Genomic DNA, 56918 nt, shown 5'->3' with positions numbered 1-56918 from the left:
TGCCACTGACGACGGTACGCCAAGTTGCCGTCGAGCCCTTACCAGCCTGCGAGTAACCGTAGCCGACGAAGCCGATTGGCTTGCCCTGCCATTCTTGGCCGAGCTGGTCGAAGGCATTTTTCATTGGGCCAGGTACAGTACCGTTATATTCCGGAGTCACAAAAACGAAACCGTCGTACTGGGCGATGACTTTGGCCCACTGCTGGGTCTTAGGATCACCGTATTCGCCATTGGCCATGGCCGGGACGGTATCTGCGGCCAAAAATGGCAGGTCATGATCCTGCAGGTCGATGATCTCGTAGTTGTGGCCGTCATTGCGGTGAGATGCATGCTCGTGCACCCAGTGGCCAATCGCTTCACCAGCGCGGCCTGCACGGATCGAACCAATAAAGACACCAATATTCACGATTACCTCCTAGAAATAATGAAGTTGATACAACAACAATAAAACGCCCTTGGTTGACCTGTCAACAATATCTTCTTGGTCTCCGTGAAAACCCGATCCACCTCGGCACGCACATCACCAAACCATTAGACTGTTCAACCATGACCACTGCTGTTTCCTCCCCTGCCCACGAGGCCTCGCGCCGCCGCACCTTTGCTGTGATCGCCCACCCCGACGCGGGTAAATCGACCCTGACCGAGGCGCTGGCGCTACATGCACACATCATCACCGAAGCTGGCGCGGTGCACGGCAAAGGAAACCGCAAAGCGACTGTGTCTGACTGGATGGACATGGAAAAAGACCGCGGGATTTCCGTGGCCTCTTCCGCTCTGCAATTCAACTATTCCCCGGAAGGCCACGACGGCGAACCGTATGTAATCAACCTGGTCGATACCCCCGGACACGCGGATTTTTCGGAAGATACCTACCGCGTTCTCACCGCCGTCGACGCCGCAGTCATGCTCATCGACGCTGCCAAGGGCCTGGAGCCGCAAACGTTGAAACTGTTCCGTGTGTGTAAAGCTCGCGGTTTGCCGATTATCACGGTGATCAACAAGTGGGACCGGGTTGGCCGCGAGCCTTTGGAGCTTGTCGACGAAATCGTCAACGAGATTCAGCTCCAGCCCACACCGCTATACTGGCCGGTCGGCGAAGCCGGTGACTTCCGCGGGCTCGCCCACATTAACGACGACGGTGAAGCTGACAATTACATCCACTTCATCCGCACCGCCGGTGGTTCCACCATCGCACCGGAAGAGCACTACTCACCGGAGCAAGCCGGCGAAAAAGAAGCCGAGGCTTGGGAAACGGCAGTGGAAGAAGCCGAGCTTTTGGCTGCCGATGGCGCGCTACACGATCAAGACCTATTCGAACAGTGTGTGACCTCGCCGTTGATTTTCGCCTCCGCGATGTTGAATTTCGGCGTGCACCAAATTTTGGACACGTTGTGCGCAATCGCCCCAGAACCAGGTAGTCGCGAGTGCGACCCCAAGGTAATGGAAAAGGCCACCGGCGCCATCGCCGAAACCCGCGAGGTGGACGACGATTTCGCCGGTGTCGTGTTCAAAGTTCAAGCCGGCATGGACCGCAACCACCGCGACACCCTAGCCTTCATGCGCGTGGTCTCTGGCATCTTCGAACGCGGCATGCAGGTCACACACGCCCAATCTGGACGCAGCTTCTCGACGAAATACGCACTAACGGTGTTCGGCCGCACCCGCGATACCGTCGAAGCCGCCTATCCTGGCGATATCGTCGGATTGGTCAACGCGGGATCGCTGGCTCCCGGCGATACCATTTATTCGGGCAAGAAGATCCAGTTCCGCCCGATGCCACAGTTTGCTCCGGAAAGTTTCCAAACCCTGCGGGCCAAATCACTGGGCAAATACAAGCAATTCCGCAAAGGGCTGGAGCAACTGGATGCCGAGGGCGTCGTCCAGATCCTGCGCAACGAACTCCGCGGCGACGCTGCCCCTGTGATGGCAGCCGTTGGCCCGATGCAGTTCGAAGTCATGCAGGCCCGCATGGAGGTCGAATATAACGTGGAAACCGTCGTCGAGCCCGTGCCCTATTCGGTAGCACGACGCACCGATGCGGCCTCAGCTGAAGAACTAGGCCGCCAGCGCGGAGTGGAAATTTTCACCCGCACCGACGGCGAATTGATAGCGCTGTTTGACGATAAATGGAAGCTCGCGTTCGTGCAAAAAGAACACCCAGAGCTGACCATGGAGCCGTTGGTAGCTGATTAGCTATCGGCCCACGCTGCGTTTAAATCACCTAGTAGAGGTCGACCGCCCGCAAGTCAATACTGCCATCACCAGTGATTTCTAATTGGCTAATCGGGCGGTTCTTTACTGTTTCCGGCAAGCTAATCCTTAAGGTGCGTATCCAGTATTCGCCGTTGCTGGTTTCCGTGGTGGTATCTTTCAGTACCGGGTTGGGTGCCGGCACTGGTATTTGCTGTCGGGAACCATCGTCCATGATCGCGGTAACTTCCAGCTTGGTTTCTTTCTTCCCGTCTTCCCGGCTGCCAGTAGGCATCATGTGCATGCTCAAAGTTTCGGCACCCGCAGAACTCACCGGAACCACTACGGGGGATTTAGTCAATTGCACGCGGGCATTGACAGAAGCGGAATTAACGATTCCCATGTCCACGAAATCACAGCGGTCGTCATACTGCACCGGATTCATAGACGGATAAATCCGACAGAACTCGGCCTCACTTCCCGGCAGTTGCGCTTCTGGTTCTGAAGCAATCCATTGTTCTGCAGCGGCCGGGGTGGCAGCATACACGCTCGCTTCTCTGCCTGCGAGCTCGGCGGGTAGCTCGTCATCAGCCTGCAATGGATACGGCCCGTCTTGGCCACGGAGAGTTTGATCAAACCAAAGCCGGAGAGCTTCTGCTAAAAATTCCTCATGCTCTGCAGCACCACTGTCGCTAATTTCGCCATCATCGATGCGGTCATCAAATTCCCGCTGAGATAAAACGCGGTTAATGTAGTTGTGCCCAAGCCCTGACACAATAAAGTTTAAAGCAGCCGTGTTTCTGTCTTGCCCCACGTATTCCGGTAACCAGTCAGCTGCGGCCTGGGAAGTATCCTCATCTGCTTGCCCATCAATGGTCAAAGTAAGCACATCGGCGGGAGCTGGGGAAAAATTATCTTCTGGAAATTCTGGCACATGGTAGAACCCGCCATAGCTGGCCAAAGATACCTCAGGCCACATTTCTGCAGCCTTATTTCCTAGCAATGCAGAACGCGAGTGCATAAACACACCCGTGCGAGAAAAATCTGTCATGCCCGCAAGGCTGTCATCTAAGTGCTGCGACTGGCCCTGGTTCGCTGCCTCCAGTTCCCCACGAATGGCACCTACCACACCCGCCCAGGCTTCCACCTGGTCGTATGGTTGCGTGGGGCTTTCTGGCGCCCACAACGGCCCTAAATCAGGAACGACGACGGTGTAGCCGGCCTCTGCGAGATCTTCTGCCAAATAGTGCATTCCGCGATCTGCCCGTACGTCATCTACCCCATCTGCGCACGGATAGACGAAAGTATCGTCAGCGCAATTAAATGTGCGTAAATGGTTTACTACCACCAGCGGAGCATTGCTGTGCCCCGCCGTTGTCACGCTGCCGCGGACGGGTAAATGTGTCTCTGGAGAAACCTGGTAATCTTCCAGCGCAAATTCATAGGTGGTGGCGGTTGTTTTTTCCGTGGCCGTGGTAGTTTCTGCAGCCGTATTCTGCCCCGTTGTTGCCTGTTCTGGCGCTGCCTTCAGCGCGTCATCAGCATCAGACGGAGCCGAACAGGCCCCGAGCAACAAAGTAGTACCTGTCAACACAGCTAAAATACTCGAACGCATGACAGACAATTCTACCGGCACGGTGGGTTCCGGTCGTTTTTACCGGGCAAGGCCAGGAAGTCATCAACTCACGGTAATCAGAATCCGATAGCGCGCAGAGCCTGATCGTAATCGTCCTGAGTGACCTCAACCTTGGAACAATCCTGGGGGACATAAATGTCCAGACGTGGCTCACCTGGCTTACCATCGAAGCGGGCACGACAATCCGCAGCCTGCTGCGGGGTTGTTAGACCATAATTTAAGGCATTGTAATGTTTGTTATCCACGTTCTTCAGCAACGCCACCAATGCGCGGAGGTTGCTTGGCTGATTACCGCTCGGGTCGTTCCGGAGCACGGAGCTGCCAATAGACAGCGCCGAGCTGAGCTGATTCAACACTGGATTGTGCTGAGCCGAGGACGATTGCACCAGTTGTTTCTGCACAGGCGTCGCTTGAGCAACCCCGCTGCTTCCCAGGCCCGCCAGCGCAAGCACAGCCAAACTTGCAGTGAACATTTTCTTCATGAATACCCCTTGTCTATTTACATGATGCAACATTTCATGCTGCACCATTGAATCCATTCGTGCAGCTAAGATTTTATATAGCTCTACCTAATAATACCTAGGTGCGCCTTTTATGATTTGCCTCACATTGAGAGCAAATGCTTAGGAACAAATACCCAGGGCACTTCACCAGAACAATGTAGCCGTGGAAGATAATTCTTAGACTAAGTTCGTTTTCCTTTAACCGGTCAGGAATTCTTCCCATTGCGGCCATTCTTTTTCCGTTTGGATCTGGCCCATCCGGTAGCTGTGCAGCAGCTTTTCGGCATCGCGTTCCGTTGATTCCACAGACAAATCCGTCGGAAAGAACAATTGCGCACGGCCTTGTTTCTCCAAAGTAAGCAGGCGATCTTTCGCGGCATTGTATTTATCCGGTCGTTCAATCATGGCTTTTGCCACGGCTGGGTGTTTAAAAAATGCTCGACGCAAAAAGCCCTCACGCTGCGTGGCTGGGCGCACATAATCGCGAGGTTTCGTCGCCAAGAAAAGAATCTTTCTAAAACCAGCCTTTTCGGCCTCGTCAATGACGATGCCACCGGAATCTCCCAATGCACCATCGACAAACGGCACATCATCGATCAAGCGCATCGGCATGATCAGCGGCAGTGTGGATGAGGCACGTACGCGCATCATCAGATCCGGCAAGCTTGTCATGTCCTGTCTGCCCCAGTTGACGGTCTCTCCGGTATCGGCACGCGTGGCACTGATGCAGACTTGTGCCGACGATTCCGTGAACGTTTTCCATTCAAACGGGAGATCTTTGTCGGCAGCTTTTTCGTAGATAAATTCTGCATTGAAATATCCCCGACCGCGCAAGAAATGACTCACCCCACCAAACGAGGGGTTGTTCGCAAAATCCGTAAACGAACTACGGGCGCGTTCTTTATCACCAGAAAGGAAATTCACGGTGTGTGAGGCACCCGCTGATACACCACCGACCCAGCCAAATTGCACTTGCTTTTCCAGCAGGTGCACAATGCTGGCGGCGGTATAGGAATTACGCATTCCCCCGCCTTCAATCACTAAAGCTGTATCTCGTGCGTCGATCATCTTTGCCCATAATAGTCGCGAGCTCGTGAAATTGTGACTAAAAGTGATTCACCGTTAACCGGTTAGAATGACCGCATGGGACTATTCGACCTGCTACGCGGTTCTGCTAAGCCCGCTCTCACCCAGCTTCCGGATACTGCACGCCATGTAGGCGTCGATAAGCTGGCAGTACACACGGCAGAAGAAATGGTGATCATCACAGGATCGGTGCAGGTAGCAGACATCATTCTGGATGCCGCCCACAATAATCACGCCGCGGTGGTTGCGGGACCCAACGCGCAGATTGTACTAGTGCCGACGAAAACTGATGATCTGCCGGTACACGACCCCAACAATGGTTGGCTGCTTCCACTAAGCCCCGCGCTCCGTTCTGCAATCACCCAGCGCTTGGCACCCAAACCATGTGAACTGGAACTGACCGAACGCGTCGGCATAATTATTGAATAAAAGCGAACATATACGAGCGCTTAGACCCCGAGTGCACCGAGCACGATTAACAGCACGCCCACGCTATAGCCTGCCGCCTTACTCAAAGCTTCGGTATTGTGCGAGGCCTTATTAAACAGCCTACCAATCGGCGAATGCGGCGCGATTCGGACCCAACCAACAAGCAACGCGAAGACGATGGGGAGAGACAACGCGATAGTGGCATACAGCACCACTCCCGCCCCCAACGTCGCTGGTGCCGGATGCAACGCGGTGAGCACAATCAGCCCGGCAAAAAACGGCACGGAAGTCGCCGATTGCACCACGCCGAGGCCGAAACCAATCCCGAAGGTCATCGGCGATGGTTTTTGTAGCCCACCTAATAACCGTCCCACCACAGCAGGCGGCTTGCCTTTCGATAACCAGGTGCCCACGAGCGTGAGGACGCCGACGCCGATCAAGGTCAACCCGAAAGCTGCCGAGTCGAGAATTTTTTGCATGAGTTCGCCGAAGCCAGAAAACACCACGGTCACCAGCAGCGCGAGCGCAAAAACCCCGAACCAGTTGCCGGTCACCAACAGTGGTGCGACCTTTTTATACCGTCCCGCTGGCAGCAGCACGCCCAGGGCAACGATCACAGCAATGGACAAAACATTGATCGAATCCATGAAGGCGTAACTAACGGCATAGAGCATGCTGGTCATTCTACAGTGCTTGTACACTAACACTCATGCTGTCTGCCCCGCGCACCCTCGCCGATATCGCTACCGATGGCTTTTTGGCCCAGGCCGATCGCCTAGCAATGTTTCGCGCCCGGTTCGGTGAGATCACCAAGGTGGAGTTTTCTCTCCGCGAAAACTCGGCCAACGACCACGACGCGATGCTTGCCGACGGACGTGTCCGCGATCAACCAGTGATGCTGTCTTTTGCCTCTACTCAGGTGGCACAACGCGTCGAGCTCGCTGCCCAGTGGGTCGCCACCATCGTTGATGGCACCTGGCATTGGCAAACCACAGCGGTCGATGATTTTTCCGATATCCCGCAACTGGATCCGCTCGCCCCGCAGCCTGCCGACGACGAGTTATTAGCAGCTACCCGCACCTTGTTTCGCAATGCTCCGGCCGTGTTGGTTCCGCTTCCCCGGAGCTCGCGCCGAGGTTCCGGTAAAGACTCTGCTGCGCAATTCGCGGTGTTGATCGTGTCTGGCTTCGTCGACGAAGGCCCGGTGCACGTCGCGCTCAGCAACGGTCTAGCGCAGCTGCCGGATCACTATGACACGCTAAGAGCGCTGCAGGCCTTCGCTGTGGTACGCGGATTAGAGTTTGAACACGCTGCTACGGAAGACACGTCAGCTTATTCGACGGCAGAGCACTCAGTAGCGAACCCGCCGGAGAACACAGATACCGTCGTCCAGATCGGCGCTGGGGACGACGCATACACGATTTATGTGCGCGGTGGCACAGCCATTGACCTCGCCGCACAGCCGTTTACCCGCGAGCTGCCGCCAACGATCGACACGCTGCGCGCCCAAGGCGCCGCCCTGCTCCAGGAAACAACCGGGCACGCCGATAACGACGAGAATGGCGAGAACGGCGACATTGCTGATGACGACGATGCGGCGCCGAGTTCCACCGCCGATCGTGCAGTCGCCGATCGTGCAGTCGCAGCAAAACCCCGGCACAACTCATCACCGGGATGGGTGGTCGCCACCGTTGCCGGTACAACCTGGACGTGGGCGTGGGCTGATCCAAAACTTGCCGGGACTTCGGGTGCGCAAGAAAGCCGCGCGCTGTTGGATTTTGGCATCAGCAACGGCGTTCTTGATTTCGTGCGTCCGCACGTCGATCTGCAACGAGCGGAACTACAATCCCGCGGCGACGCCCGAAAAGAGGCAATCACCACGATGGTTGCTGCATGCGCGCCGATCACTGATTTCCACGACTACCGAATCGACGCCTTGGACGCAGAGACCGTGGGCATCGTGCTGTTTTCTGCATAACCCTTCCTGCATCCACACGCAACAAAGCCCACACGCAACGAAGCCCCCACGCACCCCACACACATTGGGCCTGAAACACGACTAAACCCGGTAACTAGCTCTCACATGTGATGTCTAGTGACTTCTTGGACTCGGAGTCCATTGACTTTTTGGACTCGGAGTCCAGTTAGTTTTTTGACGCGGAGTCCAGGAAGTTTATGGACAGGATGTCTAACGACTTTTTGGACTCTGGCTTGTTGACAATGTGGGGATGGCAATTCCCATTACTCTCCGCAAGAAGATAGCGGATTTCGACCCCATCCGTGAGGGCATCACGGTCCAGCAGTTCTGCAAGAACATTGGCGTATCGAAGCAGACGTACTACAACATCAAAGCACGTATCGCCGAAGGTGGGCGGGCTGGCATCGTGCCGGATCGCACGGCACCGCTGAACCCGCGACGGGTCTACGATGTCAAGATTCGACAACAGGTCCTGCAAGCTCGCGGTACGTTAAAAGCCCACGGCCAAGACTTCCGGCCCATGGTCAATCTTCTATTTCTTCCTCGACGAACTCGGCTACGACCAACCACCGTCACGAGCTTTAATCGCACAATGGTTGCACGAGGCTGGCGTCGCTGAGATCAATGCACGGAAACGACCGCGTAAGTCCTACAGGCACTTTGCCAGGGGCGAAGTCAATGAACTGTGGCAGATCGATGCGTTTACCTACAGACTCTTCGATGTGGCTCACACGCAAGTGACTATCTACCAAGTCGTCGACGATGCCAGCCGCTTCGACGTCGGCTCCTAAGCTTTTGGAACTCCAGAAAACGGCACCGATGCCCGCATCACGCTAAGTGGAGCCATTGATGCTTACGGACTTCCCCAAGAAGTCCTGTCTGACAACGGTGATGCCTTTGCCACCTACCATCGCGGCCGGCTGTCGCAAACCGAATGCTGGCTCGCCAGCCTGGGAGTTCAATCAAGTGCGGGCTTTGCTCCCACGACGCAAGGCAAAGATGAGCGATCGCACCAAACCATGACCAGGTTTTTGGATGCTCGTACCCCGACGACGCTGGCGCAGGTCCAACAGCTGATTGTCGACTACCGCAACTTCTACAACACACGCCGTCGCCACCAAGGACTTCTCAAAGGCAAGATGCACATCACCCCAGCCCAAGCCTGGGAGATTATCTCGCATGCCCAGCCACCGACGCAGCCGATTGACCCAGATGTTTTATGGACAAAAATCGCGAAACAATATCACCGGATTCACCCCGACAACCAGGCAGATGCCTTAGCAGCCGAGACAGTGGTCGCGACAGATAATGCCCTGCCTGAAGTTGCAGCTTCAGACAGGGCACCAAGTAACGACACTCAGGCGATCCAGCAAGATGCACCCCATGCCGATTCCTCAACCGTAATGCCAAGCTCTACCGGTGTAAATGCACTCTGGCCTATCCCGGACAAGCTGTGGATCAACAAAAGCGGGGTGGTACGCGTTATGGGACACGGCCTCTACGTCGGGCTGCGCTTTAAAAAATCGAGCCATCTACAGCAGCGTAGCCGATGACTATGTGGAATTTTTTACTGATCACGACGGTGAGAAACTGTTGTCATTTCCGCTGCCGATCCAACTGAATCAGCGTCCACCCGGCGGTCAAATCAACATAAACCACGTTGTCGGCATGTGGCACCGACAACCCCCAGAGCTAAAACCCAACCTCTCTGGGCCACGGCCAAGCCGCCGGAAGAAGCCAAGCTAGCACCAGTACAAAAACTCCGTGGACTCCCCGTCCAAAAAGCGGGGAGACTCCGCGTCCACAAAGTCCCTAGACTCCGAGTCCAAAAAGTAGCTGGACTCCAAGTCCAAAAACCTCATGGACATAACATAACTAGCTCTCACACGTACTAGCTACCGGGCTCAGATGGTGGCGCGCACACGGCGCCACTGACTAGCAAAAACTAGCTATCTTGTTCCTCTACTGGAGTTTCACTGACGACGATGCCGTCGGCGTCTGCATACACATATTGGCCTGGCACAAAGTCGATGCCACCGAATTGCACGGTGATATCAACCTTGCCAACCTTATCTTTCGCAGATTTGCGAGGGTTGGTCCCCAAAGCCTTAACACCAATATCCATGGTGCCGATTTCTTGGGAATCCCGGATCGCGCCGTTGACGATGATCCCGGCCCAGCCGTTATCCACGCCTGCGCCAGCGATCATGTCGCCGACCATAGCGGTATGCAGATTTTCTTGGGCATCGATGACCAAGACTCCGCCTTCGTTCGGTTGGTTCAAGACTTCTTTGACCAAGGCATTGTCTTGGATGGCTTGGATGGTGGAAATCTTGCCGCAAAAGTCGGTTTTTCCTCCGTAGTTGGTGAACTGCTTGTCGCAGCTGCGTAGCTGTTCACCGTGGATGTCTCCGATATCGGCGGTGGGAACGAATTGGATCGCCATGATTAGAACTGGCCTTCCTCAGTGGAACCCTTCAGTGCGGTGGTCGACGAGGTTGGGTCGACGGTGGTGGCAATGTTGTCGAAGTAACCGGCTCCAACCTCACGCTGGTGCTTGACGGCGGTGAAGCCGCGCTCTTCAGCTGCAGCGAATTCCTTGTTCTGCAGCTCGACGAACGAGGTCATGCCGTTGCGTGCGTAGCCATGAGCCAGGTCGAACATGCCGTAGTTCAGCGAGTGGAATCCAGCCAGGGTGATGAACTGGAAGGTAAAGCCCATGGCGCCCAGTTCTTTCTGGAACTTCGCGATGGTCTGGTCGTCAAGGTGCTTGGACCAGTTGAACGATGGCGAGCAGTTGTAGGCCAGCTTCTGGTCTGGGAACTCGGCCTTGACGGACTCCGCGAACTGCTTGGCAACCTCCAGGTCTGGGACACCGGTTTCCATCCAGATCAGGTCAGAGTATGGAGCATAGGACTTCGCACGTGCGATACAAGGCTCGATGCCTGGACGTACGCGGTAGTAGCCTTCTGCGGTGCGGTCGCCTTCGATGAACGGCTTGTCGCGATCGTCGATGTCCGAGGTGATCAAGGTGGCAGCCTCGGCGTCAGTACGAGCAATAACGACGGTGGGAACACCGGCGACGTCGGCAGCCAGACGTGCAGACGACAGGGTCCGGATGTGCTGCTGGGTTGGGATCAAAACCTTACCGCCCAGGTGGCCACACTTCTTTTCGGAAGCCAGCTGGTCTTCCCAGTGCGTACCGGCAGCACCAGCGTTGATCATGGCCTTTTGCAGCTCATAAACGTTCAGTGCACCACCGAAGCCTGCCTCACCGTCGGCAACGATGGGAACCAGCCAGTTGTCGATGGAGTTATCGCCTTCGACTCGGGAGATCTCGTCGGCACGCAGCAAGGCGTTGTTGATACGGCGAACGACCTGCGGAACCGAGTTTGCTGGGTACAGCGACTGGTCTGGGTACGTGTGTCCGGACAGGTTGGCATCGCCGGCAACCTGCCAACCAGACAGGTAAACAGCCTTCAGGCCACCGCGGACCTGCTGAACGGCCTGGTTACCAGTCAAGGCGCCCAGGGCGTTGATGTAGTGTCCATCGCCCTTCGAGACCTCGTCCCACAGGATCTCAGAGCCACGACGTGCCAGGGTGTGCTCTTCGACGACGTTGCCCTGCAGCTCGGCTACCTTTTCTGCGGTGTAGTCACGGGTGACGTTGGCCCAGCGAGGGTTTTCATCCCAATCTTTTTGGATTTCAGCGGCGGTACGTGCTTGACCGGTAGTAGTCATCGCAACTCCCTTTCTCGTTTGGCTTATGAGGTGATTCACATAATGAGCCATGAAACCAATCACGTCAAGAATTGCGTGTGACTTACAACCGACGGGGGTAGTGTCAGAATTCACATAAGTTTTCGAGATAAAAATACCCACTGAACAGCCCCCAAAGGACAAAAACCCCTCGTGCGGTGTGCGAATGTCGGAGTCAAACAGTACGGACATACTGTTAAAACAGTACGATTGGACTGTTTTCTTAAGTTATTTTCGATATTCGAACAGGGGTGAAAATGCGCGTTTCCAGAATCGCACTACACACAGTGAGGCAATTCACTTATTGTGGTCTCATGCCCCGGGGCACAGTGAACGTTTGTCGTGAGTCCACACTCACGCTGACTCACCTACTCCCCTGAGGGTCTGACCGCGAGGATTAGAAGGAGTTTTATGACTAACGAAGACACCACCCCACGCACAGAGGTTGCAGGCCTCAACGTCGACAACACCCTCTACGAATTCGTCAACGGCACCGTGCTGCCACGTATCGGCATCGACGCCGACAAATTCTGGAACGGTTTTGCAGACATCATCCGCACCCACACCCCGCGCAACAAGGAACTGCTGGCGCGCCGCGACGAGCTGCAAAAGACCCTCGACGAGCACTTCCGTGCCAACCCAGGCCAGCCAGATCCAGCAGAACACGAAAAGTATCTGCGCGAGATCGGTTACCTGGAAGACAAGCCAACACCGGCTGATGTCACCACAGCCAACCTGGACTCCGAAATCGCCGAAGTCGCTGGCCCGCAGCTCGTCGTTCCAGTTCTCAACGCACGGTTTGCACTGAACGCAGCTAATGCGCGTTGGGGTTCGCTCTACGACGCCTTGTACGGCACCGACGCTATCTCGGAAGAAGGCGGCGCTGAGCCAGGTGATTCCTATAACCCTGTCCGCGGCGACAAGGTCATCGCCTGGGCACGCAACTTCCTGGACGAGGTCGCTCCCCTGGAAAACGGTTCGCATGCCGACGCCGAATCTTATGCCATCGACGGCGACAAGCTGGCAGTCACCGTGAATGGCTCTGCCACTGGCCTCGTCAATGCCGAACAGCTCGTCGGTTTCAATGGCGAGAAGTCCGCGCCATCCGAGGTGGTACTGCGCAACAACGGCCTGCACATCCTGATCCAGATCAACCCAGAACACCCCGTCGGCAAGACCGATAAGGCCGGGGTTTCCGACGTCATTCTAGAATCGGCCACCTCCACCATCGTGGACTTCGAGGACTCCGTGGCCGCCGTCGACGGTGAAGACAAGACCCTGGGCTACCACAACTGGTTCGGTCTCAACACCGGTGACCTGAAAGAAGAGCTGGAAAAAGGTGGTAAGACCATCACCCGTAAGCTCAACGACGATCGCACCTACACTGACCTTTCCGGCAACGAACAATCCCTGCACGGTCGCGCTCTGCTGCTGGTGCGCAACGTCGGCCATCTGATGACCAACCCCGCCATCCTGGTCGACGGCGAGGAAGTTTTCGAAGGCATCATGGACGCTGTTTTGACCAGTGCCTGCGCTATCCCAGGATTGCAATCGGATAACCCTCGTAAGAACTCCCGTGCGGGCTCGATCTACATCGTGAAGCCAAAGCAGCACGGTTCTGCCGAGGTCGCGTTTACCAACGACTTGTTCGCTTCGGTGGAAGAGCTGCTGGGCCTGGAGAAAAACACCCTGAAGGTTGGTGTTATGGACGAAGAGCGTCGTACCTCAGCCAACCTGGCTGCTGCGATCACCGCGGTCAGCGAACGCGTTGCCTTCATCAACACCGGATTCCTGGATCGCACCGGTGATGAGATCCACACCTCCATGCAAGCTGGACCGATGGTGCGCAAGGCTGATATGCAGACCGCACCATGGAAGCAAGCTTACGAAGACATCAACGTCGACACCGGTGTCGCACTGGGGCTTCCTGGCAAAGCCCAGATCGGTAAAGGCATGTGGGCCATGACCGAGCTGATGGCGGATATGCTGGAGAAAAAGATCGGCCAGCTGAAAGAAGGCGCATCAACCGCTTGGGTTCCATCGCCAACCGGTGCTACCCTGCACGCCACTCACTACCACCACGTCAATGTGCCGCAGGTACAGGAAGAATTCCGCAAAGCCGGCGAGCGCGACAACTTCCACAACTTGTTGACCGTCCCGGTTGCTGAAAATCCAGACTGGTCCGATGAGGTGAAAAAGGAAGAAGTCGACAACAACTGTCAGTCCATCCTGGGCTACGTGGTCCGCTGGGTAGAACAGGGTGTCGGTTGTTCCAAGGTCCCTGATCTTTACGACGTCTCCCTGATGGAAGACCGCGCTACCCTGCGTATTTCCTCACAGCTGCTGGCTAACTGGATTGAGCACGACGTCGTCAGCAAGGACTTCGTCGAGCAGGAGCTGCAGAAGATGGCAGAGGTCGTCGACAAGCAAAACGCTGGCGACGACGCCTACCGCAATATGGCTCCGAACTTCGACGAGTCGGTGGCGTTCCAGGCCGCTCGCGACCTGATTTTCAAGGGCACCGAGTCTCCGTCCGGATACACTGAGCCGATCTTGCACGCTCGTCGTCGTGAGTTCAAAGCGAAAAACAGTTAAGCACTGAAACAGCGCACAGGCACACGAGCACGAGTTCTAGATGGCCTAGACCCTGGACAGCATTCAGGGGCTAGGCCACAATTATCGGCAGCACCACCATCGCCAGGACGAACGCAGCAAAGATTCCGGCGATCCACCACGCGCTGCGATGCGCAAAATTCAGGGTGATATTCATCCCTGCTTCCAGCTCTACCCATATCCTCGGGTCATCCGGGTTGTGATAAAACAACCCATATTTGAGCTTGTCTCGGGGATCATCCGGTGGGTAGCGCTTATCCAATTCCTGCATGATCTGCGCACTGCGCAGCACAATGCCGACAGCGACTGCGAGAATCGCACCGATAAGCAGCCAAATGCTGGCTGCACCGGTACCCACAACGCTCAACCCAAATAATCCGGCGGTGATGCCTACCAACAACACCGCCACGAGCGCGAAACTAAACTTGCCCAACATTGGCTGCATCAACTGTGCCATCAGACGCTGCCGATTAATCGAACGCTCTGGCTTGTCTTGTAAACCGTTTTTGGTCTGGCGTGCAATTCCTACCACAAGCCCGCCAGCTCCCGCGCACACTGCCGTAGTGATCGCTGGCCCCACAGCAACGTGGGCTATCACTGCCGGAAAAGATTTCTCGCTAAAACCATCTGCCTGGCCCGAAGCATTAAAGTGCGTAGGCATCGGGTCTGGCACGGCATGCCAGTTGAGCCAAATAAATCCTAGCGTGGCAACAATGACTGCTATACACGCTAGGTACCAGCCAAACTGAAACTTCGGGGCTGGAAGACGATCGGCGTTGAGACCTTCGGTGTTATCGGAGGAGTGCACGGAGCGCGTCCACATCAACCTCGGAGACCGCATCCGGCTGGAACTGCGGTTCGTCGCCTTTATCGACCAGCACGCAGCGCACGCCCTCGTCGAAATCCGGACGGCCGCGCAGATATTCACCAACCCGGTATTCGTTATCCAAGGCGTCGGCAAGCGAATCAACCTGGGCGTTTGCCCGGAAGATTTCCGCAGCTGCCACCAGTGAAGTAGGCGATGCATGTTTCAGGGTGTCATTCACGCCAGCGATAAATTCCTGATCCTCGCATTGTTCCACAGCAGCGACGACATCAGCCCAGGAATCCTGCGCAAAAACCTTCTCGATGGTCTCAATGTGCGAGGCCAACGGCGCGGTATCCGGGTTCGTATTCGCATATTTTTCCAGCGCAGCCGCGTATCCGGATTCGATGACTGCTTGCCGGAAAGCATCTGCATCATCGGAGGCAATCTGGTGGGTGGCATAGCCGGTCCAGAGCAGATCCGCGGCCTTCATGCGGTAGGCGGTCGTCGCCAGGTACAGTGCCAAGGCTCGGGACGCTTTGCCCCGAGAGCCGACCATGCGCTGGAAAAAATACGTCATGCCGACATCGGTGATAAACCCAATGAGCATCTCTGGCATAGAAACAAAAGTTTTATCGGTCACCACACGGTGCGAACCAAAAGCGCTGATACCGGTACCGCCGCCCATGACAACCCCATCCATGAGGGCAATGAACGGCTTCGGGAACTTATCGATGGCATCGTTAAGCGCATATTCCTTGCGGAAAAACTCGTCGACACCGGCCTTATTGCCCGCGAGACCTTGTTCGCGTGCCGCGCGTACATCACCACCGGCGCAAAAGCCCTTTGGATTATTAGAATAAATCAGCACCTGTGTGACGGAATCATCCTCAGCCCATGCATCCAGCGCTTGATGAATAATCTCCACCATCTCCAGATTCAGGGAGTTCAGCGCCTTCGGGCGGTTGAGTTCCAGAATTCCCGTTCCATTGCGGACAGAAGTAATTACTTGGCGATCCTGTGTATCAGTCATAGCACTACTAGTCATAGCACCATTGTGGCACAGATAACGCAATAAAGTGAGGGCTGTAGCACTCCCGCTCCGCTACGGAGCTTGGATACTACAGCCCTCGGGTACAGCACGTAGCGTGACAGCTAAAAGCTCCACCACGCCCATGTGACCTGGAACTACTTGACCTGGAATTCAGCCATTTCGTCCCACTCGGTCTTGCCCTCGATCAGGGTGTTGATGATCTTCGGGGTCTCGACCAGGTACTTTGGCATCTCTTCGGTTGCACGCTGGAAATGCTCAGAGGTGACGTGGGCTTCCGCACCATCATCGGTGAAGCCTTCCACCAGCATGAAGTGGTTGGCATCCTGCGGGTCGCGGTACCAGTCAAAGAACAGGTTCTTTTCTTCTGCCTGGGTAGCTTCCGTGAACCAGGAAACCTCTTCCAGGAAGTTTTCTGCGTGCTCTGGCTTTACTTGGTAAGAAACGTTAATCAAGATCATGGTCTCAATTGTACGCTTAATTTAGTTGATGTGTACACAACGCTAGCGTGTGACTACACACATTTAATGCAAGAAAAATTCCGCCAGGTACACGTTGCCGTGCGCATCAACGCCTGAAACACCAAATCCCTTGCCATCACCAGTGCGGTTTGTAGGGTTCAGCAACCAGGCGATCCGCTGCGCAGCCTCATGCGGAGCCAGCCGGTAGATATTGCCCGTCCCACGGTCATGAGCAGTATTGCCACGGCCAACGTTGGCGTGGAATTCTACTTCCCCACGCGCAGCCTGATTAGCCCAGTCTTGAGCAATGCGCTGGGCTTCTTCATTACGGTGGTGCCCCATAGCCAGCAAGTGCAGCTTCGTAGCCTGTTCCAAACTCCAGGACGCCACACCAGCGCTGGCAGCCGAGGACCCAGTCGTCAATTCTTGCGGCGTAGGCAAAGCAAAAGAAGCAGGCTGCGCCGATGCCGCCGCAGGAATTCCCGCGCCGATTACTGTGGTTGCTGCGAGCGCGGTAAAGAATTTACGTGAGAAAGCCATGCCTTCATGGTGACATACCCTTCCGGCAAAACCGCGCGTTTAACCCAGCGTGTTGGCCGGACTCCCCAGAACCAACAACACGTCGACGCGGCGCCGATTATTGCGCATCCAGCTGATCAGCCAGCTCCAACCACTCGGCTTCGAGTTCTTCCCGACGCCGCGCCACCTCAGATTTCTCTTCATTCAGCTCCGTCAATCGCTGCGTGTCGACGTCTTCGGCAGCCGCCGCCATTTTCTCATCAAGCTGTGCTTCCGATTTCTCCAACTTATCCATCTTGCGCTCCAGCGCACGCATAGCCTTGGTGATCTCACGCTCTTGCTGCGCAGAAATTTCGGGTTTGCCGGGCGATGCTGCTGCACTGGTACCACCACCGTCCCCGGTGATGTCACCTGACCTATTTGGCCCCAAATCCAGTGCTCCGCGCGGTGCATCATCTGCAGAAGCGGCGCGCACCTGCAGGTATTGCTCAATTCCGCCCGGAAGATGTTGCAAATTACCATCACCAAACAAGGCGTAGGCAGCATCGGTAATTCGCTCGATCAAATAGCGGTCGTGGGAAACCACCACCAGCGTGCCAGGCCACTCGTCGAGCAAAGATTCCAACTCTTGCAACGTGTCAATATCAAGGTCGTTGGTGGGCTCGTCGAGAAGCAAAACATTGGGCTCGCTCATCAGCACCCGGGTTAATTGCAGGCGTCGACGCTCGCCACCAGACAGATCACCGACCGGGGTACGCTGGCGTTTCGGACTAAAACCGAGACGTTCCGCCAACTGCGAGGCCGATAGCTCCTTTGTGCCCAGGTGCACATAGGTGGCGACATCTTCTACCGCATCCAGCAGTCGCCGCTGCGGGTCCAGGTCATCGAGTTCCTGGCGCAGCCAGCCCAGACGCACGGTTTGCCCCTCTATGCGTTTGCCGGCAGCGAGCTCGTGATCGCCTGCCAAAGCGCGCAGCAGCGTCGTCTTACCAGAACCGTTGACCCCAACCAGTCCCACGCGCTCACCCGGAGCTAAGCGCCACGTGAGATCGTCGACAAGCACCTGCCCATCAGGGGTTTCTAAACGCGCGTTTTCCAGCTCGATAACCTTGCGGCCCAACCGCTGTTTGGAAAACGACATCAACTCGACGCTATTGCGCACCGGCGGGACGTCTTTAATTAATGCCTCAGCAGCCGCGATCCGGTATTTCGGTTTCGACGTCCGGGCTGGCGCGCCACGACGCAACCACGCCAATTCTTTGCGCGCTAAGTTCTGTCGGCGTTGTTCGGCTGCTTCTGCTTGCCGCTGACGCTCAGCCCGAGCAAAAATCCAGTCATTATAGCCACCGTCGTAGACATCCACCTGGCCGTCGTGAACCTCCCACGTCAGCTGCGCGACCGTGTCCAAAAACCAACGGTCGTGGGTAACCACCAGCACCGCGACCTTGCGGCGCAAGAGGTGGTCAGCCAACCACTGCACGCCTTCCACATCCAAATGGTTGGTGGGCTCGTCGAGTACGACCAAGTCGAGGTCTTGCACGAGAGCAGCCGCCAAATTCACCCGCCGCCTCTCCCCTCCCGAGAGTTGACCAACCGGAGTATCCAGCCCTAATTGCGCGACGCCTAAACCACCCAGCACATCGCGCACTTTCGCGTTCGAGGCCCATTCGAAGGTATCGAGGCCTAGCGGCTCTACCACCGTGCGCCCAATCGTTGCTGCTGGGTCAAGCTCTGCACGCTGGGTGACTACGGCCATTCGAAGATCCGAATTTCGCGCCACCCGGCCGCTGTCAGGTTCCACCAAGCCTGTCAGCACTTCCAGCAGCGTGGTTTTGCCACCACCATTCACGCCGACGACACCAATGCGCTGCCCCGATTGCACACCCAGCGATACGCCGTCGAGAAGGGTTTTCAGGCCGAAAGATTGCGAGATATTCTCTGCATTTAACAGGTTCACCATAGTGATTCCATCTTAAAGCACCCTGGCTATCAGCGGCTAAGGACGGCTCTGAGTGACCGGGAGTAGCCGGCACACGATGCTGAAGTTGCAACGCTTTCTGTCCGCACCCCAAGAGATACGACCTACACCCAAAAGCTACGCGCAAATAAGATTAGACTTTTTGCACGTTGAATTCATTTTCATTACTGTGAATTCTATGAAACGCCGTATATTTTCCACAGTCACGATGGCAGTAGCAACCTCATTCGCGCTTGCTGCTTGCTCCAGCCCAGATGAAGACGCCACCAGTGCCCAGGAAACCACCTCCACCTCAGAGGCTAATGATCACGACCACGACGGTCACGATCACGATGGCCCCGACGCTGATGATGCGGATCTGACCGAGGTCTCTTCTCTACCGCAACGCGTGGTACTCTCCCACGACAAAGGCTTGACGACGATCGACCCATCCACCGGCGAAATTGTCGACGAAGAAGAAATCTCCGGGTTCCACCGCCTGAACCCAGCTGGCAACACCCGCCACCTGTATGTTTCCGGAAAAGACGGCTTCACCATCTTCGACACCGGTGCTGTGACCCAGCCACACGGAGACCACAACCACTACTACGAGAAGTCGCCTGAGCTCACCGACAACATCCTGCCAGCTGATAAGCCTGGGCACGTCGTCCAGCATGACGGCAAGACTGCGCTTTTCGACGATGGCACTGGTGACATCACCATCTTCGACAACGACGAGCTCCAAGATGGCACCGACACCATGCGCCCGGCACACATCGTGACCGCCGAATCCGGCGATCCGCACCACGGTGTGGCAGTTCCCTTCGAAGACGGTAGCTACCTGACCACCGTCGGCACCGAAGACGAGCGCCACCGCATCGAATACCGCAGCATGGACAACGAAGTATTGGCCTCCACCGACGATTGCCCAGGAATTCACGGCGAAGCGGTCGCGCAAGGCGGCAACGTCGCTTTCGGTTGCACCAACGGTCCAGTCATCTTCGATGTAGAAGACGAAGAATTCCACAAGGTTGATGCCGGCGACATCGCTAAAGACGGCTACCAGCGTTCCGGAAACCTGGCCGGTAGCGAAGATTCCCCTATCGTCCTCGGCGACAACAAGACCGACGAAGACGCAGATCTGGAGCGCCCAACCTCCGTCGTCCTGATTGATACCACCGACTACTCCATGAAGAAGGTGGACTTAGAGGATTCCTACTGGTTCCGTTCCCTCGGCCGCACCGGTGACGGCGACGGCGTGGTGCTGACCTACGACGGCTATGTGAACATCATCGACGTCGAATCCGGCGAAGTTACCGACCGCATCGAGGTTATCGAACCATGGAAAGAAAAGGATGAGTGGCAAGAACCTGGCCCAATCCTGAAGGTCGATGGCGATATCGCTTACGTCACCGACGCAGAAAACAAGGAATTCCTGATGGTGGACCTGAAGGAAGGCGAAGTGCTTACCCGCACCGAGTTGGACTTCGAGCCAGTGGAAATGGGCGTTGCGAAGTAACGGCAAGGTACTCACCCCACCGCGCAGAAAAACGTAGGACGCTAGTGAGTTTCCCCCGAAAAGCTTAGCTTTCTACAAGCTCTGCGCGAGCAGCCGGGCTCGTGGCAATAATGCCACGAGTACCGGCTATTTTCTTTTCTACTTCCGCTGCCACCTGGCGTGCGGCTTGTTCGTCGGCGCACAGAAACGCACAGGTAGGTCCGGAACCTGACACGATTCCTGCGAGTGCACCGGCGTGTTCTCCGGTATCCAGGATCTCGCGCAGATCCGGGCGGATGTGTAACGCAGATTGCTGCAGATCATTGCGTAACAAACCAGCTAGTTGTTGCGCATCACCAGCTTGTAAGGCCGCTGCCAATGATGCGGTCTCACTGGGGATGGGATTTTTCTGGGGCTGCTTGCCGACGAGTTTGTCACGCTCAACAATCTCATCAAAGACTGCGAAAACGCGCGGCGTCGACAAGCCTTGGGCATTAGCCACCAGTGCCCAGTGATAGATGCCGCTGGTGGGCACGGCGTGGAGTTTTTCTCCTCTTCCTTGGCCAAGTGCAGTATTCCCATGCAGACAAAAAGGAACATCCGAGCCAAGCTGTGCCGCAAGCTTATGTATTACCTGCTCATCTAATGCGGAAATCCCTGCATAACTAGCAAACAAGGCATTCGCGGCACGCAGGGCAGCTGCCGCATCCGCGGAACCGCCAGCCATTCCCCCAGCAACCGGGATATTTTTGGTAATCGCGATCGTTACCTGTGGCAGCGCCAATTCCTTCGTATGTTCTGCGCGTAGCGCGGCCGCAACGGCATCGACGGCTTGCCAGGCCAGATTAGACGCATCCGTGGGCACCGATTCACTGTCCTGCCCGGTCACTGTCAGCGCCTGCACAAAAGTGCCGTGGATTGGAGAATCGTGAGCAACAGAATGTCCTGGGGTGGACTCGTGGAGCCCAGAATCATCGGAGACGACAGAGGAATCCGACTCGGCCTCGGCACAAGTTATCCGTACGGTATCGGCTAAATCCAGTGACTGGAAAATAGTCACTAGCTCATGAAATCCATCAGGGCGCGCCGGACCTACGGCCAAATGCAAATTCACCTTGGCAAATGCCCGCGCGGTGCACGTGTTATTAGCGCTTGTTTGTGTGGAAAATTCGTCTGCCATCGTTGCTACCTTGCCGTATTCGCAGTGGTCTCGGTCTTATTCCCCCAATGCGAGGCGAACATAATCGGCCACGCTGAGTTTTTCGCCACGTAAACCAGGATCGATATCGGCTGCCCGCAATGCGTGTTCTGCCTGGATTGCCGAACCATAGTGCTTGGACAACGCAGCGCGTAGAGTCTTGCGGCGCTGTGCGAAAGCCGCATCGACAATGGGAAAGACAGCTCGGCGCGTGTCGTCGGTAATTGACCACGGGCTGTCATCATCTGAATAGCGCTCAATGCGCACCAACCCAGATTTAATCGTCGGCGCAGGCCAGAAAACATGTTCCCCGATGGTGCCGGCGCGAGTAACAGTACCGTAAAAACTGGCTTTCACGCTGGGCACGCCATAAATCTTGCTACCAGGCTGGGCAGCTAATCGGTCTGCAACCTCTGCCTGCACCATCACCAGTACGCGACTAATGCTCGGAAATTGCGCTAATAGATGCAGTAGCACCGGCACCGCAACGTTGTACGGCAAATTAGCAACCAAAGCCGTGGGCGCAGCAATATTTTCCGGGGATGCGGCCGCAACTTGTTCTGGGCTCACGCGCAAAGCATCAGCGTTGAGCAAAGAAAAATTATCCCCCCGTTGGCCAGCACGCGCTGCCACTGTTTCTGGCAATTTCGCTGCCAGTCGTTCATCAATTTCAATGGCCGTCACATGCTGGGCTGCTTCCAGCAGACCAAGAGTCAGTGATCCTAAACCAGGGCCGACTTCCAGCACGTGATCGTCGGCACGCACCTTCGCGGTATCGACGATGCGGCGGACCGTATTGGCATCGTGCACAAAATTCTGCCCCAACTTTTTCGTGGGGGTGATACCAATGTCGTCGGCAAGGGCCCGGATTTCTACCGGGCCTAAGAGATCTACCGTGCGTGGGCTTTCGGCGCTCGCCTCATCATTTGCCATGCAGGTAGTTTAACAGCTGTTAACGCAGCCCCATCTTGGCAGTACATGCTGGCCAGGCTCCCCAGCCTTGGGCTGCCTGGGTCTTTTTCGCAATCTCAATTTGTTGTTCGCGGGTAGCAAGGTCCGCGGTTGGCGCGTAAGCAGTCCCGCCATACGCTGCCCAAGTTCCGGCGTTGAACTGCAAACCACCGTGGTAGCCGTTGCCGGTGTTGATGGACCAATTTCCGTTGGATTCACACGCAGCAAGCTCATCCCACACCGATCCACCAGCCACAGCCGGAGCTGCCGGCGCCGATGGCGTAGCCGGTGCTGGCTTAGTACCGCGAGCGATGACACGCTTTTGTGCCGGGGAAGTTTCGTGCTCATCGACTCTGTCAACGGATTCTTCATGTCCATTGACGAATTTCTTGCGCAAAGTGACTTCCCGGTTACCCATGGTGCCGGGTTCTACCACCTGCTCATCACCTTCGGGCATATTCGCATCATCGCGGTACACCACTTCTGGTTCGATCGGCTCGTTGACGCGCTCGTCTTCAAAATGCACCCGATCGATGGCAATATCCATACCGGTAGTCAGCGCGGTATCCTCCGGCAAGTGCAGCCGGTCGAATTCACCCAGGTGGATATCCCGAGCATCCAACAATTCCCCGACAGTGCGTACTGCCTGCTGGGTGTAGACGGTCTTACCACCATCAGTAATCGAGACAATCTTTGGAGCCACGGCTTCCAGTTTCATTCCGGTAGTCAGTTCATCATCGCCCGAGACTTCCTTACCATTCGCCAGCAATTTGGCACTCCGATGTAGGCCATCGATTTCGTTGCGTAGCTCATCAATGGTGCTGGCGGTAGTAGTCAGCTCGGTATCGGCGCCGTCGATGGTAACAGCCACTGGTTTAGTGGTGCGTACGGTGATGGTATCGCCTTCACGCACGCCTTCCGACAGGGCTGGGGAAATAACATCATGCGCACTCAGCTCCAGATCGGCGTCGGCAAGCGCTGCCTCAACGTCACTGGCGAAGGTCGAAAGTTCAATCATTTCGCCATTGGCATCAACGACGATGTCTTTCTGCGCATTCAGTCCGACGACGCCCCCGACCAGCAGTGCACCAACGACGCCTCCAGTAGCAACGCGCAACGGCGTCGATGCGTTGGAGTTGATCCGCTGGATCTGCTTTTTGGTCGACATGGACTCCCCTAAATCTCTAGGTTTCTCGAATTGGTTTCTACGCAAAACCGCACTAAAGCCAGATACGAGCACGCAATCACAGTTTTATTAGTGAAAAAGCATTGTCGCTCGGTAACGATGATAACAATACGATAACGCGCTCAGCGGTGGCGAAACGCGAACATAATTCATCTGTCACAAACTTCACATAGCACTCAAACGCCACCAATACCACTCGTGGCACAACCAGCCTGGCCAAATAGCAACTGTGAAATTTACCACAAGCTCCCGTGTGGCACGATGCCGCTACCTACGACGCGGACTCCGTAGCCAGCCCGTACACGCGGTAATAGGTCCCACGTACTTCCGCAGCCAACTCTTCTGGGCTCTGCCCCCGCTGCTGCGCAACACACAGCGCGGTATGCCCCACCAACGACGGCTCGTTGGGTGCACCACGAAAAGGCTCGGGAGTCATAAACGGCGCGTCAGTCTCGATCAATAACTGGCCCTTCGGCACCAGCGACGCCGCTTTCCGCAATTCGTCATTGCGCTTGAAAGTCACATTTCCGGCAAAGCTTAATATCCATCCACGATCAATGGCTTCCCGCGCCATCGCGGCAGAGGAGGAAAAACAGTGCAGCATGACTTGTGGTGGCGCTGGTTCATCATCCAGGATGCGCAGCAGGTCTGCGTCTGCTTCTCGGTTGTGGATCATCAACGTCTTGCCTACCTCGCGCGCAAGCTGCGTATGCCAGCGCAGCGAGGCTTCCTGTTGTTCCAATGTCGCCGTCGACTCTGGAGAGTGCTCGATCCAATAAGAATCCAGACCAGTTTCACCAATGGCTACACAGTTTTCATCGCGAGCCATCTCGGACAGCCGGATTTTCGCATTCTCATCCAGTTGGTGCGCCTTGGTCGGATGGATCGCACACGCGGCATGCAGATTATGGTGCTGGCGCGCTGCTTGCAACGCCAGCTCGGCTTCGGCTAAATCATCCCCGACGGTACATATCTCGCCAATACCACCTGCGATGGCACGCTCAACAAATTCCGCAATGCTACTTCCACGACACGACGTCAGGTGCGTGTGTGCATCAACTATTCCAGTAATTTCCGGGGCGGGAAACGGCTGCGGGCGTGATTTCTTCTTCGACATAGCACCCCAGCTTAATAGGCACCGTGCTGGTCGGCACCGTTGTAATAAGCGCCGGCTCATTCACAGTCCTTGCACGTACTAGCGCGCGAGCTCGTCGTCGATAAATACTTTCTTACCCGCGCGATACCCCAGTGCAGACATCCCCACGCCGGTCAATGCCATCACCGTCAATATCAGCGTCCAGGCTCCGGTGGCCTGGTACACAAAACCGATCAACAGCGGAAGGACTCCTGCAAGCAAATAACCATACGGCTGCACGAAACCAGACAAACGTGCGGTCACCTCCGGGGTACGCGTCCGCGCCGCAAGCAAAGCGAGGATCGTCGGGAAGCACATACCGCCCAGGCCCAGTACGATTGCCCACGCCTCCGGCGCCGCGGCACCAGCAAACATGACCCCGAGGTAACCAACGGTCGTCAGTACGCCAAAAACCACAATTACCGGGCGCAGATCACGAATGCGGGCCACCAAAAACGGCATGCTCACACCACCGATGACGTTGACGGTTCCCAGCACGGCAAGCCCTACGGCTGCCCTGCCCGGCGAAACGCCTTGGTCGATATACATCTGCGGCAGCCACCCCATTTGCACATAGGCGTTTGAGGATTGCAGGCCAAACAGCACCATCATCGCCACCGCTGTGGGAGAACGCCATAACGACGTCGACGCGATCTTATTCGCAACAACTGCTGGGGCCGAATCAGCTGCTGTACCCGTCGTACCTGGTATAGTCGCACGTTCCGTGCCGGAGTTTGTGGGTTGTGCGACCGGTGGCTTGCGAGGTTTATCCACGCCAACCCGGGTTAATACCAGAATCCAGACCACAACCTGTGTTGCCGCGAGCAACGCCCAAATCCCCAGTGCTGGGCGCCAAGCATCCTCGCCGGAAAACCACAAGGCACTCAGTGGTGCAACCGCCCCCGAAAGACCTAAGAAACCGGAATAACACGACATCAACAACACAGAGCAACGCGGCGCGTGCTGTTTAATCCAGGCCGGTAACAACACATTCAACAGCGCGATCCCGCCAACAACCAACGCGGTGAGCACAATGAACGTGACCATACCGCCCGGTACATAGGCACCGATCAATGGCCGGAAAGCAAGGCCCACGAGCATGGCCACCATTCCGGCAAAAAGCGTGAAGCTTAACCCGAAGCGTCGTGTAATAGGAACAGCCGCCAACCCCATGATGGCGAAAGCAAAACCCGGCATGGCGGTGAGCACACCAGCCACCGAGGCCGGGGCCTGGAAACTGGCCATAACCTGTTCCAGGACTGCGCCCAGTGAAGAAATACCGGCACGCAGATTCGCCGCAGCGGAGATTACTGCAACGAGAGCAAGCGGGACTGCAATCGCCCCACCAGCAACTAGTTTCGTGTGCTTCGACTGCTTATCACTCGTCAGACTCACCTTCCAACACAATGCTCGAGAGAAAACAAACGTGCTGTGCACAAATCTTGCCGTGCACAGCACACTTCGGATTAGTCTTCCGAATCCGTCACCGGTGCCCATTCTGGGCCAGTTTCAGCCAGTTCCGGATCCAACTTGGTAATCAATGGCTTCGGCTTCCCCAGTGTAGTACCCGGGGTGATATCCAGGCGTTTCCAGGTTGCTGCCTGTGCCGCATAATCACCTGTGATCGCGGGGTACTTCTGGCCTTTCTCTGGCGTGCCGACGCCAACCAATTCGACATCATAATCGTCGACAACTTCAACGATCTCTGGCTGTGCAGCCCACAAATCATCACGGCCCAAGGTTTCGTGCACGCGCTGTGCCAGGTGCGGCAGGTATGGGGTCAAAAGCACGTTGCAGTCGGACACGACCTGCAGTGCAGTCCACAAAACCGTCGCCAAGCGTTCCCGCTGGGAATCATCCTTAGCTAGTTTCCACGGCTCATTTTCGGCAATATAGGCGTTTGCTTCACCAACGACGTGCATCGCGTGTGTGATTCCAGCCTTGAACTTGGAATGCTCCAGGGCATCTCCTACGACGTCAAAAGCATTAGTTGCCAAGTCCAGAATGCGACGATCGCTATCAGTCAGCTCACCGGGCTCTGGTACTTCACCGAAGTTTTTGTGCGCCATGGAGACCGTGCGGTTGACCAAGTTGCCCCAGCCGTTCGCCAGCTCATTGTTGATGCGACGGACGAACTCGTCCCAGGTAAAGTCTGCGTCATTGTTTTCTGGGCCAGCCACCGCAATGAAATAGCGCAAAGGATCCGGCCCGAATTCTTCCAAAAAGTCCTTGACGTAGATGACCAGCCCCTTGGATGAGGAGAACTTGGAGCCAGACATGGTCAAAAACTCCGAAGACACGATTTCGGTGGGCAGATTGATGTCACCATAACGGTGTTGTTCACCGCCCTTGGCGCCCTTACCCGCATAACCGAGCAGCTGCGCTGGCCAAATCTGTGAGTGGAAAGTGATATTGTCCTTGCCTTGGAAATAATAGGACTTGGTTTCCGGATCCAACCAGAACTGCTTCCACGCGTCCGGATCGCCGGTGCGCTGTGCCCACTCCAACGAGGCAGACAAGTAGCCGATCACAGCATCAAACCACACGTAGAGCTTTTTCGCGTTGTTGTTTTCCCAGCCCTCAATCGGTACGGGAACGCCCCAGTCAATATCGCGGGTCATTGCACGCGGGCGCATATCCGCCAGCAGATTCTGCGAAAACTTCAGCACGTTCGGGCGCCAGCCTTCTCGGGTTGATAGCCAGGTACGCAATGCGTCGGCAAGCGCCGGCAGGTCCAACAAGAAGTGTTCGGTCTCGCGGAAAACCGGGGTTTCGCCGTTGATCTTGGAAACTGGATCGATCAAATCCGCTGGGTCCAACTGGTTACCGCAGTTATCACATTGATCACCCCGGGCACCGTCGGCATTACAAATTGGGCAGGTGCCTTCGATGTAACGGTCCGGCAGCGTGCGCCCAGTAGACGGGGACACCGCACCCATGGTGGTTTCTTTGACCATGTAACCGTTGTTGTACAGGCCTTTGAACAGCTCTTGCACCGTCGCGTAGTGAGTACGGGTAACGGTACGGGTAAACCAGTCATACGACAGGCCCAAACCGCGCAGGTCTTCGACGATCTGACGATTGTAACGATCAGCCAATTCGCGTACGGAGACGCCTTCTTTATCAGCTTGCACCAACAGCGGAGTGCCGTGTTCATCAGTGCCTGAAACCATCAGGACATTGTTGCCACGCATTCGCTGAAAGCGCGCGAATACATCGGAAGGTACGCCAAATCCTGCGACGTGTCCGATATGACGGGGGCCGTTGGCATACGGCCAGGCAACATTCACAAGCACATTTTCAGACATGCCTTCCAGCATAATTGAACCCCGGTACCGTATGGTGACCGGGGTTCATAGAACTCACAGGGTGCGCAGCAGGTTCACATTGAGTTCTCATGTGAGCACTGCGCACCTAGCAACTGCAGCAAGAATTAGCTAGTAGCAGTAACTAGTAGCCGTAGCAGTTAATTCTTGCGCATGCTTTCTGGCTTCCAGCTCTCCAGACGCTCTGCGCGGCGCTTTTTCAGCTCTTCCTTGTGGTGCGCCTCGCGAGTCAAACGACGTTCACGGGCCAGCTTGCGTGCGAAGGCTTGCTGTTCTTTCTGCTCAACGTAGATAACGTCGTTACGCAGGTCTTTCACCAGGCTAAACATCAGTCCGATAATGATCAGCAGGAATGGTGAAGCTGCCACGATCGTGACCGACTGCAGCGAGTCCAGGGCATCCTCACCACCGCCGATAAGCATGGTCAGACCAACCGCAGCCGTCAAAACACCCCAGGTAGCCGACAACCATGGGGTGGCCACCATGCGTCCGCGCTGCGACATGGAACCCATGACGGTCGAAGCGGAGTCTGCCGAGGTGATAAAGAACGTAGCGAGCAGGACCATCGCCACGATTGATGCAATCGCACCCAGTGGTAGCTGATCGAACATGTTAAACAGCATGTTTTCGGTGGTGCCATCTCCGTACACAACGCCTTCGTTGCTGCGTTCCATATCGATCGCGGTACCACCGAAGATCGCAAACCACACGGTGGAGACACCGGATGGAATCAGCAGCACGCCGATGCAGAATTCCCGTACGGAACGTCCGCGGGAAATGCGCGCTAGGAACATACCGACGAACGGTGACCAGGAAACCCACCATGCCCAGTAGAAAATCGTCCAGGCAGAGCTGAATTCGGCGGCTTCTTCACCGTTTTCTGCGGTGCGCCCGGCCATCATCAGGAAGTTTTGTAAGTACGAACCCAGTGAACCTGGAATCAGGTTCAGCTGCACGACGGTTGGGCCCACGATGAACACGAAAATGGCCAGGACAGCGGCCATGATGAGGTTAGCGTTTGACAGGTACTGGATGCCCTTGCCGACGCCCGACAGCGCCGAGAGAATAAAGGCCAAGGTCAATACCAACACGATTCCGATAACAACCGACATCGAAGGGTCGTCGATAATGCCGGACGCGGACAAGCCTGCCTGGATCTGCAGTGCACCGAGGCCCAAAGAACAAGCGGTACCAAACACAGTCGCGAAAATGGACAAAATGTCAATGAAACGGCCCACGCCACCGGCGGCTGCCTTTTCACCAATCAGCGGAACAAATGCCGAAGACAGCAGCTGTTTGCGTCCGACACGGAAGGTGGAATATGCGATGGCCAAGCCGACGATCGCGTAAATCGCCCACGGGTGCAGTGTCCAGTGGAACATCGCCTGCGCCATGGCACCGCCGACTGGGTCATTATCGATCCCCGGAACGCTATCGTTATAAAAGAATGTCGGTTCTGCTGCGCCGAAGAACATCAAACCAATGCCCATACCCGCAGCAAACATCATTGCGATCCACGAGATGGTATTAAATTCGGGCTCTTCATTAATCGAGCCCAGCTTAATAGCACCAAACTTCGAGGCGGCAATGGTAATCACGAATACCACGAAAACCGTGGTAAACAGCATGAAAGCCCAGCCGAAGTTATCGATAATCCAACCGAATGCTGTGCTGGCAAAATCATTGAAAGATTCTGTGAAAACCAGACCCCAAATAACCGTCGCCAGCACCAAAATGCCTGCCGGCAGCACCACACCCCAGTCGATGGAAGTGTCGTCGTTTTCGGAAGCCAGCTCCACAGAATCGTCGACGCCGCTGACCGCGACGTCGTCTTCGTGTTCCAGCATATAAGCAATCTGCCTGGTGGCAGACAGCTCATTCAGGTCTTCCCGGACCAGATTGGAATCTGTTCCTAGCTGTGGATCATCCACAACATCATCGCGATCGGCACCATCGGCGCCGTGTGAATCAGGTTTAGTCATGGATACCAGCGTGGTTGAAAAACACCCGGCAATCAAATTCAGAAAAGCTGAGAATTAGCTGTTGAGTAGATAAACCCACTAATTATGTGACTTGTCACGAAACTGTTCCGCCATTATCTCGCGCTAGCATGCGAAATCACATAGAAACCCCCGGGAAAGACCCCAGAAACACCCCGAAAACACCCAAGCTCCGCCAAAAACACACAACAGACTAGTTTATGTGATATTACACACTTTTAGTCGTTTTCCTCACGTGCCCGCAAATACGCATCGTAAAGTTCGCGATTTGAATGTGCAGTCCACGCGCCAATTTGTTTACAGGCTGCTTTCAAGCGCATCCCGCCATCGACCAACTCGGCAACGCGGCACACAGCTTCATCCACGGAAATCTCCGCTTGCTCACCACCCTCGATGACAACCGTAATCTCGCCTTTCACTCCGTTTTCAGCCCACTGCGCAAGCTCAGAAAGTGGCGCTTGCTTGACTTCTTCATAAAGCTTCGTCAGCTCCCGGCACACCGCGCCGCGACGCTGCGCCCCTAGTACTTCTGCAGCGAGCCGCAACGTATCCGCTAATCGATGCGGCGATTCGAAAAAACACACCGCACGTTGTTCATGACGCAATGATTCCAGCCAACTGCGTCGCGCCCCATCCTTGCGCGGAGCAAACCCATCAAAAATAAACTTCCCGACCTGCAACCCACACAAGGCCAGCGCAGTGGGTACCGCAGACGGGCCCGGAATCGCGGTAACCGCAATACCTGCCTCATGTGCTGCGGCCACGACATTATGCCCCGGATCAGAAACCACTGGCATTCCCGCATCGCTGACCACCAACACACTGGAATTTCGTGCCGCGCGCAGTAGTTCGTCAACCCTGCCTGCTTCGTTGTGGTCAAAATTCGACACCACCTTCGCGCGCAATTCCACCCCGAGCGCGTTCGCGAGATTACGCACACGCCGGGTGTCTTCAGCGGCAATCACTTCTGCATCCCGCAAAGCATCTATAAGCCGCGGGGAGGCGTCGGCAAGATTGCCCAGCGGTGTTGCAGCAACGATAATTCCCTGCGGCAGGCGCTGGTGTGGGTTTTCATTATGCACACCATCTTGATTCATCACACTTCTAGCATGGCACACACGCTCCCGATACTTGCGCGCTAGCTAATGCCGAAAACGAGGCTCGTCGCCTAAACTATTGCGGGTGACTGCCGTTGCTAGCACCCCACACAGCCCGAACACCCCAGATCGTTCGCATGCGTCGACAAGAGCTGCTGCGCCAAATTCCGCACCTGCACAGAAACCGCGCACACGATACGAGCACGGCACAAGCGTGCGCCCATATACGGCGTCTCAACTCACACGCATCCCACTCGATCGCCGTGATGGTTGGTCACTGTTGCTCATCGGCGTGTTAGCAGCACTCACCCGGTTTATTGGCTTGGGGCATCCGGTATCCGGTGGCACCCCGATTTTTGACGAAAAACACTATGTCCCCCAGGCCTGGGACATCGTGCGCAGTTGGGACCATCTGCTCATCGGAGGCATCGAATCCAACCCTGGATACGGCTTAGTAGTGCACCCGCCGCTGGCCAAGCAGATCATTGCTCTAGCGGAATTTATCTTCGGGTACTCGCCGTGGGGCTGGCGGGCGATGGCAGCATTTTTTGGCACCGGGGTGGTTATCGCAACGATGCTATTGGCGCGCGAGCTCACCCAGTCCTGGAACGTGGGAGCTTTTGCCGGACTTTTAGCCACGTTCGACGGGGTGCTGTTGGTGAGTTCCCGGTTTGGCATGCTGGATATTTTTCAAGTCTTTTTCATCACCACAGCTGCCTGGATGCTGGCCCGCGACCATCGCCACATGCGCTCACGTATGCATACCGCCTGGCAATCGCTTGCCGACGCCTCGCCTCAGCAATTATGGCCTTCGCCGTTTGGACCGCGCTTTGGTGTGCGCTGGTGGCGCTTCGGCGCAGGTTTACTGCTTGGTGGAGCCCTGGCGGTGAAATGGTCCGGCTTGTACTACATCGCCTTTTTCGGTTTGTTTTGCGTCTTCGGCGACTTAATTATCCGCCGTCGTTACGGTGTGGCCAGACCGTATTCTGCAGTGTGGTTACGCGATATTCCCGCTGCCCTAGCTTCACTGGTGCTCGTGCCAGTGCTGGTCTATCTGTGGACCTGGCGGGCGTGGTTTGCCAGCGAAACCGCTGTGTATCGCCATGCCGCAACCGATGGCACGATCGAAGATGACTCTTGGCTGCAGGCTTTGCCCGATACGGTAGCCAGCTGGCTGTATTACCACCAGTCGGTCTTGGAATTTCATGCGACGCTGACAACATCCGGCGGGCACGATCATCCGTGGGATTCGAAACCTTGGGCCTGGCTAGCAGGCGTTCGGCCGATTCTGTATTACTCGAATACCGAGCTAGCCTGCCCTCTTGGTGGTAGTGACAACGGCTGCCGCGAGATGCTGTTTTTATTCGGTACACCGGCAATCTGGTGGTTCATCGTTCCGGGATTGTTGTGGGCATTGTGGGCAGTGCTCGTGCGTAAAGAACGGGCATTTGGCTGGCCCCTGGTCGGCTTTGCTGCCGGGTTCGTGCCGTGGCTTGCAGCGTATGACCGTCAGATGTATTTCTTCTATGCGGCCGCTTTTATTCCTTTTGTCATAGCACTCTACGCAATCATCCTGGGCGGGCTCGCCCATCGGGGTCGCTATCTTCGGTGGCGCTTGCTCACGCGTTTGGCTGGTCGCGAATTGACCGCTGGCAGCGTTGTCGTGATTGTGTACTTGGCGACGGTTGTCGCGATGTTTGTGTACTTCTCGCCGATTCTTTATGGGCTACCAATTCCCGACGGCTGGTATCACTCGATGATGTGGCTGCCCAGTTGGACGTAACGATGCTGGATGTAACGGTAACGCAACCACAACCAGGCGGTCGCCAGCGCGCTAATGATCAACATGCCGATCAGCAAAATCTGCTCTCCAGTAGCCACCCCGAGAACAACATCGCGAATGGTAAATCCAGTCAAGAACATTCCCATGGCCCCGACCACTGGCATCACGCCCGCGGCCCAATACGGGCGCCACGCCGCAGTGAGTAAGCCCAACGACACCCCGGCTCGCAGCGCTGCGCCCTCCATCAGTGCCGTCGCCAAGTGCGGATCCGCGCTCGGATCCCACACTGCTTCGCCGTGGACATCCAAGCTCTGCGGGATCAACCCTCCGGAAGCCACAACCTGCACCACCGCCCAGATGCCGAACCCAATGCCGCAGATCAGCAGAGTAAGGCGAGCAATGATGGTATTGAGCTCTGCTCTGCGCGCGGAACGACGCCACGCAGGTTCTACACCTGCCAAAATATTTTCCGTGAGCTGTTGCGGCGGCACCATCTCAGCGTCGGTACTCACACTGGCCTGATGCATGCTTTTAGTCAGCGAAAGCGCCCGGCGTTGAAATTGCTGGCATTCCTCGCAGCCAGAAAGATGCGCATCTAAGATCTCGTCGGCAATTCCGGTGGGCTCGCCATCGATGCGCGCGGACAATGCAGTTTGGATTTCATCATGATTCGGCACGTGTTAACACTCCATCCACACTGGCACGGCCCGCGCCGAAAACGACGATCACCAACAACAGCGTCACAAACATCAACAGGGATTCATAGCTGGGGTTTTCGCCCAGGAACTCGATCTCTGCCACAAAATACTGCAACGCTACAGAGGCGAAAAACAAGATACCGGCAGCGAACGTCGTCAAGATGCCCACCACGAGCGCAGCACCCAAGAAAATTTCTAGCAGCATCGTGATCCAACCAGTAATCGCTGGTGCCGGTACCGCTGCCGCGGAATATGCTCCGATGGTGTCGTCCATACCGCGGAAAAAGAGTTTATCCAGCCCACGAATGATGCAGATGATTCCGACGACGATGCGTACCAGAAGCAGCATGGCATCACGAATGGCAGGATTGTGCATGTTCACTAGACTACCCGGCACATCGGTGGGAACCGAACAGGCCGTTGCTGGGGTCTAATAAATACTCAGCTGGAACATGCACACGCCATGAGAAATCATGACAACACGGTACGCGCCACTAGTAGATGCGAGCGCTCAAGCATAACGAGCGCCAAAGCATAACGAACCCCAAAACCACGAGCAGAATGAGGTAACACATGCACGTTGAAGCACATTCCAATCCCAACAGCACAGCACGCCAACCGGCAATGGTGTTGCTGAGTAATGGATTTCTTGTCGACGAGCACGGTACTGCCCGGCCAGCCTGGGCGTGTAGTAACGAGTTACTGCGGGACTATTACGACACCGAGTGGGGCCAGCCTATTACCGGCGAACAAGCCTATTTTGAACGCCTCTGTCTGGAAAGCTTTCAAGCTGGTTTATCGTGGGAACTGATCTTGCGACGTCGCCCGACGCTACGCGAGGTATTCGCTAATTTTGATCCTGCCCGTGTTGCAGAATTTACTGATGCGGACGTCGAGAATATCTTGGCACGTCCGGCGATGATCCGTAATGAGCGTAAAATTCGCGCGGTTATCACCAATGCACGAGCCTGCGTGGCTTTACGGGATGATCCAGATTTTCCCGGTGGCTTGGAAGAATTGGTACGCTCCTTCGCCCCAGCAAAGAAAGAATGCTACGGACATAGCAACGACGTGCCGACGAAATCAGAAGAATCCGCGGCACTGGCCAAAACGTTGAAAAGAAAAGGGTTTAGCTTCGTAGGGCCCACGACTATGTTTGCATTACTCGAGGCAATCGGCTTGGTGAAATACGATATTTCCCCGGGCATCCCTGTCGAATCGGCACAGGCATGAAACTAAACCACCGAGCGGCAAAGACCGGGCTACGCCAGAAGGCAGCACACAGCCAGAGCTAAAAACTAGACGCTAGACTACCCGGCGGCCTCCGGCGCGCACCACATGCTTGTCTGTCAACGAGCCATCTTCGGCTACGCTGCGCAAGGCCGGTCCGCGACGAACGTATTGCTGACGGCGCAGCGGGCGCGAGGCATAATCGGCTGACTCGCTTTCCCATTGTTGGTAATCCACAGTGGCCAGCTCATCGAAATCTGGGCTGGCATCATCGACCTCAAGCACCGTGGCGCCAGGTCGACGAAGGTTGGGATTGACGGATGGGCGGTGCTCATCGTCTTCTCGGTTCCGTACCCCCATGCGCGCACGGCGTAGCTGGCGGATACGGCGGGCACGTAGTTCTTGTTCCTGCTGCACCTGTCCGCGTAGGGCGAGTAGGTAAAACAGAGTGAGCAGACCAGCACCGGCAGGCAGAACCCAGAACCAACCGCCGGCAGGGATCGCGATGGCCACCATCACCACAACCAGCCCTGCTAGCATCAGCAACGTGTTACGGCGGCGTTTGGTGCGTTGAGCTTGCAACCGGCGTTCAGCTTCGGGGTTCCAGCCGCCGCGCTGCGAACGACGCGCCGCGAAGGCAAGCTCTTCTTCTGTCAAGGTTAATTCCGCTTCACGGTCTGCACGCGCCGCTGCAGCAGTCGCCCCATGTGCGCGATCATCAACGAATACCATCTCGTGATCACCGGACTGTGTGGCAGTCGTGGTCTCAGCCTCGTTTGCCGCAGAAGTCTCCGGGGCTTCTTCGGCACCGGATTCCGCGGCAGCGCCGGCATCGTTGTCGGCGTCGGCATCGTTGTCGGCACTGTCTGCAGCACTTCTCGTGATCACCGCGTCGGCATCAGTCACGCCCGGGTACAAAAGATCCACCGGAGAAGTGTAAGTCTCATCATGGCTATACATTTCTTCTGGTGCCAGTTCCGAAATAACCACGCGCGGATGATCGCCCTGCGCACTCGTTTCGCTGCCTGTCTCGTGGACTGCGGCAGATCCTGCGGTAGCAGTCTCGTCATTATCAGCTGCGTCATACTCACCAGCATCGTAATCAGCTGCGTCGTCATCAACAGAGTCGTAAGCGCCCTCGGAGGAGTCGACAAGCTCGCCTTCGATTACTGCACCCTCAACATCGGCAGCGGTTTCGCTATCACTATCAACCCCGGTGGATTGTTCCGCCGCCTCCCGTTTGCTCCACGGCTCATCCACGATCTCGTATTCCTCAGCTTCCACCAGCTCGTAGTCCGCAGACTCCTCTCTGTCAAGGTTTGAGACTGGACGAGCGGCCGCCGTTCCTGGTCGCATCGGTGTTTTCAGCACGTCTTTACCACCCGAAAAGACCACACGCGTGTCATTAAACCCGTCGCCAGAATGACGAATCGGTTTTTGTCCACGGAAGATCAACGGCGCAAGCACTACGAGCCAGACGACGATGATCAAAACAATGATCAGGGTTGTTGACATGAGGAAATTGCCACCTTCCGAAGTAAGCAGACCGACGCTAGTTATCGTTTTAGACTAATGGGAATTATGTGATCGACTCGCCAGGCACGCCGCACCTTCGCAGAACTCAGAAAACTCACAGCAGGCGTCCACGCGCGCGTAACCGCACAACCGCAGATTCCGGGAAATCGTCGGCAAGCAAGCTCGATTGATGGTGGTCACGCCAGGCGCCGTCAATATGCAGAAATCCGCGCAGCAGGCCTTCGTCACGAAAACCATTGTTGCTAAGGACCCGCTTGCTCGCTGGATTATCCGGCAGATACGTCGCGGTAATCCGGTGCACCCCGACTCGTTGGAACGCGTGGTCAACGCCCAACGCGAGCGCAGCTGTCGCGACCGAGCGCCCCATCATTGGTGAAGCTACCCAATAACCTGCCCAACAACTAGCAGCCGTGCCGTGTTGGATTCCACCGAGGGTCAACTGCCCGCACAATGCCCCATTGACCTCAATCACCAACGGGATAAGCTCCCCGCGGCGGGACTGTGCGTGCAATACCTGCAAGTATTCCTTCCACGCGGTTTTCGTATGCGCCGCTTCCCAGCCGTGCGGTGTGGTCGGCTCCACTGGGCGCAACCAGGATTCGTCAACCAGCCGCATCTCGCACCATAATGCGCCATCCCTGCGCCGCAATGGACGTAGACGCACCACATCACCATGCGCTGTCGTGACGTTCGGGGTCGACTCTGGCCATCCGGGGTGCACAGGATTAGTTGGGCCAGAGGTTGGATTCTTCGTGCGCCACGCAGCTAAGCCAAACGGATCAAGCATGAATCAACCGCAATTCGTGCGTTCACTACGCCCGCTGCGTCAAAAACATTACTTCTACGACATCCCCCGGACGTACCTCAGCGACGTCTTCTGGAATCCGAATCATGGCATTTGCCTGCGACAAACCCGCCAACAAGTGTGCAGGTGCCCCGGTTGCTCCGCCTAAGCCCTCCACCAAATAATCACTGGTTTGTGCATCGCGCATCAATCGCGCTCGAATATATCCCTGTCGTCCAGGACGAGAAGCCAAATGATTAATCGACCGGGCTCGTACAAGTCGGCGGTGCGCGCTGCCCTTGCCCAGGGACAAACGAATCAGTGGACGAACAAAAACCTCAAAAATCACCAGCGAAGACACCGGATTCGACGGCAACAAAAACACTGGCACGCGCTGCTTACCCAGCAACCCAAAACCTTGTACAGACCCAGGGTGCATTGCCACACGGCTGGTATCGATATCCCCGAGATCATCGAGAACTTCCCGCATCACCTGAGCACCAGAGCCCCCAACCGCACCGGAAATCACGATGATCTCGCTCCGCATGATCTGCGATTCCAGCATCTCTTTAATACGACGCGGTTCGCCTTCTGCGATGCCCACCCGGTGCACATCCGCGCCAGCATCCTTCGCTGCCGCGGCCAAGGAATACGAATTCACATCGAAGACCTGGCCCAGACCAGGATCGCGGTCCACATCAACCAGCTCGCGGCCAAAAGAAATAATCGACACGCGCGGTCGTGGGTAGGCCAATACTTTTTCCCGGCCTACCGCCGCCAGCAGCCCGATTTGGGCTGGTCCCAAGATAGCGCCCGAAGCCACAGCAACGTCACCAGGCTGAATGTCGTCACCAACGCGACGCACAAAATCTCCCGAACGGACCGCGCGGTGTGGCGTCATACGTTTACGGCCCCGATCCGTCCATTCCAGTGGCAAAACGGCATCGGAGAGCGTCGGCAAAGGTGCGCCTGTGTGTACCCGGACAACCTGCTTCGGCTGGAGGCGTAACGGTTGCCGCGAGCCGGCGGGGACCTCGCCAACTACTGGGAGAGATTTTTCTGCTGCTGGTGGGGTGGGCGGTAATGGCGATGCTTCGCCTGCTGCGTCTCCTGCGCCTGCTGCGTCCGCTTTCACTCGCGATGGGGCGGCGCGTAAAGCACGCTCTCCCCCAATGTCTACAGCGCGAACGGCATAACCATCGATAGCTGCCTGCGGAAACCCCGGCAGCGGCTGGCTTGCTTGCACTTCCTCGGCACACATCATTCCCAGCGCGTCGGTAATCGCAATGCGCACCGGCTCCGGGGTCATGGCCGCATCAGTAATCAGCGCTAGCTGCTCTTCAACAGAACGCATCTATGATCTACCTTCCTGGGCACGCCCGCTTTACTTAAGAAATCCCATGTTCTGCTTCATACTCTGCCAAGATTTTCTTCACCGACTGGTACAACGCCGGACCATATTTCTCGTGCTGTAAGCCAAAATCAACATTCGCTGGGATGAATCCGCCGGGATTTCCCAGATCATGACGCGTGCCTTGATGCACAACCACATGCACCGGATGGCCTTCTTGAATCAACAACTCAATGGCGTCGGTAAGCTGCAATTCCCCGCCCTTGCCAGGGGTAATCCGATCGAGTGCAGAGAAAATCTCCCGATCCAACAGGTAACGTCCGGCAGCAACGAGCGTGGACGGCGCCTGCCCGGCATCTGGTTTTTCCACCATGCCTCTGACTTTGCGCACCCGGTCATTAGACAAGCCCGCAATTTCGTCGGCCGGTTCCACATCAAAAACGCCATAATTCACCGTTTCTTCCGGCGCTACCTCAAACGCGCACAACACCGATCCACCAAGCTGCGCGCGGACGCGGCACATTTCCTCCATCACCCCCATCGGCAGCACCAAGTCGTCGGGAAGCATAACGGCGAACGCATCTTCGTGCTCATCCAACAACTCAGCAGCCAATCCGACGGCATGGCCAAGCCCGAGCGGTTGTTCTTGTTCCACCGCCACCGGGTGAATCAGTTGCCCGGCGCGCTGGACCTTCCGTGCCTGTTCTTCTTTGCCGCGGGTATGCAGCGTGTCCGTCAACTCCGGGAAGTCTGCGAAATGTCGCATGATTTCTTGCTTGTTCGGCGCCGTGATAACTGCCAAGCGACTGGCCCCGCAGGCTGCTGCTTCTTCCGCGATCATCTCGATACCTGGGGTATCAACGACTGGTAGGAGTTCTTTCGGCACAGTTTTCGTCGTTGGCAAAAACCGCGTTCCCAAGCCGGCTGCTGGGACTACGACGGTGTGCACCGCATCGGAGTTCGCGTGCGAGGAGGCCTGTGTGAGTCCGGAAGAATCTAGAGACATGCTCAAAACAATACCTGGTCGCCGATTCCAATTGGCCACGGCTTTCCGGTAGCAAGTTCGGTAATTGTGCTCAGCGTGCACTGCCACGGTGGCTGTGCGAATCAAAACACGGTCTTCACCACCTGCCTACGTTTCGAAAGCCCTATCCTGGAATCATGAGTTCTTCTCGGTCTTCTTCTCGGTCTTCCATGAGTTCTGCTCGCTGTTCCAGGTCCTCTGGCACCGATGAGACTACTAATTCGACGTGCACCGACGATAAAGTTAATTTTTCTGGCAACCTCTCAGAAGCGAAAGCTGCGCTGCGCTCTCACCACGTTAAGGCCCGACGACGCGCTTGCCGCGATGCTGAAAGTTGGCGCGCGAAAAACTCACAGGTGGCCGAATACACAGCGCAGTACGTGCGTTCGCTACGGCGCGAGGGGCAGCCGCTGCGAATCGCGGCTTACGTACCGCTTGCCGACGAACCAGGCGCAGGTTTTCTCCTGGAAACTTTAGAAACCGACGTCGATGAGCTCTGGCTACCGATCTGCATGCCAGACGCTCGCCTTCATTGGTCGCGTTATGCTGGCCCAGATTCACTGCACATCCCGAATCCGCGGTTGCCGGTTTCAGAGCCGGTGGGCCCTGGGATCGCAAGTGCTGACTGCTTACCCCGGTTAGACCTTGTTATTGTGCCTGCTCTCGCGATCGCTCGCGACGGCTATCGTTTGGGGAAAGGCGCTGGTTTTTATGATCGAGCGATTGCCGAAGCACGCTCCTATGTTTCATCTCAGACAGAGTCTGCCGCCAGCTCCATGCCAGAGTTACTAGGGCTGGTTTTCGCCTCGGAAGTCTGTGATTCTGTTCCCCACAATCATCGTGACTGCGCCGTCGACAAGATCATGACAGAAATGGGAGTCCGGAACCTTTCCTAGTTGGGCGCAGTCTAATGCGATATGAAAAAGCAGGTACGGGCTACGCGCCGCGATTCGCAGCAGGCCGCAACTAATTCCACCGCAAGTAAGAAAGGCGGTGCAAATACAGGGCCTTCTGCCTTATTCCACCAGTTGCGCACCCCGGGATACCGGCGCTCGGTATTACTTCGACGCGGCCTTGCCGGGGTTTTGGTATGCGTCGCCGCCCTGTTAGCTGTACGCAGTCATAGTAGTGACCCCGAGGTGGTAGTTTTTGTCCGGCACGTGGAAGCCGGCACCATGATTACCATCAATGATGTTGCCCTGCGTGAACGGCCAGCAGAATTCACACCAGACGGTGCCTTCACTGCGACAGAAGATGTTATGGGCACAGTAGCGGTATCTGCTGCAGAACCTGGCGAGGTAGTCACTGGATCGCGTTTTATCAGCTCAGAACTGACAGCCACGCTCGTTCATGGGAGCAGTACCAACGGTACGGCGGGCGACAAGCAAGATTCTGGTTCCATCGGGGAAGAAGCAGATAACACAGAATCGGCACACATGGTGCCAATTTCTTTGGCTGATCCAGAAGTTATCCCCTTGCTTAACCATGGAGATACCGTGTCCGTGATTTCCGAAGGCAGCAAGGATGCAGTCGATGCTCGTAGCAATAGCGATGCTGACCATGCCGCTGCAGCCGCGCCTGCTCCAACGGATCCCACTGAACTCGGAGAACACAACTCCGTTTCTCCTGCTAGCCCCATACCTGTCCAGGATTCCACGGTGATCGCTGAAGGAGCTCGTGTCATCATGGCGCGGGAGGCCACTTCTGCAGGTAACAGGGCCACCGTCATGCTGGCGCTGCCCAGCAGTGCGGCACAACGCGTGGCTGTAGCGTCATTATCAACACCACTGACCGTTGTGCTCACTGGTGAACGAGCAACCGGAAAGGCTGACACATAAATACTTGTGATTATTTCAGCTAAAATCCGACCTCATGTTGCAAGGTTTTAAAGATTTCATCATGCGCGGCAACGTCATCGAGTTGTCAACTGCCGTCATCGTTGGTTCAGCATTTACCGCGATTGTGACCTCGATTTCTGATCACATCATCAATCCGTTAATTGCGTCTTTTGGTAGCGCGGATGTCTCCGGCTTCGGGTTCTACCTAGACGCTGATAACGACGCCACATTCCTGGATTTCGGTGCGGTCATCACGTCCGTGATCAACTTCCTCATCGTCGCCGGCATAGTATATTTCATTATCATCGTTCCAATCAACAAGCTGGAAAATGCCCGGAAACGCAGCCTTGGTATTGGCAAAGGCGAAAACGAAGAGGACGACAAAGAGCCGCAGCCAACTACCGACGAACTCTTGGCGGAAATCCGCGATTTATTGCGCGACGATGCAACCGGCACGACCAAACAGCCCCAACCTGCTCAGCAGACTGAGCGATCTCAAAGCGCTCCTGAAACCGAATCTTCTTAAGAATCTACTGCCCCCAGAGATGGCGCGGCGCATGATCAGTTAGTACACACTGTGCGGGGGGCGCTGTTCCAGCCAAAATTCCTCAGTAAAGCCCTCATCGTCGCCGCCGACACCGCTTGCGCTATCCGCACCGCGGTCATAATCCGCAGTATTTGAGATTCGCACTGCACGCCGACGTCGCTCCGCCCGGTGTGCACGAGTACGGGGCTTATCTCCATCGTCTTCGCTCGATTCGTCGGCATGCACGATTAACAAACCTCTCCTACCATTTCAGATTTCCTCAGCTGACAGAATCGACTGCAAAGTCGATTGCAGAGTCAGCTGCAAAGTAAACTAGGAATCCAAGGAATGCTTTTGCAGTTGATCGATTAAGTGGTGCACCAAAGGCCCTAGGGTGGCCATGCCATCCCGAATAGCGGCCCGGGAAGATGCCAGGTTAACAACCACCGTGGACCCAGAAATCCCGCAGATTCCGCGGGAAGTACAAGCATCGACCGCGCCACAGGCTTGCCCTGATGAGCGCAGCGCCTGAGCTACGCCAGGAACTCGCATATCGACCACACTGCTGGTGGCTTCTGGAGTGCAATCACGAGCGCCAACCCCCGTCCCACCGATGGAGACGACGAGATCGACTCCACCAACAACTGCAGTTTCAATCGCTTGCCGGATCTGCGCTTGATCGTTGCGAACAATCACGATGCCATCAACCGTGAAGTCATCTTCGGCCAGAAGCTCAGTCACCAGTCGCCCAGTATCTTCCCAGGATTCTGGTTCGCGATCGCTAACAATAACGACCAGCGCACGTCGATAAGCAGGAAGGTCGCCTTCTTTTTCTGCGGCCAAGAAGAATTCCGCGTCTGGATCATCCAGGTCCAGCAGTGATGGCCGTTCGGCGCTCGTAGCGCGCAAATCAGATTCTTCTGACATTCCAACTCCAGGTGCTTATCGAATGAGCAAGGGGCAAAGCTAACTAGTAACTTACTAGTTCGACAGCGTTACCTCTACCTCTCGCGGCTCTTGTGATCCTTCCGAGGTCACCTCGAGGGTCACAGTGTCACCGAACTCATGCGAACGTGTGGCGGCAATCAATGTATCCGAGTCATCGACCTGTCGATCGTTCAGCCGAGTGACCACATCACCAGGCTGCAATCCTGCTTCATCAGCCGGGCTACCAGGTTCCACGGCCACAACCAGAGCGCCGTTGACTGGGTTACGGGCATCGACTTGCACGCCAAGCAATGGATGACGAGCTTCCCCATGGTCGATGAGCTGTTGCGCCACGCGAGCAACGAAATTCGATGGGATAGCAAAGCCCAGGCCAATCGAACCAGCCCGGTCATTCGAGGCTGATAGCGACGCGATCACCGAGTTCATACCGATGAGGTTGCCGTTCATATCAACCAGTGGGCCACCAGAATTTCCGGGGTTAATCGCGGCATCTGTTTGGATACCATCTATCAGCGAAGACTCTCCACCTTGCTGGGAAGCACGCACAGGGCGGTCTGTCGCAGAAACGATGCCCGAGGTCACTGTAGAACTAAGCCCGAGCGGAGAACCAATCGCAACGATTTGCTGCCCTACGCGGATATCATCGGAATTGCCAAAGTTAATCGTTGGCAGCCCTTCGACGTCCCGAATCTTAATGACGGCAATATCAGTTGCCGGGTCGGAGGCCACGAAATCCGCGGCGTGGCGGGTTCCATCACTCATCGTGACTTGGATTTGCCCATTTTCGCCACTGGCAACGACGTGGTGGTTGGTCAAAACATAACCATCCGAGGAAATAATAGAACCCGAGCCATCGGCAACTTGACGCTGATCAGCGACTCGGATGGACACGACAGCCGGAACAACTTTATCGGCAACCTGTTCCACGGATCCTTCGGCTGCAGGCTCTTTATTATTGGACACTGGATGACTGAGATTTTCACTCGCGGTGGTCGCAGGCTGTTCTGCGTTACCAGCCCCCGAAGAAACCACCGCCCCGGTGATTACGCCAGTCGCAACAGAGCCAGCCAACATCAATGCGAGAGCGGGTACCAGACCGACACTGCGTTTAGGTTTCTTCGCTTCTGGGGAGCTTACTTGTGGGTTCATTCCTCGCATGGAATCGTGCAGTTGTTGTGGCTGTTGACCCCACGGTTCAGCCCCACCATGCACATCGGATCCGGTCCGAATTGGTTGCGTATGCCCCTGCTGCCAGGCAGGATTGACCGAAGTCTCCGGCGTTGCCTGTGAATCTGCATTTTCAGCCGCATGTCGTGCAGTTGTGTGCCCCGCTGCTTGTGTGTGATTTTCTGCTTGGCCTTGGCTAGAAGAAGGCGGATTGTTGCCAGAATGCGCATTGTTCCAGGATCGATACGGCGACTGGTAGGGCGACGGTGAAGACGACGCTGAGTTGTCTGAACTAACTGAGTTGCCTGAGTTAGATGGAGAAGGGGTCTGCTCAAATGCTGACTGTTGCTGGTGCTGGCCGTTAGTCTGGTCGCTACCGAAGTGGCGCTCACCGCCGCGGAATCCGTTTTCGTTCATGGATGACATTATGAAAGCCCTGACTGTCTTCTCGCTGTATTACCGGTTTTGAAACTCTGCTGGCTGTGTAAAAATAAGCTTTAAGTAATTTTTGCTCCCGCCCACCCTACCAAGTATCACGCGGCAGTCTCACAGCTTTTGTACAGATAAACAAAACCCCAGAGTCTAGCTCCAGTATTCGGAGTAATAGACCTGGGGTTGCAACGGTTTAGCCGCCACAAGAGAATCTCCTGTAGCGGCTAAAACTTATCTCACGATATCCCGAACTCTGTCTTTAGAATTCTTCGACGTCTACGAGACCAAGCTGCGCGGCCTTCACCAGACGACGCGGAATGCGGACGGTCTGACCGTCGATCTTGACTTCCTGAAGGGCGACATTGTCAGCCTTCCACTGGGAACGACGCATGCGGGTGTTCGCACGGGACTTCTTAAACTTAGGAACTGCCATGTTCTTCTACCCTCCTTTATGAGTTCTTCTTGCGACGACGAGCCATGGCGCCGAAACGGTTCTGGAAACGCTCCACACGACCCGCGGTGTCCATGACGCGCTGAGCACCAGTCCAGAACGGGTGAGATTCAGAGGTAACGTCCACAACGATCAGTGGATACTCTTTACCCTCATACTCTGTTGTGCGGTCAGACTTCGCGGTTGAACGAGTCAAAAATTGTGTGCCGGTACCGGCGTCCTGGAAGACCACTGGGTGGTAATCCGGGTGAATATCTTTTTTCATCTCTCGATTCCCTAAGGTTTGTAACTGGGCCGGTTCTTCAATCCAGACCTACCCCGCGCAACTGCACGTACTCTCGTGTCTTGCGCAGTAAATCTTTCGAAGATCGCACCCAGGTTGGGTTCGACAATGGACAACTCTAGTTATCCTACAGATCAAAGCTAATTTTAGAAAACCGCCCGCTACACTTGGTTTTTCTTCTTCTAGGGTGTAACGTTTTTGAGTGCTGTTGTCGAAATGTTCGCAAACGCCCCGTCAACTGGTCATATGCAACACTTCGGGTCCTTTACCCTCACACCCTCACTTTTAAAGGACCTCACCGAGTGTTGTCGCAATCAGTCACGATGTGGGCGGCTAGGAGAAAGATTACCCATGTCGGCTATTTGCCAGGTAACGGGACGCAAGCCAGAATTTGGCAAGCAAGTCTCGCACTCGCACCGCCGCACGTCGCGCCGTTGGAACCCCAATGTGCAGCGTCGGCGTTACTTCCTGCCTTCTGAAGGCCGGACCATCACGTTGACCGTGTCCACCAAAGGAATCAAGATCATCGACCGCGATGGCATTGAATCCGTAGTCGCGAAAATCCGCGCACGGGGAGAGAAGGTATAACGATGGCCCGTAATGACATTCGTCCAATCACCAAGCTGAAGTCCACTGCAGGCACTGGTTACACCTACGTGACCCGCAAAAACAAGCGCAACAACCCGGATCGCATCAGCTTGAAGAAATACGATCCGATTGCCCGTAAGCACGTCGAATTCCGCGAGGAGCGATAGAAATGGCTAAAAAGTCAAAGATCGCCAAGAATGAGCAGCGCAAGGAAATCGTTGCCCGCTATGCGGAGCGTCGCGCTGAACTCAAGGCAATCATCAAAGACCAGACCAAGTCCGAAGAAGAGCGCCTGGATGCCCAGTTCGAACTGAACCGGCAGCCACGCGACGCTTCCCCGGTGCGTGTTCGCAACCGCGACTCCCACGACGGTCGCCCTCGCGGCTACCTGCGTAAGTTCGGTTTGTCCCGTGTCCGTATGCGTCAGATGGCCCACAACGGTGAGCTTCCTGGCGTTCGTAAGTCCAGCTGGTAAAGGGAGGACACCACCATGGCTTCGAAGCGCAATAACCAAAAGAAGTTCCGCATGGAACAGTCCCGTCGCCCAAAGAAGAATCCTTTGAAGGCACGTGGCATCACTCAGGTGGATTACAAGGATACTGAAACCTTGCGCCTGTTCATCTCGGATCGTCACAAGATTCGTTCCCGTCGCGTCACCGGCTTGAACCCGCAGCAGCAGCGTCAGGTTGCTACTGCCATCAAGAACGCACGCGAGATGGCACTCCTGCCGTTCACCACCCGCTAAAGACGGGCTAGAACAAGGCAACAACAGCAGCCATCAGCATTTCACCCCGGTTTATCCATTGTCTTTGGATGGACCGGGGTTTTGTGTATCGCTATGCCATCGACCGTCTTTTGTTGTTGTGTACTCTTGAGGGGTATTGCCTAGCAATATTTTTGAGACCATAAGAGACGAATATTTTAGCAAGCACGCTCTCGGACAGAGTGAAGGTTAAGGGAGGTCATCTATGACGGGGACTGTCGGCCGTCCACGCAAAAACCGTCCACGTCGACGGGGCGCAAACGCACGCGAGGAGATTTTGGACGCGTCCGCAGAGCTGTTTACCACGCAGGGTTTTGCGATGACCTCCACGCACCAGATTGCTGACGCTGTCGGAATCCGGCAGGCATCGTTGTATTACCACTTCCCGTCTAAGGCAGAAATTTTCCTTACCCTGCTGAATTCGACTATTGAGCCTTCCCTAAAACTGGCGCAATTCCTGTCCACATCTGATAACCCCGTGGAGCTTCGCTTGTGGGCTCTGGTCGCTGCTGAATCTCGATTGCTGCTTTCCGGACGCTGGAATGTTGGGCGCCTGTATCAGTTGCCGGTGGCAAATTCTCCTGAGTTCGACGATTACCACCGTCGTAAGGCGCGCTTGGCGGAGTATTTCCGGCAATCAGCCGCAGAAATTGTTGGTGCCGACGATCTTCGTGTTGATCTCCCTTTCCACTTAGCTCTCTCCACCATCGAGATGCGCCCTAACGACGGCGTCGCTCCCCAGCCATTGCGTGAGGACAGCTTGCCAGAAGCGGCAGTCATGCTTGCCGACGCAGCCATGGCAGTCATCGGCGCCCCCCTGCCGGAGGATCGCGAGCAGCGGACTCTGGATCTTCTTATTCCGATCCACAAGTAACTACACCAACACTGCGGGCGTTTTTGCACAACGGGTGGTTGCGCTCAATGGAACTATGCCATCTAAGCTTCTAATAGCCCCGAAAGATTGCTGAAAGGATCATCTATGCGCATCGCAGTCCTTGTGAAAGAAGTCCCCGATACGAATAAACAGCAGGAGCTCAGTTTAGAAACCGGCCTTCTCAAGCGACGGGATGGCGAAGGCGGGGCCAATATGGTGCTCGACGAAATTAGCGAGCGTGCTGTAGAAGCAGCACTCCGCCTAAGAGAGCATGACGCCGGCAGCCTTGCTGGGGAGATTACTATCGAGGTTATCTCTATGGCTCCCGAGGCCGCACTGGCATCTATTCGGCGCGCGTTATCGATGGGGGCCGATGAAGCAGTTCATATTCACGATGACAAGCTGCTAGGCGCGGACTTAACAGTGACCGCGGAAGTTTTAGCTGCAGCATTACGCCAACGAGACTACGACCTCATCATCACTGGCACGCACTCTTCCGACGGCGCTTCCGGTGCCTTACCAGCCATGCTCGCAGAACACCTCGATGTGGTCCTTTTAAGTCATTTAACATCGCTTAGCCTCGAGCCATCCGAATCCGGCAGCACCACCATTACGGCGTCGCGCAACACAGCGTATGCGGCTCAATCCTTAAAAGCATCATGCCCAGCGGTGGTATCAATCTCTGAGGTATTCCCAGATCCTCGTTTTCCTAATTTCAAGGCCATCATGGCGGGGAAGAAAAAGCCGGTGACTACTTTCAGCCTCGAAGAACTAGGTGTCGACGCAGAAGATTTTTCTCGCCCACGTGCGATTATGACGGCTGTGCAGCAAGCTCCAGCGCGCGAGGCTGGCACCAAGATTAATGACGAGGGCGACGCTGCGGAAAAGATCGTCGAATACCTCGAGAGCAATAAGCTTATTTAGGAGTACTCCCATGACCTACCCTGACAACTGCGTCCTTGTCGTCTGCGAATTAGCTGCCGATGGTGGGCTCCCGGAGACAATTTCTGAATTGTGCGGGGCAGCAAGTGCTATTGGAACTCCAGTAGTACTTCTTATTGCGCCAGGTGAAGTTGCAGAGACCACCACTAATACAATTGCCCAGGCCGGCGCTGAACATATTGCGATAGCCGTGCAAGATTATAGCCAGCTCGGTTCGGCAGTTGCCGCTGTAGAAGAAGCGATTTCGGAATTTTCTCCAGTCGCAACTCTGTTTATTGCAGATGCAGACGGCACCGATCTCGCTGGACGCACTGCCGTCCGTTTGCAACGCGCTTTGCTATCCAACGTCACGGGTATCGATCGTGACGACGAAGGCATCATTGCTTATCACTCAGTCCTTGGCGATACATATGACGTCACTTCCGCAGCAACCTTTAATTCTCCAATCGTTACCCTGCGTCGTAACGCAGTCGGGCAACGCGCCAAACCTGGTGCAGGACATAAAACAGAACTACAGGCAGCCGCGTTGTCACCCGCGGCGATTATCACTGAGTCCACCGCACTACCGCAGACTTCCGGGCGCTCTGCTTTGCCCAACGCAAAAGTTGTCGTCACCGGCGGCCGTGGTTTTAGCTCCACGGAAGAGTTTCAGGCCGTAGAAGATCTTGCCGACGCCCTCGGTGGTGCCGTTGGTGCTACGCGGGCTGCTGTCGATGCTGGCTATGCGGATCCTGCGGCTCAAATCGGGCACAACGGTGTTTCCGTCCAGCCTGATGTCTACTTCGCACTTGCACTTTCCGGCGCCATCCAGCATGTGTCTGGTATGAAGTCATCCAAACACATCATTGCCATTAACAAGGACGAAGATGCACCAATCTTCGATCTTGCTGATTTCGGTGTCGTCGGCGATGTCGTCGAAATCCTCCCTAAGCTTACGAGCTTGCTTGCACAGCGAAAGGGTTAAGCAATGAGTTCTACGCAGGTTCTCCGTCGCGGACTTCCGCGAACACCGGGTGGCGAGCCATGGCCGCCAGCAAGCGTTGCTGGTCCCGCTCACAATGAGGCGGTCCCGGCATCGACAGAGTTCACGCTTCGCCGTGGTCTGCCGCGTATGAGCGGTGGTGAGCCATGGCCGCCAGTAACCAAGATTGCTGCTCACCAGGTCGCAGACTCTACATCAGGTATTCATTCAGCGTCCGGTGCTGTGCCAACACACGGCGCACCCGCACACAGCGGTGCAACAAGCACGGCATCGTCACACGTTGTGTTGCGGCAAGGCTTACCGCGAACCCCTGGTGGTAGCCCTTGGCCTCCAGTTTCCGCATGTGAAATCAACGGTGGGACACAAACTCCTGAGTCTGCAGCACCCTCCACCGGCTCCGTAGAATCCTCCGTGAGCAGTGAACCAGCACGGCCTACTGCACCTACTCAACATGCTGAGTCTACTGACACAGCTGAACCTACTGACACCACTAAACCTACTGACACGGCTGTGCCTGCTCGCCCTGCCGGAAACACCGGATCGGCTGAAACTGGAAGTCCTGAACCAGTTTCTGCAACTTCGAGAAAACACAGAGAGCAATCGAAGACAGATTCTGTGCTCAACCGCGAATGCGGCCCATTCAGTCTGAAGCAATGGCTTGGCGGTGGCTTGATTGCACTTGGCGGCATCATCGCGCTCGCTGCACTCATCGTTGTCAGTGCGCGGTGGTTCTTACACACTGAGGCCGGAGCAGAATTCATAGCAAACTACGACGGACACCCTGAACTCCCGGCAGGTACCCCAGTCGGGTTCCCTGCGTGGCTTTCGTGGCAGCATTTCCTGAATTTCTTCTTCATGGCCTTGATCGTCAAGACGGGGCTGTCGATCCGCTACGAGCGCAAAGCACCGGCGTATTGGGCACCGAAGAGGAAATCTGCACAGAAGATCAGCCTGACTATCTGGACGCACCTGGTTTTTGATCTGCTGTGGGTCATCAACGGCGTGATCTTTTTCGTCTTGCTCTTTGCCACCGGGCAGTGGGCGCGCATCATTCCTACCAGTCTGGATGTATTTCCGCATGCGGCTTCTGCTGCTGTGCAGTACGCATCATTGGATTGGCCAACCGAAAACGGTTGGGTGCACTACAACGGTTTACAGCTGCTGTTGTATTTTTTCACCGTATTCGTGGTGGCTCCGCTCGCCATTGCCACAGGTTTACGCATGTCTACCCTCTGGCCGCAATCGCAGGCTTTCAGCAGCATCTACCCCATCAGCATCGCCCGCAAGATCCATATGCCAATCGCGGTGTATTTCATCGTCTTTACCGTAATTCACGTGCTCATGGTCTTTGCGACGGGCGCGCTGCGAAACCTCAACCATATGTGGGCTGCACAAGGCGATCCCGATCCTGCGGTCTACGCCGGAAATTGGTCCGGTTTTGTTTTCTTCGTCATCGGATTGGCAGTCACGTTCGCAGCGGTCGTCTTTGCCCGACCAATGGTGCTAGCACCGCTCGCACGTATATTCGGCAACGTCACTGCCCGTTAGGAGATGTCCTATGCCTAGTTCTCAGCCGACGAGTCCACAACCTCATTCACCACGGCTGCTCGAAGTAACCATGCCTGATAACTCCACTTCACAAGTCCGGATCTTCGAGCCGAAATACCACTGTGCGCAAAATGACCACTACAAAAGTGACGGTAATGCGCCTGCCGGACAGGACAGTGTTGCTGTCCAGTCCAGTAATAGAACCAGTAAATCCACCGCAAACGATTCCGCCAAGCCGTTGGTGATAATTTGGCCTGGTTTCGGGATGGGAGCTCGTTATTTCGACCCCATGGGTCGAGAGCTTGCCACGCGAGGTTTTCTCGTCGCCAGCGGAGAATTACGTGGGCAAGGAACCTCGACGGCACAAGCCACACGTGCGCACACGTGGGGTTATCACCATTTAGCTTCGCAGGATTATCCTTTGACCATCAAATCCGTCAAAGAAGACCTCGGACTCGCTGTTGACCATCCCACGGTCTTTCTTTGCCATTCCCTCAGCGGTCAAATCGCCCCTCTGTTTTTCACTCGCGAAGAAGCCACAAAGCTCAACGTACAAGGATTTTTCGGGGTTGGCGCGGGAAGCCCCTACTATCCTGGCTATTCTGGTTCCATCAGACGCAAACTTCGCATCGGTACCGTGATCATCAAAGCCATCGTGTCGGCGATTGGTTACCAACCAGCAGGCATATTGGATCTCACTGGTTACGGACGTCAAGCAAAACACATCATGCTGGAATGGGGAAAATATTCCCACACCAACCAGCAGCGTAATTTGCTTGGCGAGGATCGAGACTACGAAGATGCCAAGCACAATCTTACGATTCCGTTTGTTCTCACTCGCTTCGACAACGACACAGATTGCACACGAGGCGCCGCCGAAAACCTCGCTGCTGGTATGCCCAACGCCGATATCTATATCGAGGAATACCCCGAACAACTTGGCCACAATCGGTGGGCACGTCAACCAGAAATTATTGCTCACCGCTTCGAAAAATTTGTCAGTGAACTATAGCTACGGCCATGAGGAATAGTAAAGCGGTATATTAGCTCTACCGCCGGTCAGGATTGTCCCGTGATTCCAGAGCAAGCATGCGCCGTGCCTGGTGCACTAGAGGTGCATCGATCATGGAGCCTTGATAACTGAATGCTCCACTATTTTCTTTCGCTGCCGACACTACGCCGCGGGCCCAGGAAAGTTCTTCTTCTGTCGGGGCGAACGCTTTTCTAATCGCCGCAACCTGTCGTGGGTGGATACAGCATTTTCCAGCGAATCCGGCAGCCGCCACTTCACGTGCTTCACGCTCGACTAATTCTAGGTCAGAAATATCTGCATTGATGGAATCAAGGCAACCAATACCAGCGGCACCGGCTGCGAATAACACGGACATCCGGGCGAATTGTGCTGGGGCACGATAATCTCCCGATTCATTGCGAGATTCACGCCCACCTAATCCGGCTGTGAGATCTTCCGCTCCCCAAAATAACCCCACGACTTTCGGATGCAACGCTATCGATTCTGCTGCCAATACTCCCCGTGGGGTTTCAATCAGTGCGATCACCACAGCATCAGCAATCTCCTCCACGACGGCGTCAATATCCGCAGGAGATTCAGTCTTCGGAAGCATAATGGTACGAAATGAAGTCTGTTTTATCGCCGCTAAATCCGCCGCGCTATGTTCACTTCCGGTGGAGTTAATACGGATAACCGTGCTATCCATTGGAAGATCGGCCCGCACGATGTTTTCCCGAGCTGCAGTTCGATGCTCTTCTTGGCAACCATCTTCTAAATCCAGAATCACGACATCTGCAGCTGCGTGAGCTTTGTCGAATCGTTCCGGACGATCAGCTGGCGCGAAAAGCCAGGCGGGGCCAGCTGTGGGAAATCCTGTTTCGAAACTAGTCGCTTTCATGGGTGCGAGAATACACGGCGTTGAAAACGGGATGACGCCGACTAAACTAATCCCGCTGCCCCACGCTTAGCACCACTCCTAGGCGTCGGCAAGCATTGCTGCCACCGCCATGGGAGTGCCCTGTTCACGGATTAATTCGCCACCCGCCCAGTGGTAGACGTGGCGAGAAGAATTAATCATTCCCGCAGCCAGCTGCACCCGCAGTCGCGCACGTTCATAATCCAGATCTGGCCGACAACGTTGCAGCACCTCTACCCACATGTGCAGATAGGTCATTTGCAATGATTTCACGCGGGAAAGGTCTTCGTCGACCAGATTACGAATCTCTCGCTCTTGTACTCGGATGAGATCCGGCTCGGTGGCAGCGATCTGAGTTTGGGCTGCTACCAAACCTGCCAACACCACCCGGGGATCGGCATCCTCGCCATGTTCATACATAACCTCACGGCCGCGGGCCACCAAGCGCGATGAAATATCGATCAACAATTGCGCCAGCATGTCATCTTTGCTGGAAAAATACCGATACACCCCGGGCCCGGAAATACCGACGGCAGCACCAACATCCGCCAGGCGGGTCTGGTGAAAACCACGTTCGGCAATAATGCGCGCCGCCTCACGAAACAATGCTGTGCGACGGCGCTCTTTCGCCTGCGAACGTGCCGTAGAACTCGGTGCCACTAGTGGAAGAAGTGCCGAGTTCCAGTGAAATACAACGCCACGCCAGCTTTCTCCGCAGCGTCGATAACTTCTTCATCGCGGATGGAGCCACCCGGCGAGACGACGGCCTTCACGCCAGCATCGAGCAACACTTCCAGCCCGTCGGCAAACGGGAAGAAAGCATCCGAGGCAGCAACTGCACCGTTGGCACGCTGCTCGTCGTCGGCAAGCGTATTCGCACGTTCCACAGCCAATCGCGCAGAATCAACGCGGTTGACCTGGCCCATACCCACGCCGACGGTAGCGGAACCACGGGAAAGCACAATGGCATTCGACTTCACGGATCGCACCGCCCGCCACGCGAACTCGAGATCCGCAAGTACTTCCTCGCTCACAGGTTCGCCTGCGGCCAACTTCCAATTCGCAGCTTGATCGCCCTCTGCCTGGTAACGATCTGGCTCTTGGAAGAGCACGCCACCAGAAATCACCGTGGTATCCCACGAGCCAGAATCGTCCATCAGCTGCGCGTCGTCGACCTGCAGAATGCGAATGTTCTTTTTGCCCTGCAAAATCTCCACCGCACCGTCTTCGTACTCCGGTGCCAGGATGACCTCCGTAAACACCTCTGCTACTTGCTTGGCCATGTCGACGCTGACTGGGTGGTTCGTAGCAATCACACCACCGAACGCTGATACCGGGTCACACGCATGCGCATTACGATGTGCCTCCGCGATCGAATCATCCGACACTGCAATGCCGCAGGGGTTCGCGTGCTTAATGATCGCCACGCAGGGACGCTGATGATCATGCGCAGCACGCCAGGCAGCTTCAGCATCCTGGTAGTTATTGAAGCTCATTTCCTTGCCGTGTAACTGTTGCGCATTCGCGACGCCACCGGCTCCCGGAATACGTTCCAGGTACGCAGCCTGGTGCGGGTTTTCTCCATAACGCAACTGGGTAGCAGGAACATCCTTGGCCAAGCTGGATTCGGACTCGCCTTCAGCATCCGCCACGAGTTCTGCGAACATCCAGGAAGACACCGCCGTGTCATATTTCGAAGTGTGGGTAAATGCCTCCAACGCCAGCTGTCGACGCTCTGCAAGGCTAAACCCGTCACCTGCCACTGCTTGTGCGACTGCGCCGTAGTTAGCTGGGTCGACAACGACGGCAACGGAATTATGGTTTTTAGCTGCAGCGCGGACCATAGCTGGCCCACCGATATCAATCTTTTCGATGCATTCGTCAACACCCGCACCAGAAGCCACAGTCTCTTCGAATGGGTACAAGTTCACGACTACTAAGTCGAAAGCCGCGATATTCAGCTCATCAAGCTGATCACGGTGTTCTTGCTTGGTCCTATCCGCCAGGATTCCCCCGTGCACGCGTGGGTGCAGAGTTTTCACCCGCCCGTCGAAGCATTCTGGAAATTCGGTGACTTCTTCCACCGGGGTGACCGCGACCCCAGAGTTAGCAATCGCTTTTGCTGTAGAGCCAGTAGAAACAATCTCTACACCGGCATCAGCCAAGCTTCGAGCCAGCTCTTCCAAAGCGGTCTTGTCATAGACGCTGATCAGTGCGCGTTTAATTGTGGTGTGTTCTGAATTAGTCATGGTGAAAAATTACCTTCCTCGAAGTCTGCTCAATCTTGGCCGAACGCAGCAGCGCGACCAATAATTCGCGTTCTACTTGTTTAATCCGCTCGTGCAACTCATCTTCGCTGTCATCTGCGCGAATGTCTACAGCTTGTTGCGCGATAATCGGGCCCGTGTCGACGCCTTCGTCGACATAATGCACCGTCGAGCCGGTAACTTTCACGCCATAATCCAACGCGTCGCGCACCGCATGAGCACCGGGAAACGACGGCAATAAAGCCGGGTGCGTATTAATCAGGCGACCACTGAATTTCTGTACGAAACTCGGGCCCAAAATTTTCATAAACCCGGCCGAGACAATCAAATCGGGCGTGCCGACGGATTCAGCAAGCTGCTCATCCCACTGTGCACGATCATCCAACATCGGCACCACCGCGCTACCGACGCCCGCATTGCGGGCGCGTTCAAGCGCGGGGCAATCACGGTCGGAGACAACTAGTTCAACGGCGTAGTTATCGTCCTGGTTGTCGAGAAGGGCTTGCAATAATGTGCCGCTTCCCGATACCAAGGCAGTCAGTCGCAGAGGTGTATTCACATCTCACTAGACTACTCGGTACGTTTGGCCTCGTCATTTTGGCGATTATTTTCATTCTTGGCGTCTTCGCTAGCAGCCGCAGTTTCACCGAGTTCATCGGCGTCGTCGGCGTCGTCTACGTCGTCGGCTTCACCGCTATCTTCGGTTACATTGGTGTTATCGGCTGCATCGGTCTTATCCATCGAGTCACCATCATTCTCCGAATCATTGGCCGCAAAGTCTGCAGTGTATTCAGAGTATTCGGAATCCTCAGCGTCCTCAGCGTAATCGTATTCAGCGTCCGGAGTCTTCTCGGCTCCTTCGCCCTGCGCGTGTTCAGCAGGCACCGCGTCGTCGGCCAGCATATCCAGTTCTTGTTCGGCGTAGTCGGCTGGATCTTCTTCACTTTCTCCGCGCGCTTGACGACGCTGAAACACCAGCAACATGAGCGTGACGGCCAAAGCGATACCGCCAACCCAAATCAGCGCCAAGCTTGCCGTCCACAACACAGGCAAACCGGTGTCGCTATAGGCGCCAACCTCTCCTCCGGTCAGTAACACTGCGATCGCAACAATTACCCACGTTGCCAGGCCCGCGCTTAAGGTCATCACCGGACTTGGACGCATTCGCAGCATCACCGCAACGATGACTGCCACTGGGATAAATAATCCGATCCAAGCCCAGCTTGCCGACGAAGCCGGTACCACGCCAAGCACCGGAAAAGGCGGCAGTGGCACCAAATGGGTCTCAAATAAGGACACGCTGGCAGCGCCAAATTGGTATTCCGAGCCAAGCAGCACACCACCAACACCGATCACGGCATTCGGAATATACGCCAGAGACAACAGCACCAGGGCGAGTTTTGCGGCAGTTCCAGCTTGCGGGTAAGCAGCCATGATCTCTGCTTGCCGCTCCCAGCCGATGACAAGCAAAATCACTCCAACAACTGCCGCCGCGGCAGACAGCGCGGCAAGTGTTTTCACGCCGACGCCGACACCGTCGATAATCGACAACGGAACGCGGTAGCGCCGCGCAAGTGCCCGCCATGCTTTCGGCCCT

56 protein-coding genes and 1 pseudogene (2 of these 57 running past the window's edge) are annotated in these 56918 nt (G+C 55.8%); 20 read left to right on the top strand and 37 right to left on the bottom strand.

What is annotated here, in order from left to right:
• On the bottom strand, positions 1-406 hold the 5' portion of the coding sequence (locus tag ACP8MI_RS03630) for an NADPH-dependent FMN reductase (RefSeq protein ID WP_018121256.1). It extends 155 nt beyond the left edge of the window; 406 of the gene's 561 nt are visible here — the first part of the coding sequence; it begins with the start codon at positions 404-406; the stop codon falls past the left edge of the window.
• Positions 407-546: 140 nt separating this feature from the next.
• On the opposite strand from ACP8MI_RS03630, the gene ACP8MI_RS03625 reads away from it, so the two are divergent.
• Positions 547-2193 (top strand): peptide chain release factor 3, encoded by a 1647-nt coding sequence (locus tag ACP8MI_RS03625; protein ID WP_337891837.1) that lies wholly within the window; start codon positions 547-549, stop codon positions 2191-2193.
• A gap of 28 nt (positions 2194-2221) precedes the next feature.
• Here the strand turns inward: ACP8MI_RS03625 and ACP8MI_RS03620 are convergent, their stop codons facing one another.
• The 3 genes from ACP8MI_RS03620 to ACP8MI_RS03610 form a co-directional block, all read right to left on the bottom strand.
• Positions 2222-3805 (bottom strand): alpha/beta hydrolase, encoded by a 1584-nt coding sequence (locus tag ACP8MI_RS03620; protein WP_337891838.1) that lies wholly within the window; start codon positions 3803-3805, stop codon positions 2222-2224.
• A gap of 77 nt (positions 3806-3882) precedes the next feature.
• Positions 3883-4308 (bottom strand): hypothetical protein, encoded by a 426-nt coding sequence (locus tag ACP8MI_RS03615; protein ID WP_018121253.1) that lies wholly within the window; start codon positions 4306-4308, stop codon positions 3883-3885.
• Between the two features lie 219 nt (positions 4309-4527).
• Positions 4528-5397, bottom strand: coding sequence for a patatin-like phospholipase family protein (locus tag ACP8MI_RS03610; protein WP_026168021.1), 870 nt, complete (start codon positions 5395-5397; stop codon positions 4528-4530).
• Positions 5398-5472: 75 nt separating this feature from the next.
• Between ACP8MI_RS03610 and ACP8MI_RS03605 the strand changes: the two genes are divergently transcribed.
• Complete coding sequence (locus ACP8MI_RS03605) at positions 5473-5844, top strand: hypothetical protein (RefSeq protein WP_018121251.1); 372 nt, start codon at positions 5473-5475, stop codon at positions 5842-5844.
• A gap of 20 nt (positions 5845-5864) precedes the next feature.
• Here ACP8MI_RS03605 and ACP8MI_RS03600 read toward each other — a convergent pair whose 3' ends face one another.
• On the bottom strand, positions 5865-6518 hold the full coding sequence (locus ACP8MI_RS03600) for a hypothetical protein (protein WP_239211780.1): 654 nt from the start codon (positions 6516-6518) through the stop codon (positions 5865-5867).
• A gap of 35 nt (positions 6519-6553) precedes the next feature.
• Here ACP8MI_RS03600 and ACP8MI_RS03595 point away from each other — a divergent pair, with 35 nt between their 5' ends.
• Both ACP8MI_RS03595 and ACP8MI_RS03590 read left to right on the top strand, forming a co-directional pair.
• Positions 6554-7822 (top strand): DUF6882 domain-containing protein, encoded by a 1269-nt coding sequence (locus ACP8MI_RS03595; protein WP_239211781.1) that lies wholly within the window; start codon positions 6554-6556, stop codon positions 7820-7822.
• 250 nt (positions 7823-8072) lie between these two features.
• Positions 8073-9568: pseudogene (locus ACP8MI_RS03590) on the top strand (integrase core domain-containing protein).
• Positions 9569-9767: 199 nt separating this feature from the next.
• On the opposite strand, the gene rraA reads toward ACP8MI_RS03590, so the two are convergent.
• A complete protein-coding gene (rraA, locus tag ACP8MI_RS03585; RefSeq protein WP_239211784.1) occupies positions 9768-10268 on the bottom strand; it encodes a ribonuclease E activity regulator RraA in 501 nt (166 codons plus the stop codon).
• Between the two features lie 2 nt (positions 10269-10270).
• A complete protein-coding gene (aceA, locus tag ACP8MI_RS03580; RefSeq protein WP_284589912.1) occupies positions 10271-11563 on the bottom strand; it encodes an isocitrate lyase in 1293 nt (430 codons plus the stop codon).
• Positions 11564-11992: 429 nt separating this feature from the next.
• On the opposite strand from aceA, the gene glcB reads away from it, so the two are divergent.
• On the top strand, positions 11993-14176 hold the full coding sequence (gene glcB / locus ACP8MI_RS03575) for a malate synthase G (RefSeq protein WP_018121246.1): 2184 nt from the start codon (positions 11993-11995) through the stop codon (positions 14174-14176).
• A gap of 70 nt (positions 14177-14246) precedes the next feature.
• Here the strand turns inward: glcB and ACP8MI_RS03570 are convergent, their stop codons facing one another.
• The 5 genes from ACP8MI_RS03570 to ACP8MI_RS03550 form a co-directional block, all read right to left on the bottom strand.
• Positions 14247-15002, bottom strand: coding sequence for a DUF1648 domain-containing protein (locus tag ACP8MI_RS03570; RefSeq protein ID WP_161796704.1), 756 nt, complete (start codon positions 15000-15002; stop codon positions 14247-14249).
• Positions 14986-16047 (bottom strand): enoyl-CoA hydratase/isomerase family protein, encoded by a 1062-nt coding sequence (locus ACP8MI_RS03565; protein WP_236588371.1) that lies wholly within the window; start codon positions 16045-16047, stop codon positions 14986-14988. The genes ACP8MI_RS03570 and ACP8MI_RS03565 overlap by 17 nt, the downstream gene beginning before the upstream one ends.
• Before the next feature lie 140 nt (positions 16048-16187).
• Entirely contained in the window at positions 16188-16511 is a 324-nt protein-coding gene (locus ACP8MI_RS03560; protein ID WP_018121243.1) for a putative quinol monooxygenase, read from the bottom strand.
• 63 nt (positions 16512-16574) lie between these two features.
• Positions 16575-17051 carry a hypothetical protein gene (locus ACP8MI_RS03555; RefSeq protein WP_049150547.1) on the bottom strand — a complete coding sequence of 159 codons (477 nt, stop codon included), beginning with the start codon at positions 17049-17051 and terminating at the stop codon, positions 16575-16577.
• A gap of 97 nt (positions 17052-17148) precedes the next feature.
• The gene (locus ACP8MI_RS03550; protein WP_018121241.1) at positions 17149-18990 is read right to left on the bottom strand and encodes an ABC-F family ATP-binding cassette domain-containing protein; all 1842 of its coding nucleotides are present in this window, start codon (positions 18988-18990) and stop codon (positions 17149-17151) included.
• A gap of 196 nt (positions 18991-19186) precedes the next feature.
• On the opposite strand from ACP8MI_RS03550, the gene ACP8MI_RS03545 reads away from it, so the two are divergent.
• Positions 19187-20506, top strand: a complete 1320-nt coding sequence (locus tag ACP8MI_RS03545; RefSeq protein WP_026168018.1) for a hypothetical protein — start codon at positions 19187-19189, stop codon at positions 20504-20506.
• Between the two features lie 64 nt (positions 20507-20570).
• Here the strand turns inward: ACP8MI_RS03545 and ACP8MI_RS03540 are convergent, their stop codons facing one another.
• From ACP8MI_RS03540 to rsmI, 8 genes are all read right to left on the bottom strand, one after another.
• Entirely contained in the window at positions 20571-21665 is a 1095-nt protein-coding gene (locus ACP8MI_RS03540) for a 4-(cytidine 5'-diphospho)-2-C-methyl-D-erythritol kinase (protein WP_018121239.1), read from the bottom strand.
• A gap of 36 nt (positions 21666-21701) precedes the next feature.
• Positions 21702-22616, bottom strand: a complete 915-nt coding sequence (gene rsmA / locus ACP8MI_RS03535; protein WP_284589914.1) for a 16S rRNA (adenine(1518)-N(6)/adenine(1519)-N(6))-dimethyltransferase RsmA — start codon at positions 22614-22616, stop codon at positions 21702-21704.
• 19 nt (positions 22617-22635) lie between these two features.
• Positions 22636-23802 carry a resuscitation-promoting factor gene (locus ACP8MI_RS03530; protein ID WP_018121237.1) on the bottom strand — a complete coding sequence of 389 codons (1167 nt, stop codon included), beginning with the start codon at positions 23800-23802 and terminating at the stop codon, positions 22636-22638.
• 289 nt (positions 23803-24091) lie between these two features.
• Complete coding sequence (locus ACP8MI_RS03525) at positions 24092-24937, bottom strand: TatD family hydrolase (RefSeq protein WP_126844420.1); 846 nt, start codon at positions 24935-24937, stop codon at positions 24092-24094.
• 78 nt (positions 24938-25015) lie between these two features.
• On the bottom strand, positions 25016-26350 hold the full coding sequence (locus tag ACP8MI_RS03520; RefSeq protein ID WP_490290710.1) for an MFS transporter: 1335 nt from the start codon (positions 26348-26350) through the stop codon (positions 25016-25018).
• Between the two features lie 71 nt (positions 26351-26421).
• Positions 26422-28263, bottom strand: coding sequence for a methionine--tRNA ligase (metG, locus tag ACP8MI_RS03515; RefSeq protein WP_126844416.1), 1842 nt, complete (start codon positions 28261-28263; stop codon positions 26422-26424).
• Positions 28264-28421: 158 nt separating this feature from the next.
• The gene (locus tag ACP8MI_RS03510; RefSeq protein ID WP_018121233.1) at positions 28422-30263 is read right to left on the bottom strand and encodes a BCCT family transporter; all 1842 of its coding nucleotides are present in this window, start codon (positions 30261-30263) and stop codon (positions 28422-28424) included.
• Positions 30264-30499: 236 nt separating this feature from the next.
• Positions 30500-31378: a 16S rRNA (cytidine(1402)-2'-O)-methyltransferase gene (rsmI, locus tag ACP8MI_RS03505; RefSeq protein WP_126844440.1), complete on the bottom strand. Its 879-nt coding sequence runs from the start codon at positions 31376-31378 to the stop codon at positions 30500-30502.
• A gap of 85 nt (positions 31379-31463) precedes the next feature.
• Between rsmI and pmt the strand changes: the two genes are divergently transcribed.
• Positions 31464-33161: a protein O-mannosyltransferase gene (pmt, locus tag ACP8MI_RS03500; RefSeq protein ID WP_420361717.1), complete on the top strand. Its 1698-nt coding sequence runs from the start codon at positions 31464-31466 to the stop codon at positions 33159-33161.
• Here the strand turns inward: pmt and ACP8MI_RS03495 are convergent.
• Together ACP8MI_RS03495 and ACP8MI_RS03490 are read right to left on the bottom strand one after the other, a co-directional pair.
• Positions 33128-33838 carry a zf-HC2 domain-containing protein gene (locus tag ACP8MI_RS03495; RefSeq protein ID WP_018121230.1) on the bottom strand — a complete coding sequence of 237 codons (711 nt, stop codon included), beginning with the start codon at positions 33836-33838 and terminating at the stop codon, positions 33128-33130. The two genes, pmt and ACP8MI_RS03495, sit on opposite strands and share 34 nt — an antisense overlap.
• Positions 33825-34235, bottom strand: a complete 411-nt coding sequence (locus ACP8MI_RS03490) for a DoxX family protein (RefSeq protein WP_018121229.1) — start codon at positions 34233-34235, stop codon at positions 33825-33827. The genes ACP8MI_RS03495 and ACP8MI_RS03490 overlap by 14 nt, the downstream gene beginning before the upstream one ends.
• Before the next feature lie 197 nt (positions 34236-34432).
• On the opposite strand from ACP8MI_RS03490, the gene ACP8MI_RS03485 reads away from it, so the two are divergent.
• Entirely contained in the window at positions 34433-35092 is a 660-nt protein-coding gene (locus tag ACP8MI_RS03485) for a DNA-3-methyladenine glycosylase I (RefSeq protein WP_018121228.1), read from the top strand.
• Positions 35093-35164: 72 nt separating this feature from the next.
• Here the strand turns inward: ACP8MI_RS03485 and sepX are convergent, their stop codons facing one another.
• The 4 genes from sepX to ACP8MI_RS03465 form a co-directional block, all read right to left on the bottom strand.
• The gene (gene sepX, locus ACP8MI_RS03480) at positions 35165-36604 is read right to left on the bottom strand and encodes a divisome protein SepX/GlpR (RefSeq protein WP_126844413.1); all 1440 of its coding nucleotides are present in this window, start codon (positions 36602-36604) and stop codon (positions 35165-35167) included.
• A 115-nt stretch (positions 36605-36719) separates the two neighbouring features.
• On the bottom strand, positions 36720-37412 hold the full coding sequence (locus ACP8MI_RS03475) for a GNAT family N-acetyltransferase (RefSeq protein WP_126844411.1): 693 nt from the start codon (positions 37410-37412) through the stop codon (positions 36720-36722).
• A 25-nt stretch (positions 37413-37437) separates the two neighbouring features.
• Positions 37438-38763, bottom strand: coding sequence for a molybdotransferase-like divisome protein Glp (glp, locus tag ACP8MI_RS03470; protein ID WP_049150529.1), 1326 nt, complete (start codon positions 38761-38763; stop codon positions 37438-37440).
• A gap of 34 nt (positions 38764-38797) precedes the next feature.
• Positions 38798-39766, bottom strand: a complete 969-nt coding sequence (locus ACP8MI_RS03465; RefSeq protein WP_239211795.1) for a UTP--glucose-1-phosphate uridylyltransferase — start codon at positions 39764-39766, stop codon at positions 38798-38800.
• 155 nt (positions 39767-39921) lie between these two features.
• Here ACP8MI_RS03465 and ACP8MI_RS03460 point away from each other — a divergent pair, with 155 nt between their 5' ends.
• From ACP8MI_RS03460 to mscL, 3 genes are read left to right on the top strand one after another with little or no spacing between them, the layout of a single operon-like run.
• Positions 39922-40680, top strand: coding sequence for a 5-formyltetrahydrofolate cyclo-ligase (locus ACP8MI_RS03460; protein WP_081604970.1), 759 nt, complete (start codon positions 39922-39924; stop codon positions 40678-40680).
• 21 nt (positions 40681-40701) lie between these two features.
• Positions 40702-41622: an SAF domain-containing protein gene (locus tag ACP8MI_RS03455; RefSeq protein ID WP_018121222.1), complete on the top strand. Its 921-nt coding sequence runs from the start codon at positions 40702-40704 to the stop codon at positions 41620-41622.
• A 34-nt stretch (positions 41623-41656) separates the two neighbouring features.
• On the top strand, positions 41657-42148 hold the full coding sequence (mscL, locus tag ACP8MI_RS03450; RefSeq protein ID WP_018121221.1) for a large conductance mechanosensitive channel protein MscL: 492 nt from the start codon (positions 41657-41659) through the stop codon (positions 42146-42148).
• 39 nt (positions 42149-42187) lie between these two features.
• Here mscL and ACP8MI_RS03445 read toward each other — a convergent pair whose 3' ends face one another.
• From ACP8MI_RS03445 to ACP8MI_RS03425, 5 genes are all read right to left on the bottom strand, one after another.
• Entirely contained in the window at positions 42188-42394 is a 207-nt protein-coding gene (locus ACP8MI_RS03445; RefSeq protein ID WP_018121220.1) for a hypothetical protein, read from the bottom strand.
• A gap of 87 nt (positions 42395-42481) precedes the next feature.
• Positions 42482-43075 carry a MogA/MoaB family molybdenum cofactor biosynthesis protein gene (locus ACP8MI_RS03440; RefSeq protein WP_018121219.1) on the bottom strand — a complete coding sequence of 198 codons (594 nt, stop codon included), beginning with the start codon at positions 43073-43075 and terminating at the stop codon, positions 42482-42484.
• A gap of 54 nt (positions 43076-43129) precedes the next feature.
• Positions 43130-44680: a S1C family serine protease gene (locus ACP8MI_RS03435; RefSeq protein ID WP_239211796.1), complete on the bottom strand. Its 1551-nt coding sequence runs from the start codon at positions 44678-44680 to the stop codon at positions 43130-43132.
• A 274-nt stretch (positions 44681-44954) separates the two neighbouring features.
• A complete protein-coding gene (gene rpmF / locus ACP8MI_RS03430; protein ID WP_018121217.1) occupies positions 44955-45128 on the bottom strand; it encodes a 50S ribosomal protein L32 in 174 nt (57 codons plus the stop codon).
• Between the two features lie 16 nt (positions 45129-45144).
• On the bottom strand, positions 45145-45411 hold the full coding sequence (locus ACP8MI_RS03425; protein ID WP_018121216.1) for a type B 50S ribosomal protein L31: 267 nt from the start codon (positions 45409-45411) through the stop codon (positions 45145-45147).
• A 369-nt stretch (positions 45412-45780) separates the two neighbouring features.
• Here ACP8MI_RS03425 and rpmB point away from each other — a divergent pair, with 369 nt between their 5' ends.
• The 7 genes from rpmB (at position 45781) to ACP8MI_RS03390 (ending at position 49560) form a co-directional block, all read left to right on the top strand.
• A complete protein-coding gene (gene rpmB, locus ACP8MI_RS03420; RefSeq protein WP_018121215.1) occupies positions 45781-46017 on the top strand; it encodes a 50S ribosomal protein L28 in 237 nt (78 codons plus the stop codon).
• A gap of 2 nt (positions 46018-46019) precedes the next feature.
• Positions 46020-46184 carry a 50S ribosomal protein L33 gene (gene rpmG / locus ACP8MI_RS03415; RefSeq protein WP_018121214.1) on the top strand — a complete coding sequence of 55 codons (165 nt, stop codon included), beginning with the start codon at positions 46020-46022 and terminating at the stop codon, positions 46182-46184.
• Positions 46185-46186: 2 nt separating this feature from the next.
• Positions 46187-46492: a 30S ribosomal protein S14 gene (gene rpsN, locus ACP8MI_RS03410; protein ID WP_018121213.1), complete on the top strand. Its 306-nt coding sequence runs from the start codon at positions 46187-46189 to the stop codon at positions 46490-46492.
• A gap of 15 nt (positions 46493-46507) precedes the next feature.
• On the top strand, positions 46508-46762 hold the full coding sequence (gene rpsR, locus ACP8MI_RS03405) for a 30S ribosomal protein S18 (RefSeq protein WP_018121212.1): 255 nt from the start codon (positions 46508-46510) through the stop codon (positions 46760-46762).
• 223 nt (positions 46763-46985) lie between these two features.
• Complete coding sequence (locus tag ACP8MI_RS03400; protein ID WP_239211797.1) at positions 46986-47654, top strand: TetR/AcrR family transcriptional regulator; 669 nt, start codon at positions 46986-46988, stop codon at positions 47652-47654.
• A 105-nt stretch (positions 47655-47759) separates the two neighbouring features.
• A complete protein-coding gene (locus tag ACP8MI_RS03395; protein WP_239211798.1) occupies positions 47760-48578 on the top strand; it encodes an electron transfer flavoprotein subunit beta/FixA family protein in 819 nt (272 codons plus the stop codon).
• Between the two features lie 10 nt (positions 48579-48588).
• Positions 48589-49560 carry an electron transfer flavoprotein subunit alpha/FixB family protein gene (locus tag ACP8MI_RS03390; RefSeq protein ID WP_239211799.1) on the top strand — a complete coding sequence of 324 codons (972 nt, stop codon included), beginning with the start codon at positions 48589-48591 and terminating at the stop codon, positions 49558-49560.
• Between the two features lie 208 nt (positions 49561-49768).
• On the opposite strand, the gene ACP8MI_RS03385 is transcribed toward ACP8MI_RS03390, so the two are convergent.
• A complete protein-coding gene (locus tag ACP8MI_RS03385; RefSeq protein ID WP_249606424.1) occupies positions 49769-49921 on the bottom strand; it encodes a hypothetical protein in 153 nt (50 codons plus the stop codon).
• Between the two features lie 272 nt (positions 49922-50193).
• Between ACP8MI_RS03385 and ACP8MI_RS03380 the strand changes: the two genes are divergently transcribed.
• Positions 50194-51126: a cytochrome b/b6 domain-containing protein gene (locus tag ACP8MI_RS03380; protein ID WP_126844409.1), complete on the top strand. Its 933-nt coding sequence runs from the start codon at positions 50194-50196 to the stop codon at positions 51124-51126.
• A 10-nt stretch (positions 51127-51136) separates the two neighbouring features.
• Complete coding sequence (locus ACP8MI_RS03375; RefSeq protein WP_238635846.1) at positions 51137-52138, top strand: serine aminopeptidase domain-containing protein; 1002 nt, start codon at positions 51137-51139, stop codon at positions 52136-52138.
• A gap of 37 nt (positions 52139-52175) precedes the next feature.
• Here the strand turns inward: ACP8MI_RS03375 and ACP8MI_RS03370 are convergent, their stop codons facing one another.
• From ACP8MI_RS03370 to ACP8MI_RS03350, 5 genes are all read right to left on the bottom strand, one after another.
• On the bottom strand, positions 52176-53036 hold the full coding sequence (locus tag ACP8MI_RS03370) for an HpcH/HpaI aldolase/citrate lyase family protein (RefSeq protein WP_049150515.1): 861 nt from the start codon (positions 53034-53036) through the stop codon (positions 52176-52178).
• A gap of 78 nt (positions 53037-53114) precedes the next feature.
• Positions 53115-53714: a TetR/AcrR family transcriptional regulator gene (locus ACP8MI_RS03365; protein ID WP_018121204.1), complete on the bottom strand. Its 600-nt coding sequence runs from the start codon at positions 53712-53714 to the stop codon at positions 53115-53117.
• Positions 53714-55303, bottom strand: a complete 1590-nt coding sequence (gene purH / locus ACP8MI_RS03360; protein ID WP_018121203.1) for a bifunctional phosphoribosylaminoimidazolecarboxamide formyltransferase/IMP cyclohydrolase — start codon at positions 55301-55303, stop codon at positions 53714-53716. The genes ACP8MI_RS03365 and purH overlap by 1 nt, the downstream gene beginning before the upstream one ends.
• Positions 55296-55880 carry a phosphoribosylglycinamide formyltransferase gene (purN, locus tag ACP8MI_RS03355; RefSeq protein WP_239211800.1) on the bottom strand — a complete coding sequence of 195 codons (585 nt, stop codon included), beginning with the start codon at positions 55878-55880 and terminating at the stop codon, positions 55296-55298. Before purN ends, purH begins: the two co-directional genes overlap by 8 nt.
• An 11-nt stretch (positions 55881-55891) precedes the next feature.
• On the bottom strand, positions 55892-56918 hold the 3' portion of the coding sequence (locus ACP8MI_RS03350) for a cell division protein PerM (protein ID WP_126844407.1). It continues 656 nt past the right edge of the window; only the last 1027 of its 1683 coding nucleotides appear in the window; its start codon lies off the right edge, out of view; it ends in the stop codon at positions 55892-55894.

The organism is Corynebacterium sp. LaCa_70, assembly GCF_058182015.1.
The sequence above is the reverse complement of the archived record's forward strand: the minus strand, read 5'-3'. Positions and strand labels throughout refer to the sequence as shown.

Bases quoted from the DNA above. Each gene is read 5' to 3' on its own strand.
- ACP8MI_RS03625 (WP_337891837.1), top strand. From the start codon at position 547: ATGACCACTGCTGTTTCCTCCCCTGCCCACGAGGCCTCGCGCCGCCGC.
- ACP8MI_RS03620 (WP_337891838.1), bottom strand. From the start codon at position 3,805: ATGCGTTCGAGTATTTTAGCTGTGTTGACAGGTACTACTTTGTTGCTC.
- ACP8MI_RS03615 (WP_018121253.1), bottom strand. From the start codon at position 4,308: ATGAAGAAAATGTTCACTGCAAGTTTGGCTGTGCTTGCGCTGGCGGGC.
- ACP8MI_RS03610 (WP_026168021.1), bottom strand. From the start codon at position 5,397: ATGATCGACGCACGAGATACAGCTTTAGTGATTGAAGGCGGGGGAATG.
- ACP8MI_RS03605 (WP_018121251.1), top strand. From the start codon at position 5,473: ATGGGACTATTCGACCTGCTACGCGGTTCTGCTAAGCCCGCTCTCACC.
- ACP8MI_RS03600 (WP_239211780.1), bottom strand. From the start codon at position 6,518: ATGCTCTATGCCGTTAGTTACGCCTTCATGGATTCGATCAATGTTTTG.
- ACP8MI_RS03595 (WP_239211781.1), top strand. From the start codon at position 6,554: ATGCTGTCTGCCCCGCGCACCCTCGCCGATATCGCTACCGATGGCTTT.
- rraA (WP_239211784.1), bottom strand. From the start codon at position 10,268: ATGGCGATCCAATTCGTTCCCACCGCCGATATCGGAGACATCCACGGT.
- aceA (WP_284589912.1), bottom strand. From the start codon at position 11,563: ATGACTACTACCGGTCAAGCACGTACCGCCGCTGAAATCCAAAAAGAT.
- glcB (WP_018121246.1), top strand. From the start codon at position 11,993: ATGACTAACGAAGACACCACCCCACGCACAGAGGTTGCAGGCCTCAAC.
- ACP8MI_RS03565 (WP_236588371.1), bottom strand. From the start codon at position 16,047: ATGACTAGTAGTGCTATGACTGATACACAGGATCGCCAAGTAATTACT.
- ACP8MI_RS03560 (WP_018121243.1), bottom strand. From the start codon at position 16,511: ATGATCTTGATTAACGTTTCTTACCAAGTAAAGCCAGAGCACGCAGAA.
- ACP8MI_RS03555 (WP_049150547.1), bottom strand. From the start codon at position 17,051: ATGGCTTTCTCACGTAAATTCTTTACCGCGCTCGCAGCAACCACAGTA.
- ACP8MI_RS03550 (WP_018121241.1), bottom strand. From the start codon at position 18,990: ATGGTGAACCTGTTAAATGCAGAGAATATCTCGCAATCTTTCGGCCTG.
- ACP8MI_RS03545 (WP_026168018.1), top strand. From the start codon at position 19,187: ATGAAACGCCGTATATTTTCCACAGTCACGATGGCAGTAGCAACCTCA.
- ACP8MI_RS03540 (WP_018121239.1), bottom strand. From the start codon at position 21,665: ATGGCAGACGAATTTTCCACACAAACAAGCGCTAATAACACGTGCACC.
- rsmA (WP_284589914.1), bottom strand. From the start codon at position 22,616: ATGGCAAATGATGAGGCGAGCGCCGAAAGCCCACGCACGGTAGATCTC.
- ACP8MI_RS03530 (WP_018121237.1), bottom strand. From the start codon at position 23,802: ATGTCGACCAAAAAGCAGATCCAGCGGATCAACTCCAACGCATCGACG.
- ACP8MI_RS03525 (WP_126844420.1), bottom strand. From the start codon at position 24,937: ATGTCGAAGAAGAAATCACGCCCGCAGCCGTTTCCCGCCCCGGAAATT.
- metG (WP_126844416.1), bottom strand. From the start codon at position 28,263: ATGTCTGAAAATGTGCTTGTGAATGTTGCCTGGCCGTATGCCAACGGC.
- ACP8MI_RS03510 (WP_018121233.1), bottom strand. From the start codon at position 30,263: ATGACTAAACCTGATTCACACGGCGCCGATGGTGCCGATCGCGATGAT.
- rsmI (WP_126844440.1), bottom strand. From the start codon at position 31,378: ATGAATCAAGATGGTGTGCATAATGAAAACCCACACCAGCGCCTGCCG.
- ACP8MI_RS03490 (WP_018121229.1), bottom strand. From the start codon at position 34,235: ATGCACAATCCTGCCATTCGTGATGCCATGCTGCTTCTGGTACGCATC.
- ACP8MI_RS03485 (WP_018121228.1), top strand. From the start codon at position 34,433: ATGCACGTTGAAGCACATTCCAATCCCAACAGCACAGCACGCCAACCG.
- sepX (WP_126844413.1), bottom strand. From the start codon at position 36,604: ATGTCAACAACCCTGATCATTGTTTTGATCATCGTCGTCTGGCTCGTA.
- ACP8MI_RS03475 (WP_126844411.1), bottom strand. From the start codon at position 37,412: ATGCTTGATCCGTTTGGCTTAGCTGCGTGGCGCACGAAGAATCCAACC.
- glp (WP_049150529.1), bottom strand. From the start codon at position 38,763: ATGCGTTCTGTTGAAGAGCAGCTAGCGCTGATTACTGATGCGGCCATG.
- ACP8MI_RS03465 (WP_239211795.1), bottom strand. From the start codon at position 39,766: ATGTCTCTAGATTCTTCCGGACTCACACAGGCCTCCTCGCACGCGAAC.
- ACP8MI_RS03460 (WP_081604970.1), top strand. From the start codon at position 39,922: ATGAGTTCTTCTCGGTCTTCTTCTCGGTCTTCCATGAGTTCTGCTCGC.
- ACP8MI_RS03455 (WP_018121222.1), top strand. From the start codon at position 40,702: ATGAAAAAGCAGGTACGGGCTACGCGCCGCGATTCGCAGCAGGCCGCA.
- mscL (WP_018121221.1), top strand. From the start codon at position 41,657: ATGTTGCAAGGTTTTAAAGATTTCATCATGCGCGGCAACGTCATCGAG.
- ACP8MI_RS03440 (WP_018121219.1), bottom strand. From the start codon at position 43,075: ATGTCAGAAGAATCTGATTTGCGCGCTACGAGCGCCGAACGGCCATCA.
- ACP8MI_RS03435 (WP_239211796.1), bottom strand. From the start codon at position 44,680: ATGAACGAAAACGGATTCCGCGGCGGTGAGCGCCACTTCGGTAGCGAC.
- rpmF (WP_018121217.1), bottom strand. From the start codon at position 45,128: ATGGCAGTTCCTAAGTTTAAGAAGTCCCGTGCGAACACCCGCATGCGT.
- ACP8MI_RS03425 (WP_018121216.1), bottom strand. From the start codon at position 45,411: ATGAAAAAAGATATTCACCCGGATTACCACCCAGTGGTCTTCCAGGAC.
- rpmB (WP_018121215.1), top strand. From the start codon at position 45,781: ATGTCGGCTATTTGCCAGGTAACGGGACGCAAGCCAGAATTTGGCAAG.
- rpmG (WP_018121214.1), top strand. From the start codon at position 46,020: ATGGCCCGTAATGACATTCGTCCAATCACCAAGCTGAAGTCCACTGCA.
- rpsN (WP_018121213.1), top strand. From the start codon at position 46,187: ATGGCTAAAAAGTCAAAGATCGCCAAGAATGAGCAGCGCAAGGAAATC.
- rpsR (WP_018121212.1), top strand. From the start codon at position 46,508: ATGGCTTCGAAGCGCAATAACCAAAAGAAGTTCCGCATGGAACAGTCC.
- ACP8MI_RS03400 (WP_239211797.1), top strand. From the start codon at position 46,986: ATGACGGGGACTGTCGGCCGTCCACGCAAAAACCGTCCACGTCGACGG.
- ACP8MI_RS03395 (WP_239211798.1), top strand. From the start codon at position 47,760: ATGCGCATCGCAGTCCTTGTGAAAGAAGTCCCCGATACGAATAAACAG.
- ACP8MI_RS03390 (WP_239211799.1), top strand. From the start codon at position 48,589: ATGACCTACCCTGACAACTGCGTCCTTGTCGTCTGCGAATTAGCTGCC.
- ACP8MI_RS03385 (WP_249606424.1), bottom strand. From the start codon at position 49,921: ATGCGGAAACTGGAGGCCAAGGGCTACCACCAGGGGTTCGCGGTAAGC.
- ACP8MI_RS03375 (WP_238635846.1), top strand. From the start codon at position 51,137: ATGCCTAGTTCTCAGCCGACGAGTCCACAACCTCATTCACCACGGCTG.
- ACP8MI_RS03370 (WP_049150515.1), bottom strand. From the start codon at position 53,036: ATGAAAGCGACTAGTTTCGAAACAGGATTTCCCACAGCTGGCCCCGCC.
- purH (WP_018121203.1), bottom strand. From the start codon at position 55,303: ATGACTAATTCAGAACACACCACAATTAAACGCGCACTGATCAGCGTC.